This window comes from Tunturiibacter empetritectus, from assembly GCF_014201375.1.
Classification (GTDB): Bacteria; Acidobacteriota; Terriglobia; order Terriglobales; family Acidobacteriaceae; genus Edaphobacter; species Edaphobacter lichenicola_D.
In genome coordinates, this window is the sequence record NZ_JACHDZ010000002.1 from 575,335 (window position 1) to 633,005 (window position 57,671).

Here is a 57,671-nt window from a genome sequence, read left to right on the forward strand (position 1 = left end):
GAGTCAAAAATAGTTCAAAGAATCTTCGCCAAAGTTGGCGTATGAGTTACATCCAATTCGTTACAATTAAAAGTAAGAGATCCACCCAAGGGCTGCCGGCGGCGAAAGCTGTGGCAGCCCTTCGCATTTAACTCACCACAAATCACCACCAACGCACCACGAAAGGACCACAACACACCATGGCCACGCACATCGCTCTAACGCCGCGAAAAGGCAAATACGCCCGCGGCCGCCCTAACCCACACAAAACAAGTATTTTAGCCTCAACCACCATGGATCCAATACTTTAGCGACACCCCCTCCCGCTAATCCATTGCATCCAATCCACTTCCCCATAAAATACCCCCAGGGGGAGGGCGGTACAAGGAGACGCAGGTTGCAGATCATTGAACCCTTCGACCACGCCGCGTACACGCTTCTCTGCTCAACCCACAGTGACAATCCGCTCATCTTCCTGCTCTGCGGATACGTGCAGGGTTTCGGCCTGCAACAGAGCTGCTGCGCGATTGGCCTGAACCGGACGTGAAAAGAGATACCCCTGCAGGAGATCGCATCCCTTCAAACAAAGCATCGACCTTTGCTCCTCCGTCTCCACTCCTTCCCTACGACCCCCAACTCCATATTCTTCGCCATAGAGATGATGGCCTCAAGGATTGGCAGAGTGCTGTTCGGTTCATGCAGCACCTGGATAAAAGAACGGTCGATCTTCAGCCGATCGATCGGAAGTCTATTCAGATAGTTCAGAGAAGAGTAACCCGTGCCGAAGTCATCAATCGCGATACTGACGCCCAGTCGCTTGAGCCTCTGCAACTGCCGCGTCGATTCAGCGAAGTCTTTAACCACCACGCTCTCTGTTAGTTCGAGCTCCAGAAACACGGGGGACAGCCCTGTCTCCTCGAGAACCTCTGCGACTCGATCGGCGAAGTCCTCGCGAGCGAACTGCATCGAAGAGATATTCACCGCAACCCGTACAGGAGGATGGCCCTCAAGCTGCCATTGTCGATTCTGCCGGCACGCCTCGCGGAGCACCCAGGTGCCGAGCGGAATAATCATCTGGCTCTCCTCCGCTATCGGTATCAGGCGAGAGGGTGGCACCACACCGAGAGTTGGATGAGTAAATCGCAGCAAAGCTTCAAACGCAGCGACACGGCCCTCGCGGTCGCACTGCGGTTGGTAGTGCAACTCAAAGCCTCTATGCTCCAGCGCTGAGGCCATCTCTCCCTCTAGTTCACGACGGTCGCTCAGAGCCTGGTTCAGTATCGGGGTAAACGCACGCGTTCCGTGATTGCCGAACTTCGCCTCGTACATCGCCAGATCCGCATTTCGCTCCAGTTCGTCGGCCGAGTCGCCGTCTTCGGGAAACAAAGAGATCCCGATGCTCGCCGTTATGCTCAACTTCAGATCCTCAAATTCAACTGGCAGCTTCAGAGTTTCGAGCAAAGCCCCGGCCACCCTCTTTGCGTCGGCTCGACCCGGAATGTCTTCAAGAACGGCCATAAATTCATCTCCACCCATCCGAGCGACGGTATCGCTCTCGCGCAGCCGCTTCGAAAGACGTTCGGCAACCTGTCGAAGAACCGAGTCTCCAGCCGCATGCCCATGCATATCATTAATCTGTTTAAATCTATTCAGGTCAATCCAAAGCACCGCAATCGATTTGCCATTTCGTTTGGCCCGGCGAATCGCAGTCGCCAGCCTCTCTTGCCCTAGCAAACGATTGGGCAGCGCGGTCAAACTGTCGTGGTAAGCATGCCGGCGCAACTCCTCCTGCAAGCGGCATCGTTCCAGCACCATCGCCGCCATCTGGCTGTGCGTCTCCAAAAGCTCAAGATCTGCCGGAAATGGTGGATATTGCAGCAGCGCATAGATGGTGAGCGTCCCCAGTGGATTCTTCTCCGGCCCAAAGAACGGAGTCGACCATAACGACTGAATCCCATTGCCGCGCAAAAGTTCGGTCCATGGTCTGCGTTCTGCAGTCAAGTCGGCGAGTATCAGCGCTTGGCTCTGGCTCAACGCTTCCAACTCGGGCACGCCTGTCATTCCGGCCGAGAGTTGCTGCAAATTCCGAATGAGCTTTTCCGGAACATCCGCAGAAGCCTTCAGATGCAGTGCTCCTCCCTCGAGAAGGTGAAGCGCGCATGCCCAGGTCGAGCGATGTCTTGCAAGCACCTCGACCAGAATACGGAAGATCTCCTCCGTGGGCTCATCACGCGCGAGCATTTCGAGCACCTGGTTTCGTCCCCTGTTCAACTGCTCCACCCGCATCCGTTCCTTGACCTCGGACTGTAGCTCTGCGGTACGGGCCTCAATACGGTTCTCCAAAGAACTTCTCTCCTGTCGAAGCTCCATCTCGATCTTCACGCAATGCGACACCTGGAGGCGCATCTCCGGTTTCAGCCAGCCCATGCATAGGATGGTGCTCAATAGAAGCAGCGGCGTCGCTGCGTCCATCCGCTCTACCCAAAGCCGGATCCTATGATTTTTCTGGGCCTGCCTCAGAAACCCTGCCTCCGTCGCATTCGTAGCGGCTCGTTCCTGTTCGAGCAAATGAGCCGTCCCCTCCAGCCCCTGATCGTAGTCAGCAATCCACCTCGCATCGACGACAGGTGATGCCGACAAAGCCGGAATGCCTCTGCCTGACGTGAAATAATAGGCGAGGCCGTCTCAAAGCCCGTGGATGCAGCATCCCCAAGTGTGCGCAGAGAAGACGCGAGCGTAGCTGCCATGCGGCGCGGCGCATCGGTGCCGGAGACTTCACCTCGCGCTCCTCCCATCTGCGTTTTGCAGCCTGTCCAACTGAGACCGGTACAACGTCAGCTCAGCCCTCTGCACCAGAACGGTTGACTTCTCGCTCCGCATCGGGTTCGTACCCAGCAGGCCGCCGATCGAGATTCCCAGTTGTAGTAGAACTAGGGCATAAAATATCTGATTCCCAATCCGCGGGCGCGGCTTCAGTTGATACTTCAGCAAAGGCAAGGAGACTCCCCAGGGAAACAATTCTGGCTACTCTATCGGCCTCGATCGGAAACTCGTAAATAGACGCTGCGTGCAGGTCAACGGAAGGTAACCGAAGCGTGCCAAACAGGGCGCTGCGCTCTGGGCAGAAGCTATGGGGTTGCGTGCAGCGCGTGCGCTTGCTCGAGACGAATTGACTCAGGCGGACCAACCCCATGGTGTCGGCCAAGCACCTCAGCGATACCGGAGTAGAACGGTGAATCTCTCAGCAAAAACCAGCACTCGCGATCGCCCTCCCCATAGCGCCAACCTCTTCGCTGCCGATAAAACTCCGACCCGTAAGAGACCAGCCACAACTCATACCGCGATGCTTTAGCGCTAATCACCAGGTTTCGACTCAGGTTTGGCCATGTCCGGCCTGCGTAATGTGTCTGCCATCCGGGTTGGATCAGGCAGCTCTCCGGCTGATCTGGATGCACCACAATTACATCAACGCGTAGACGTTCGACATCCTCAGGTTGTACAAAGCGATGGGCAAACTCCGGCGTATTCAGGCCCCACGGATCATACGTCGTCCACCCCGAATAGTAGGGCAGAAAACCAGCCTCCGTCGTAATCATGGAGCCATGTTCCGGCATAGTGCTCAACTCCTGGGCAATGTCCTTCGACTCGTTGAACTGCATATCCCGAAAGGTACGAAGCTCGCGGTAGAACGGCATCGCGATCAAAACGAGCCACGCAACGAAGCCAACACCTAACACCGTCCTGCGCGACGACGGTGTTGTCTGCTCCCAATGGACCGCGAGTAAAATAGCGGCCGCCAGCGGCAAATAGTAGAAGAAACGGCCGCCGATATTTTGATCCAGCCGCATCATCCAATAGAACGCCGTCGGAGTCGCGATCAGACTCACAAACAGATATCTTGGTCGCAATCCGCGAAGCAAAACCCCCGGCATCAGAACCGCCGCGTCGAACAGCAGATACTTGAGACTCTGCTGCATCGAATGAGCGACAACCAGCCGCAGCACGCGCCGCGCATCCGACTTCACGAGAAACGGAAGCGGAAAAAGTTCACCAAAGTAATGCACTCTCCACGCGAAGTACGCTATCCCCGGCATCAGAAAAAATGCCGCCACTCTCCCCAGCTCTACCCACTTCTCCTTCGAAGAGACCACCGCGTAAGCCAACAGAGGCAGCACAAAGACCACTCCATCCGGCCTGAACAGGCAGTACACCAGCGCGGCAAGCGAGGCCCAGGCCACTCGTCGCTCGATCACCAGCAGAGTCACCGTCGCAAGTAGCAAAGCATCCGGAAGAACCGCGAACCCCGCTGCCGCCGCGAAGATCTGTGGGAACAGCGCCGCCGATCCTGCGATCGTAAGCACGCGAAGCGTTGAGATTCGAACCCGCGCCATCCGCAGCAAAACCACAGCCAGTCCCAGCAGCGATCCCACATTGACCATAGCCGAGAACCAGTACGGATCGAGGCCAACCTTCATCGCCACGGCAACGAGTGCCATCCACGCAAAATCCGTCGCTCCCTCTGTGCGCGGTCCGCCAGCAAAAAAAGAAATGACACCATGCAGCGCAAGGTTTCTGCTGTAAGCAAACAAGATCATTGCATCTTCTGCAGGAAGAAAATACTTGGGCACAATCGCCAGAAAACTCAGCCCAATTGCGCCATAAATCCCCAGTAGCCACACGAGTGTGCGCTCCGGCCATGCAGGCCTGGCCTCTGGTTCCTCATGCGACGAGTCATCATGAGGCAAGGAGGTCGACGACGATTCCGGTTCATGATCGTGGATTGGGTTCGACAAGTATTGGCTGTCACTTTCTTGTACTACACGATGTTTCATGTGTTGTGCCGCGGCTATCAAGAGTATAGATTCCACAGATCGCCGATGAATCCGCCCGTTGCCCCATAACATTTTGGGGCGAGTGGCGGTCATCTTTTTTTGCGCAATGGCTCGCTGCGTACTAAACTTCAGACAGGGAAGAGTGGCCGAGTGGTTGATGGCTCCAGTCTTGAAAACTGGCGTACCTGAAAGGGTATCGGGGGTTCGAATCCCTCCTCTTCCGCCATTTCCCGAGTTTCGCCCAGAAATCGAGGTTTTCTGCCCTGTGTCACACATCGTGTGACACTTTTTAGCTCCGAGCAGAGAATTTGCGCCCGATACTTCGGTCCGGTCGCCCCTGACGGTATTTACCTTCAGAGGTTGATCTGCCGTGAAGTGTCCCAAGGTAAGTCTGTACATTCGAATCCGTGTGTTGCAGCGCCGCTATAGGTTCGTTCCTGCGGCATTCAACCGGAACGGTTCACTGCGTGCGGGATTTGCCTTGATCAGCGGCAACCCAGTGTCTCATCCGGAGGGCATTTATTACCTCCGCTTCCTGCGTGACGGTAAGCGCATCTGGAAGATGGTTGGCAGCGATGCCGACGCTGCGCTCGCAACCCTCCAGAACATTGAACAAGATCTCCGAGATGTCGCGCTTGGACGCACGTCGCAATCGACGAGTGCGCCTGGCCCTTCGGGCGAACCTCCGCAGCCTTCATCTCAGGTTTTCCTGGCTCCCGCCGTTGATCTATATATCGAGAGGCTTAAGAAACTCGGTCGCTCTTTTAAAACTGTTCGGGAGGCAAATCGAATCCTGGATCTCTTCGCGAGTCAGTATTTGACCAAGGTAATCTCCGAGATCACCTCCGATGACCTCATCTCACATATGGGCTTCTTGCGTAGCCGGGGTCTCAGCGAACGGACGATATCGAATCACATCATCCGCATCACAGCCCTCCTGCGGAAGCACAAGGTCGTAGATCTCCTGGGACACGAGGAGAAACCTCAGTACGATGAGCCGGAGGTGGAGGCATACGACGCGGACCAGCTTAAGACACTCTTTGCCGCCATCGATGACGAGGAGAAGCTCCTGTTTGAGTTCTTCCTTGGCACAGGGCTAAGGGAGCAGGAGGTCATGAACTGCTCTTGGCAAAACATCGACTTCAAAAACAAAGTCGTCAAGGTCAGGTCAAAGCCAATGGCAGGCTTCCGCATCAAAGACAAGCAGGAACGGTCCGTTCCAGTTCCCGATACCCTTATCGACTCCCTGAAGGAGAGAAAACGGACAAGTACCTCGACCTTGGTGTTCCCCGGTCCTGGCGGGAAAGCCAATGGGCACTTCCTTCGACTTCTCAAGGGACTTGCTCTGCACTCGGGGCTTAACTGTGGGGAATGCGTTGGCAAGCCGTACAAGACCAAAAAGGGGAAGTTGAAGCCCGCACGTTGCTGTGCCACACATCCGACCTGCAAAGACTGGGGTCTCCATAAGTTCCGCAAGACGTTTGCGACGCTCCACAACGAGGCCGGGGTTCCTGTGACGACGATCCAGCGCTGGCTGGGCCACTCGGATCTTGCAACTACTCTCCGCTACATCGCAATTGCCGATCTGCGCTCTGAGCGAACCCGAAGCCAGGTGAACGCAACCTTCGCGACCTTCAGGACTGGGCTGCCTATCTCGACGGACGGAATAGAAAACGAAGTTGACGCCCACTCGTCACTTTCGGACCCATCGCAGACTTGCGTGTCGCAATCGCAAAAAGAATCTTGCCACAAATATCGCGCCTAGCTCGCGTCCACGGTATTCACCTTTAGAGCCAATGAAGAGCTTGGCCGAGAAGAAGGGTGAAGACATGAATTTGATTGATCAACTCCGGGAGAGGAAAACCTTTCTCTCCACGGTGGAGGTGATGGACCTCCTCCGCATAACTAGGAACACACTGTGCAATTGGGTCCGCTGTGGCCGCTTGACCGCTGTTCGGGTAGGAAATGCTTACCTGTATGACCCCCAGATGTTGGCGGACTGGCTCGAGGGGCGAACGACTTCGACAGTTAGGCACAGGAGGGGAAAGTGAAGCAGGAACTTGATGCACGCCCCGGTTAGGGGCATCGTGCAGCTTAGAAATTGATGGCGGAAATGTTCCCCAGATTTGATTGGGAGAGCGAAATCTATGTAGCGGCCCTTCACCCTGGGGTATGAGGTCAAGATTCTTCATCCAGTAATTCAGGGCGGGAGGGAACCGGAAGTATTTATCTACAGGAGGCAGTATATGACTACGAAAGCAGCACAGTACGACAGCGAAGTTCGTGGATGTCCGCGAGAAGCAGAAAAGCGGACCCGCCGAAGTTCTGTACCAAAGAAGCCCCGCCCGATGATGTCGCTTGAAGAAGCAAGTGATACGGCAACAGAGAAGGGCAGCGGCGAGGTCATGGCCTACCTGTTGTTTGAGGCCAATCCCCGGAATGGGAAGCGCTACCCCAAGCCGACTTATGAGGATTGGCTTACGTTGCTGGGCGACCAGTGGACCAGGTGCGACCGGGGGATCGGCCTTTTCCAGCCGGAATTGCAAGAGGCCCTTCCCCATCGCGGACCGGTAAGGCTCATGATGACGGATGATGAGAATGCAGCCTACGATGCGCTTCCTGAGGTTGTGACCATCTACCGTGGATGTGATGCTAACTCGGCGTCATTACCGGGGATCTGTTGGAGCTTAAATAAGGACGTCGCCAACCTCCACCCGTTCTTGAGTCGATTTCGGGCAAAGAAGCCAGCGGTGCTCACAGCTTGCGTGCCCAAGCACTGGATTTTGGCCGTCAAGCTCGGACGGAAGGAAGAGGAGATTATTACATTTGCCGCCGACGTGAAGATGATCAGACCAGCGGATCCCGATCGCGCGGACGTGTATCGCGCGATCGGGATCCGCGAGGCAGAAGAAAATGGAGGAGATCTGAGAAGCCAGCGGCCATCGCTGATGTGATTCTCTGGTCGAATCCGAGCAAAGTTGTAAGGGATGCCCGCTCAGACCTTGCAGCGATATCTAACGCACACGGATTTTTCAACCACCACCCTTGCCTATATTGCCGATTAGCCCGACGATCAGGTGCGGGAGACGATCAATGCGACCTTCAGCGGTTTCGGTGGAGGTGCCGTATGTTGATGCCGAACAAGCATAACTCCCGACATCGTCCCTTCGCAGCGCAACCCCCAAAGTCGGCGACGCATCGTCACGGTATGGCCGAGGCATGCTGCGCGAATTCGCCGATTGAATATTCCCCGAATCGCATTGGCCAGGAGAGATCAATTCATATCTGCCTACAGAGGATATTTGCACGATGAGAAATAGAGCGAGAGAACACGGGTTGAACGCAGGAGTCTCCGCCGTCCTCCGCACTCTGCTTACACGTAGCGCCTCCAAAGCCCGGGCGGGTGGGTGATCGTGCTACTGGGGAATTATGGGAAATGTTCCCCAAAATCGATTGGGCGGGCGAGTGTACAGGTGTAGTGATATCCCGAGTGTCGAAACAAACGGGAAACCTAACTCCGATATTTCGGGCGGAAGGCACAGAAGAGGTATCTACCTTTGGAGGTCGTAAATGATGAAGAGAAAAGGAAGCAAGGCAACGAAGAAGGCGGCGGCCATCAGCTCTCAGGCCACTGCACGCATGACAACGAAGCACCCTGCGCAACCTCGGTCGACACATCGCGCATACGCGAACAGCGGCAAGAGATACGCGCTCTCCAATGATCAACTCCGCCATATCTTCGATCTCTTGGAAAAAGATGAGAGCATGCGGGATTTGCGCGAAGTAGCGGCGATCATCTCGAACACGGGTATAAGGACGGGCGAACTGTGTCAGCTTCGCTGGGCCGATGTCGATGTTCACCGGCGTAGGCTCATTCTCGCGAACACGATGAGTGCGTTCGAACGCTATGTACCTTTCGGACCGAAGACCCTTCAGGTTCTGGAAGTGCGTCGTGAACGCGGACCGGAAGCGGAATACATCTTGGGTAGGTCACCTCGGGCCCTCCTCCACCGCGTTTCTCATCAGCTTCGCACCGTTTGCGACAGTATTGGCGTTAGCGAAGTCACACTTCACCTCCTGCGGCGCACGTTCTTTGCACGCCTGGTCAATTCTGGAGCGAGCCTCGACTCGTGCATGATAATCGGCGGATGGAGGTCGCTTTCGACGATGACCAGGTTAATCCCGGGCACGGAGGACTGGTTCAAGTTTGCCGCTCGCAACCAGGCGCGTATTGAGGAGGAGCTGTAACCGACGACCGGGCTGAACTTCGCGTCCACCCAATGAGTGCATGCCGTCGGCAACGCTCGGGACGAATATTACAACTCCTAGGAGTTACGCGACTGGGGTGGACTCGCAAGTGTGCGACGCATGGGACCGCCAGATGCACTGACCTATGCCTCGTTAGAAATATTTTGGGATAATTCAGCCTCGAACCTCTATTTCGGTATTTACCTCCAAGGAAGAAATTCTTCCCGAAGAGTCGATACAGAAAGAGGTTTTATGAGTCTCAGTGCAGAACAACCGCTCGGATTACTACGAGACGAGCGCCGACTCCTTCTTCGAAGTGACATTGAGTCGTTACTTCAGCTGCCGGAAGAGAAGGTTCAACAACTCATCAATACGCGCCAGATCACGGCATTGCGCATCGCTGGCGAAGAACGATTCGATTCCAGGGATCTCGATCAATTGATCGAGTCCTACAAAAGTACTGCCGAGAGGAGGCCCCAATGACGAAAGGCGAGATGATGCCAAAATACGAGGCAGGTGAACGAACCTGCCCAATCTGTACCGCACCTCTTCCCGCCCATCAAGTCTGGCCGGGGGCGAAATATCACTTCTGCGGAAAGCCTGAATGCGCGGTGGTCGTCAAGGCGATAAAAAGTGGTCGCTATGTTGGCTCCAATGAACGCAGGTGCGAGGGTGCTGACTGCAACAACTATGTTCCTGAGGGTAGGTACGGGTCTCGGTCCAGTTACCTCACCTGCTCGGCACAATGCTGGTATCACCGTCACCTAAAGGGGAACCTGGTTCTGACGTGCGGTTGTGGCTGCGGTCAGGATGTTCTGCGACCGTGTAAGCGAAAAACGGCTACCGGACTTGTATTCGTGTCGAAAAGGCATCTGAGCGACTATCTCATCAATAAATATCTGACAGACTGCTGCGGGCCATTCCGAGAGCTTGTCGATGAGTATCTGAATGGCTTCGCCACTTTGCACTATGAAAATCTGGCGACAGTTCGGACTGGGCTCGGTCCCTTCTTCCTGTTCCTGAACGAACAGGGCATCGCTTCCCTTGAAGACGTTGCTCCCAAGACAGTAACCCAATACCTTGTGTGGGCGGAGAAGTCGGGCCGTCGCGGTGCGATTCATGACATTTCAGTTGTCTTGACATTCTTTAAGTGGATGATTGCCGAAGGTCGTCGGAAGGCCGGGAATCCGGTGGTTGGGTTGATTCACAACCAGCGGAAGAAGCGGCGCAGCCCGCGTCCCTACGCAAACCATGAGATCGATTTCATTTGGAAGCTCCTTCGGGAACGGGGTAATTCACGCCTGCGGCTCGCAGCAGCCATTGCCGAGGAAGCCGGTCTCCGTATTAGCGAGATCTGTCGACTGCGTGTCGCCGATATTGACATGGTCCAACAGCGTATCTTTGTTGGCTTACCGACCAAGACAAAACGCGAGCGATTGGCCTTCTTTTCGCACAAAACCGCACAGTGCTGCGACGCCTGGATGCGGGAACGTGACCCCGAGTGTGGCCACGATTACCTGTTCTACAACACCCGAGGGAATATGTTGACGTGTAAAGCCCTCGCCGACGAGTTCAAGCGCGTTCTTTGCACGACATACAGGGGTAAGAAGGTCAACGACACAGGTTTGGACAGGTGGTCGACGCACCGGCTTCGCCATACTATGGCGACTAACCTCGTTTCCGGCGGTGCCGACGCGGCAACGGTGATGGCCGCGGGCGGATGGGTTAGCTTTGACTCGATGGCCGGATACGCCCAGGTCGACCCGGCAGTCTCTCGTCGCGGTTACCAGGAGGCAATGCGCGTTGCCGATGAGCAGAAGCAATCCGTGCCACGCACCAAATCCCTTACTCCTGCGGAACTTCTGAAGTGGCGACAGGTGACAGCTGTAAAGTCGCAATTGGTCGGCGTTCGCTAACGTTGCGTGTAATCGAGGTTACACGCAACGTTTATATAATGCTGTTTATAAAGCACTTAAGTGCGACTACATGCGGTAAAGTAGTGTTTAGCCGCTTCCAGACGAACGGGATGAAATACGAGCCAGGAGAGAAGGTTCCATGAATTTTGAGCCGTTTTTGAATCACCTGCACACTCTGAAACAATGTAGTCCACAAACCATTAAGGCGTATCGCAACGACCTCAAACTGTTTGGAGCCTTTCTCCAGGACCGGTCGGTGTCCCGCATCAGTCGGGTCGATCACGCGCTCGTCAGTGAGTACATCGAATACATGCGACAGCAGCCAAATCCTAGGTTCGGACGGACAGGACTCGCCGATGCTTCTATTGCACGCCGTCTGGCTGCCGTATCCAGTTACCTTGAGTTCGTCCGCGTCAGCGATCCGAAGCTCCGGAATCCTTTAAAGGACTTGTCCAGGAGGTGGCAGAAAAACAACGAGCCGAAGCCGGTCGAAGACTACACGCTGGATTTGCTGTTGGCGAGCATCCCGAATGTCCGAGATCGAGTCCTCTTCAGCCTGCTACTCGCGACCGGACTGAGAGTATCCGAGGTCCACCAACTCAACCGTGATTCAATCTGCATCGACCAGGAGACTGACCCAAAGGGAAAGGTACATGTTATTGGATCTGGACAGGTCGTGGGGAAAGGCGGCAAACGCCGGAAGTTCTACGTGGATGAAACAACTGTGTTCGCGTTTGCCGAATATGTTGAGGCTCGTCGAGACGACAACCCTGCTTTGTTTCTTTCCGAACGCAAGCAGCGGATGTCTGTCCGAGCGATTCAATACACCTTGGACGCCTGGTGCCGGAAATTGGGCTTCTCCCACATCAACGTCCACCGGTTGCGGCATACCTTTGCAACACGGTTAATCGTGCTAATCTTTGGCGCATGTCGATCATTGGAGAGTGGTGGAACGAACTCGGCTCCAAGATGGTGATCTTTCCAGTGGGAAACGACCCACGTATCATCACGGGGACTTACCACACTGCGGTAGGGTCCGCACAGCAACGTAACTATGGCCTTGCTGGTGGTTGCGACGCAGCGGGTGGAACGAGCCAAACTGTCGGCTGGGCAGTGGCCTTTGAGCCACCCGATGCCGACAAGCCCGAACCGTCAACTTGCGCTTGGAGCGGACAGCTTCATGAAACCGCGCCTGATGGCTCGCCTCTGGAGTTCATAGCCTCTACTTGGGTACTCACCAGCGCATCAGACGCTGCTGACGATTGGGAGTCGACCCAGGTTGGTAAGAACTATTTCTTCAGAAATCCTCCGACTCCCGATCAATTGAATCGAGCAATTTCTTTAATCCGACAACGCCGATAATTCTGTTGAATCGTGTACTCCAACCTCCATTCTCTCGCGAGACAGCGATGCAGCTGAATGGAAGTAATAGGTCTAGAAGAGTCCAGATTCATGATCATCGGCCAGCCGAGTTGAAGCCGCTGGCTTTATGAACGCGTTAGCCAATCATGTCTCGAGAATGATGGTACTTACCAAAAAATGAATCGACCGGACGCCGATCGGTTTCGCATTAGGCCAGGCGATCGCTACCCACGACATCAGGGATGGACTGGAGTGCAGGGTGTCGAGCCGCCATAGGCTCTTTCGGCAGAAGCGGCTCCCTCTGCTCTGCTGTTAGTCTGCAATGCTCTCGAACTACAGAAACCCAGTTCTCATACCAATACCAACTGCCTTCCACACTGCTGCCGTATCCTTTTTTGGGATTCTTAGCGTCTTTCTCCTTCCAGAGTTCCGTATGCTGATGCATTCCAAAATTTCGATAGCCTTCTTCTTTCATCATCTTTAGGATGGTGCCCGGCTTATATTTCTTACGTTCAGTCTCCTTGAGGATGACCTTATTCATCATGCTCTCTGCCTCAGAACCCGCTGCAATGAATTCGACCACCCGATCCGCAGTATTTTTGTTCTGAGAGGTCTTCTTTACAAAGGCGATGCGGTAGGAGTACCGAGGATCGTCAAACTCATCTTGCCCCATCTCCGCCTCAAATTGAGCGACGAAGGAGCGGATGTGTGGCGGCAGATCGGTTTGGCTCGCCAACTCCTTCGCGGTTCGTTCATCGATGGTGGAGAATTGGATACTAAACGCCTGCTCACTCTCTAGCCCATACTTAGAATCGAACAGCCTCTTGATGGCGGAGTTAAAATTAAGCGCAGCGGCCATAAACTTTGCACTGAGCTGACTGTCAATACGCATGGTCATCTGATGCTCAATCTCATGGCGAATCCCAATTAGGAACATCAAGTTTGACCTGACGAGATGATCGACCGGACACTGTACAGAATCGAGGCACTGTTCCAGACTCCAATGCCTCTCAGCGCCATAACGAGTCTTGAGAAACTTCGGTCTCCCATTAGGGTTGAGTTGGCGGTATTCCACGCGTATCTTCCGATAATGAGCATGGAGCAAGTATGTCCACGCTACAACAGTCGTGACGATAAATAGCTCTGACTTGAATTCAATTTGGGGGTTATTGTAGATTTGCACTGCCGTGAGCATCGCCTCACGGGCCTTCTTCACTAACTCATTGGCAACAGAGCCTACGCTTCGTTTACGCTTGGCTATAGTGCAATGAGTTTATGCGAAAGTTCGCTTTATGGTCCGATCGGTAAACAACTAGGTTCAATGTATGTTTCGAAAATCCGTTCGGATAAACACAATTTCCCGAAATAATATTTCCAGCTACTTCATCAACTCCTTGAAGGCCGCTCGCACTTAAAGAAAGCCCTTAGACATAATTGTAGAAAGTCTCGCTTGGAAGATCCTTCTAGAGCTGGACACCTTGGCGGAGGAGATCATCGAGAACCTCGAATCCGGCCTAGCCAGCTTTCGCGCCGTTCTCATTGTCTAACGGGAGACAGTGTATCGGAGTATTCCCGGAGAGACTACGACGAGCGACGACGCGGAGGGACGCACATCAGTCTTGGGAATGAAACTTGAAATCCTAGACGCCGAGGCCGAGACGGTGCGGCGTATCTTCGAGATGTCAGCCAGCGGCGTGACCGTTCCCGGAATCGGAGGACATGGAATGCCGAACACGTTACTGCCCCGAAGGTTGGGAAGCTGAACGTCCGTGGAACCAGACGCGCGTTCGCCGTATCCTCCGGCAGGAACGCCACGTAGGGACCGTGGTGTGGAACCGGATGAACCGAGTCACGAACCCACGCACTGGGCGGGTTAAGTTGCATGCGAATCTTCCCGCAGATATTCTGAGAGTGTCTGGACGCACAGAGCCAAATTGGAAGAATGGTCGACCATTCTTCCCGTACTGTGTTACACATTTGCTACACTTTTTCGCGTTTCGCGTTGATATAAGGTGGTACGGAGCGGTATGATCCACGATGTGGCGAAGGCCACAAAAACCGCACCCGGAGCGGCTGAATCGATGTATCTGCAAGATTTCAGGCGACCTTCGGAAATGACTAGAGAAAATCCCTCCTCTTCCGCCACCCTATAACTCCGGGCCGCGGACACCCGTCCGACAGGAGCGAAATCGCCGTCGAGTCCATACATTTCGTTATGACTAAACCCATTGTGGCTGAGCCTACGCGAAAGTTTGCAAGACATAGGTGTCGGCGTAAGCGTCGCGTGAGAGTGACATTCGGTAGTTATAATCAGTCGTTTGACAATCCCGCCACAGGAAAGCTATTAAAACATTCATTGATAACCCCCAACAATACGTAGCCCGTAATCCCCCATTCACACCTCATTGATCGGAGGTTAATCGCCAGCCCTATAGCTTAGGGATATGCGAAAAAAAAGATTTTCTACTGCATCCAACCTTGTGGCGGCCATACTATTTTTCTTCCTGTGCTCCAATCTGCAAGCTCAGTACGAGAACGGCAGCCTTGTCGGAACAATCCATGACTCCAGTGGCGCCACTCTTTCCGGCGCATCCATAACCATCACCAACAACGCCACCGGAATCACCGCCAAGGCGACCTCCAACACCTCAGGCGACTACGAAGTCCCCTCCCTCCGCGTCGGCGTCTACACCATCTCTGCAAAATCTCCCGGCTTTTCGGACGCGGTAGCAAATAACATCACCATCTCCGTTGGCGTCCGAGAGCGCATCGACCTCTCGCTCCAGGTAGGCTCCACTCAGACCACCGTCGAAGTCAGCGACGTCGCCCTCCAGATCGAAACCGAGACCAGCCAGCGGGGCCAGACCATCACCCAGTATCAAAGCGCCGCCTTCCCGCTCGTCAGCCGCAACTACTCTGACCTCCTCGGCCTTGTCACCGGCTCCCGCCAGGCTCCCACCGCCGCCACCACCAGCTCCATCAGCTCGCTCGTCCGCGCCGGAGCCTACAACATCAACGGCCAGCGCAGCATGTTCAACAACTTCCTCCTCGACGGCATGGACAACAACGCCTACGGCGAGAGCAACCAGGGCTTCGACAACCAGATCATCGCCATCCCGCCCGATTCCGTCGCCCAGTTCCAGATCGTCACCAACAACGAGAGCGCAGAGTATGGACGCTCCTCCGGCGCCACCATCAACGTCGCCTCCGCCAGCGGAACCAACCGCTTCCACGCCACCGTCTACGAGTTCATCCGCAACACCGACCTCAACGCCGCCGGCTACTTCAAGCCCACCCTCGTCGGCACCAGCGGAAACGTCGTTCCCTTCAAGAAGCCGACCTTTAACCGCAATCAGTTCGGCGTCAACTTCGGCGGCCCCATCCTCAAAGACAAGCTCTTCTACTTCGTCGACTATGAAGGCTTCCGTCAGGTCCTCAAGCCGCTCAGCGTCAACACCGTCCCCACCACCAACGAGCTCAACGGCAAGCTCGTCGTCGACGTGCAGAATCCCATCACCGGCGTCGTCTACCCCAAAGGCACCGTCATCCCCGCCGCTGCCATCAACCCGGTCTCTCAACAGATCATCGGCTTCTTCAAGCAGATCCCGACCCAGGGCACAGGCCTTTCGACCAGCGGCCTCGCACAAGACAACTACGCCACCCAGGTCCCTTTCACCGACAACTCCGATAAAGGCGATCTCCGTCTCGACTACCAGCAAAACCCCAGCAGCTCCTGGTTCCTCCGCGTCTCCGATCGCAAAGAGACCGGCGTCAACCATCCCATCTTCCCGCTCCCCCTCGACGGCCAGACCAACGGCACCATCCGCGTCCTCGACCAGCAGATAGCCCTCGGCTACACCCACCTCATCGGTGCCAACAAGGTCGTCGATGCGCGCCTCGGCCTCTCGCGCACCAAAGCCGGCAAGTACTCGCTCTCCATCGGTGACAACGCCATCTCCATCCCCGGTCTGCCCTCCGATCCCACCGTCGCCGGCGGTCTTCCCTCAACCAGCATCAACGGCGGCTTTACCTCCTTCGGCCGACAGAGCACCAACCCCCAGTGGCAGAATCCCGCTCTGATCGATCCGAAGGTCAACTTCACCTGGATCAAAGGCCACCACTCCCTCAAGTTCGGCTACGAGTACGAGCACATTTGGATGGCCGTAAACGATAACAACCCCCTCTATGGCTCCTTCAGTTACTCCGGCGGCTTCAGCCTCTGCCCCAGCTCCACCGTCAACGGAGTCAAGGTTCCCACCAATCCGAACGGCCAATCCTGCGCGGACATCAAAGGCGCTGTCGCCGACAACTACTGGGCCGACTTCCTCTTCGGCACCACCAACAACTACTCTCTCGCCAACCTCTTCGTCGCCCACCTACGCCAGACCCTGCAAAGCGTCTACGCCCAGGACGACTGGAAGGTCGATCCCAAACTCACCCTCAACCTCGGCCTCCGCTGGGAGTACGGCTCGCCCTACTCTGAGCAGCACAACTACATCTCCAACTTCGACCCCATCACCCAGACTGTCCTCACTATCACTCCAGGCGCGGTCGCCGGTAACGGCATCACCCCCGTCTCCCCTGGCGGAACTTACGGCAAGACTCTCGTCAACCCCGACCTGAATGACTTCGCTCCCCGCCTCGGCTTTGCCTACGCTGCCACTCCGCGTACCTCCATTCGCGGCGGCTACGGCACCAGCTACGTCCACTACACTCGCGCCGGCTCCGGCGACATCCTCGCTATTAACGCCCCGCAGGCGCAGTTCGTCTCCGTCACCCAGAAGACCCCAAGCACCACCAACCACTGCCCCGTAGGCGGAGCCTCTGCAAGCTGCTACGTCACCACCGACCAGGGCTTCCCCACCGGCATCGCCACCACCTTCAACCCGGCCACCGACAACATCACCTACGTGCCAAAGAACACCCGCGACAGCTACGTCCAGAGCTACTTCCTCAGCGTGCAGCAGGAGCTCGCCAAGAACACGCTCCTCGACATCGCCTACGTCGGCAACCACGGCAGCAAGCTTCAGGGCTTTCTCAACGCCAACCAGAAGAATCCTTCCAACGGATTCGCCCGCCCCTATGGTAACTGGCCCAGCGACATCACTGCGGCCCTCAACGAGTTCTACTCGCACTACGACGCTCTTCAGGTTCGTTACGAACAGCGCTTCGTCGCCGGCCTCACCCTCCTCAACTCCTTCACCTGGTCGCACTCGCTCGACAACGCCAGCGCCTCCCTCGAAGGCAACAGCCCCTCTCCTCAGGACGCCAATAACATCTCGGCCGACTACGGACAGTCGGACTACAACCTGCCCATCAGCAACGTCACCAGCCTCGTCTATGACCTGCCCTTTGGACACGGTCGCCACTTCCTCAACACCGCCAACGGCGTCACCGATACTCTCCTCGGCGGCTGGCAGATCAGCGCTATCAACACCATGCAGGCCGGCACTGCCTACAACATCGGCTACTCCCCCAACTCAGCCAACGCCGTCTCCCCGCAGATCGCTGCCACCTATCGCGGCGCCAACGAATACCGCCCCAACGTCGTAGCCGGTCAGCCAGCCATCAAAAAAACCAAGCTGAGCAACGGCTTCATTCAGTACATCAACCTCGCCGCCTACACCCTTCCCGAGACCAAGGACGGAAACGGAAATCTGGTGAGCCCCTTCGGCAACGCCTCAAGAAACCCGGGCCGTTCGCCGGCCTTCTACCAGACCGACGTAGCCCTCAACAAAACCTTCAATACCCCGCTAGAGAGCCTGCGAGTACAGTTCCGCGCAGAGTCCTACAACCTCTTCAACCACACTAACTTCTACATCCCCGGCAGCGGTCTTAGCGGCACCTTGAGCACCGCAGCCACAAGCACCGCCCCGGCAAGCCTCAACAACCCAACCAGCGGCGGCCAGATCACCAGCACCTTCGAGCCCCGCATCTTCCAGTTCGGCCTCAAGATCCTCTACTAAACCCACCCCGGCACCTTCAACACAAAAGCCCTGCGCCAACCAGCGCAGGGCTTTTGCTGTCATCTTGGTCGACCTCCGGCGTGTTGTGGAGTGGAGTCCCATAGAACGCTAGAGCTATCAGCGAACGTATCCGGCGTTGATGGAGACGAACGAAATTACGCACTAGGGCGGCAGTAAACTCTGGGACCGTGTATCGAGCGCATCACTCGAATCGGAAGCGCCGCTCCATCCGATCAGGATCATCTGCACTCTTCACGATGAAAGTGATATATCCATCGTGGCGATGAAGCGTCCTTTATGTGGTGAAGTTGTGGTCCAGCTTCGCGAGGGTCTCGGTACCGATACTTCTTTGCGATGGCGGTCATGTCTTTAGGCCACCTTTTCGGTGTACTTATCGGTACGCTGGCCTATCCATTCGGTAGCGGTCTGGTGAGTGATTCGAAGATTCTTCCCGAGACGGTCAGATCCGGGGCCAACTGGGCCCAGGAGATCTTCAACTCCAGATAAGTCCTGCAAAAGTTGCGACCTATTGCCTTTTGTTAGCCACGGATGTATGTCGCGATTTCCTCGGAAGGTTACGCGGAGTTCAATATGTTAGTCGTTGATAGAAATAGTTAGTGGCCGACTCGACCGCTTTTCGCAAATTCGCTTCTGTGAATGGTGCGACAAGAACGTCGAATCCTCCGGCCTCAAGCACACCGGACCACATCGGGAAGTCGCTGCTCAGCGTGTACACGAGAATCGACGGCTGCGGCGCCATAGTAGAAAGCAATCCCCATAAGTTCCACCACTCGTGAGTCGGTAAGCTAGCCGGTATGAGCGCAACAGCGTAGATCTTTTGTCGTGTGTGTTGCGCGAAGTCATCGGCGTTGCCGCAAATTGTCAGTCCTACAACGGCGTTCCCCAAATGCCGCATATTCCGCTGCATGTCGGAAGGTATGAGTGCCAGAACATCTCCAATGGAGTTCTCGGTCATCGGCGCACCTCCGCTGGAATCGAAACATACAATATTCCTTAGGACTTCCCGACGGAAGTGAGCTAGCGGTGAGCGCGAGGGGCAAATCAAGGTCAGGTTCGTCTCTCGCCTTAGAATGGGACTAGCCAGCAGACACGTTTTGCTATGACAAATACCTCGACCCACCGACGAATGGATACAGTTCCCACACATGCCGCATTGAACGCATTATCACTCGTGCTCGCCAGCGAGATCTTTACGCGTTCCAATCGCCTCTCCCAGTTCCTAAGATTTGTGGTGGAGCAAACACTGAACGGCCACGAAGGTAGCCTCAAGGAATACACCATTGGAACCGAGGCCTATGGGCGAAAGGCTGACTTCGATCCAGGCCAGGACACGATCGTAAGGACAGAGGCGCGGCGACTCAGAAGCAAACTGAAGGAGTACTACGAGACTGAGGGCAAATCTGACGATGTAGTGATTTTTATGCGGACCGGAAGCTATGTTCCCGTCATCCGTTGGAGGGCGAGCTTGGATGGCCGGTCTCAGGTATCAGCACGAACACCGGATGAACTCTGGGTAGAGGGCGATGGGGTGCGGGTTGCTCTGACAGCCTTCCAGGCGCATGCGAACGATCCCATCGCGTCGGCATGTGCGTTTGGAATTACTGACGATTTGCTGCACAGGTTAGTTCAGGTTCCAGGCATTCGAGTCGTCTCGGAGACGGCGACCCGGTCGCGCCCGCAAGATTTGGATTCCCTTCAGGGCAACGGCGAACTGGAGGCACAGATCGTCCTCGATGGAACAGTTCGAAGCGAACACAATCGGCTGCGTGTTTCTGCGCGTGTCTCAACTGCTCAGGGTTTGTTACTGTGGTCCCAGCGGTTTGATGCTGCAACGGATGAAGACTCTGAGCTGAAGCTGCACGATGCAGTCGCCGCAGCCCTGCTTAGCCGCATCGCTCCCAGAGCGTCTATCGTCCGTCGTTATCTCGGAACGCCAACGCAAACGCTCTATCAGTTCTATTCGAAAGCTCTTGCGGCAGAGTCCCTTCTCGAAGAGAGTACTGTTGTCACGATTTCAGATTCTCTTAAAAAGTTCGAGGAACTAGTCTTGGAAGCCCCGGAGTATGGGCGACTCCATTGTGGTATTGCTCAGTGTTATATGGCTTTAGCGCAGAGAGGAGCACGCTCTTCAAAAGAATTTGTCTCACGAGGAGGTGAGGCTTGCAAGCGTGCCATTGCGATAGATCCTGACGCCATTGACGCGCATTCAACGCTGGGCTGCATCCTCGCTCAGGAATGGAAGTGGAAGGCTGCTGAAGAGAGTTTTCACAAAGCTCTATCGCTCGGAGACCAGCACGCAGCGCATCGTCAGTTTGCACAATTCTTACTGATTCATTCGCGCTTCGATGAATCCTGGAAGCACTTTCAGATCGCGGAGGGGATGGACCCCTTCTCTGCTCGACAGAAGTCGTCCATAGCTCGTTTCTTTTATTACAGCCGTTGGCATCGAGAAGCGAAGGAATACTACGCCAGAGTGATGCAGTATGGTCCGTTGCCGATCGAAGCCACACTGATTCGCGCGTTCACTGAGATACAGATGGGTGAGTTGAAGGACGCGGTTTCACTGGCACAGGGAGTTCGCCGCAGAGTGGGAACCGTGCAGCTCTACTTAGCCACAATCGCGGAGATCTTTGCACTTTCGAATGAGGTGGATCAAGCGCTGTCGCTCACCGCGAGCTCCGGCTTGCTGACGGAACAGTCATCTCTGAGTTATTTTCGTAAGGCTTGCTTGGCTTTAGCGTTGAACGAACCTGCAAAATCGTTAAAGTTTCTAAGCGAATCGTTCAATACAAAAGAGGCAGAGCTGCCCTGGATCGCTGCAGATCCGCGATTCGATAGAGTCCGCGACGAGGCGACCTACCAGTCTATTGTCCGCGCAGTTCTCTAGCCACCAAACCCCCCTCTAATTAGGGATCCGCGAAGGCTTAATGCATGGTAGAGTCATGGCCTTGCTCACGGTGATCTAACCTTCCCCTCACTTTCGAGGGGCTGTATCGCCTGCTTCACTCGAAATGGGTCTTCTCGAACAAAATTCCTATCTGATTGATTCTTGCTTCGGAAGTTGTTCTTGCGAGTGGCCTGTTTTGAGATTCCCTGATGAGGTCCGGCTGTGAAGAAGTGGTCTATTGCGATTCCGATATTGGTACTGGCTGTAGCCATCTTTCTCATCTTTGCCATCCGAGGTCATTGGGACTTCTGGAAGAGCAATGCTGTCCTTCAAAAAACAAACGATGCGTACGTGACAGGCGATCAGATTCCTCTCAGCACACGCGTTAGTGGGACCGTGCAGCGAGTGGGCGTGCAGGACTATCAGATGGTCAAAGCTGGACAGCCAATCGTTGAATTGGACAACTCGGATTATCAGGCGAGCGTCGATGAGGCGCGGGCTGCTATTAGCGCCGCACGTGCCGAACTTATCGCAAATCAGGACGCAAAGCGCGCCGCTGACGCGAACATTGACGCCGCGAAGGCGTCCGTTGAGCAGGCCCAGGCTGCTGCAGATGCGGCGCAAGCTGCGATCGAGGCCGCACAGGCTCAGGTCACACAGGCCGTCAGTGAATATCAGCGACAGGAGACGTTGCTCGCCAGCCGGGCCGCGACTCACCAGTTGTTCGAGCAGGTTCAGGAAGCCCGGGACGCTGCTCAAGCTTCCTTGCAGAGCCGTCGAGCCGATCTTGTGCGCGCCAAGGCGACAGTAGCAAGCAGCCGCGCCGCGCTTGCCGGGTCTCTCCAACAGAGAACAGCTCTTAACGCAAAGGACGCCGAACTACAGGCTCAGATCGCAGCGAAGACGGCAGCCGTAACCATTGCACAGGTAAGTCTTGCTTACACAAAGATTACTGCGCCTGCCGACGGTCGAGTCGGTCGACTGCAGGTTCATCCGGGGCAGCTTGTCGGAGCAGGCGTCCAGGTTATCGATTTCGTTCAAGACGGCGCCTGGGTCGAGGCCAACTTCCTCGAGACGCAGCTTGCTCATGTTCGTATTGGCGATACCGCGGACATCAAGATAGACGCCTATCCCTCTCAGGTTCTTCACGGCCACGTGAGCGAGATAGCTCCTGCGAGTGGGTCGGCGACAGCACTCTTACCGCCCGATAATGCTACAGGCAATTTTACGAAGGTCATTCAGCGGGTTCCGGTCAAGATCCTCTTCGATGGGAAGCCCTCCGAAGACATCCTCCGTCCGGGACTGTCTGCGGAGGTCACGGTTCACACCGATTCGCAGGAAACAACACAAGCGACTCAGCCGGGGACAGCCCACTAACGGAAGACATGACGACAGATCCACAAACCGAATCTGTCCAACGCATCAGACCTATTCTGGGGATCCTGGGCGTGTTGTTGGGTGCCTCGCTGGCTACCTTTTTCGGAAGGCTTTTGAGCGTCGGCGCGCCTGATCTTCGCGGAGCACTGCGGCTCGACTTCGACTCAGCTTCATGGATCGGCACTACTTACAACATGGGTCTAATGTTCATCGGCCCCTTCTCTGTCTACCTCGGCGGCCTGCTCGGGCCGAGGCGCGTCCTGCTTGTCTCCGCGACGATCTTCACCCTGTTGTGTATCGTGATGCCATTTGCCGGACATCTCTCCGTACTGTTGTTTTTGCTGGCGGCGGCTGGGATGACAGCCGGGACATTTTATCCCCTCACACTGTCGTTCATTCTGCGTAATCTCCCCCAAAGCTATCTGCACCTGGGAATTGCCGCCTATGCGGCGGACATCGTCATTACGACCCATATGGCGCATTCCTACGAAGGGTGGCTGATGGAAGCCCTCTCGTGGCACTGGATCTTCTGGACGATTGCGCTGCTCACACCCATCATGATCGCCTTGGTTGTCTTCGGCATTCCACCGCAGCCGATGCCGAAGCCAACGCCGGGACAGCCTTCGCCAAGCTGGCGTGGCTTCCTATTCTTCAGCCTCGGAGCAGCCCTGCTCTACGGGGCGATGGACCAGGGACAGCGACTCGACTGGTGGCGTTCCGGAACCTTTGTTGCGATGGTCGTGTCTGGTTCCTTCCTCATCTTGGCAGCAGCTGTCCGGCACTTCAGCAAGCCGAATCCCCTGATCAATTTTCCCTTCCTGCGGCGGAGAAACACCGTTCTGCTTGCCTTCATCATCATGATCTTCCGCTTTGTGCTGTTATCCGGGGTGGTGCTAGTCCCCAGTTATCTCACAGCAATCCGTGGATACAGGCCCGAGCAGGTCGGTCCTGTGCTCCTCTGGCTGGCGATTCCCGAGTTTCTCGCCGGCCTTCTCGCAATCTACCTGCTCGGGCGAGTCGACTCGCGTCTCATCATGGCGGCGGGGTTCGCCACGGTTGCCATTGCCGCTCTAATGGATTCGCATATTACTTCTGTCTGGGCCGGAAACAGCTTCGACCTCAGCCAAATTGTGCTGGCAATGGGAGAGGGCTTCGCATTCAACGGGATGGTAGGCACCATCGTACTCGACCTTATCAACTCAGGCTCCATGAATAAAGGACCTGATGTTCTCAGCTTCAGCGGCTTCTTTCAGACCATACGACTCTTTGGCGGAGAACTCGGCGCCACATTTATCCAGTTTTTCCTCCATAGCAGACAGGTCTTTCATGGGGATCTACTGTCAGCTGACATTCAGGGAGGTTCAACTCCTGTTATCGAACGCGCCCACATACTGACATCTGGAATGCATGCGCAGTCGGCGACTCAGGATATCGCTTTGGGCCGGGCCGCCACTTTGTTTGGGGGAAGCATTCGCCAGCAGGCTTTCACCCTGTCGATCATGGACGCCTTCACCCTCATTGCCTGTGTCGCAACAGCCAGTCTCTTGATCATCGCGTGTCTACACGGGCTGAAGGTTGGCTTCCGCCAAATCATTGCCACTTCGGCCAAACCTGCTTCATAGAAAGTCTGCTTCAGAGGACTATTGGAATGGTGAAAAAAAAGACATCTTTGCGTGGAGCAACATGCCGCATAGGTAAGAGACTACTGGTGGCGGCCTCCGTGGTGCCGGTTGTGCTCGTCTCGCCGCTATTGCTTCTCGCTCAGCAGTCTAACGCTGCTGCCGCTGCAGTGGATTTGCCCAACGCCACCAGCGTGCACCTTACGCTCCCTGGCGCAGTCGAGATGGCGCTAGCGCACAACCGCCACATTATGCTGGCCCATCTGTCGGTGACCGATAGCGAAGCGCAGAAGAAAGTGGCCGAGTCGCACTTTTATCCAATCATCAAGAACCAGTCTGCGGTCCTACACATTACAGAACTTGAGGGAGTAAGAATTCCTGCCGGAGCCGTCGGAGAGACACCTGCGGGCGTCTTGCCTGCAGAGACTCTCATTATTGGCCAGGGCGGTGCCACAAGCTATACGAGTGGGACCGAACTCGCCCAACCCATAACGCAAATCTTCAAAATCCGCGCGGGCGTAAAGGCCGCTGAGGCCGATCTTAACTCGGCGCACATTCAGTCTGATGACGCCGAGAATGGCGTCGCCCTTCTTGTCCACAAGCTTTATTACGGCATTCTTATTGAGCAGTTACGTGGGACGGCCGCAAAAGACGCCGTCGACGCCGCAACATTGGTAGAGCATGAGACAAAGCGGGGTGTCGATGAGGGGAAGCTCCTGGCCGACTCCGAGCTATCGAGTCGCGCAGACTTACTCGATAAACAGCAAACTGCTCTCGTCTCGCGGCTCAACCTTGACGATCTTACGTTGCAACTCGACGACGCGCTTGGCTTGCCGCTTGGCACTCACCTTATCCTGGACCCAGACTCACTCGGCGTTTCCTCAGTGCTTCCCACGCGTGCTGAGGCAATTGCACTTTTGCTCAACAAAAGCCCTGCGATATTGTCGGCCACGCAGACGGTAGACAAAGCGAAGGCTGGTGTCGCCGCGGCGCGAGACGAATACATCCCCGATCTAACAGGAGTAGCTCGCTACAGCTACCAGAGTGGCCTGCCTTTTCTGGTTCATAACTTTGGAACCTTTGGAGCCAGCTTCACTTACACCTTGTTCGACGGTGGCGAGCGCGAAGCCAAGCTCCAGGACGCACGTATCAAGCTCACGATGGCGCAGACTCAATTGAAGCAGACCGAGGCAGATGTAAGCATTGAGTTGTCGTCCGCCTATGACAAAGCAGAACAGCTTGAACAACTGGTAGGAGTGACAACTCAAGCTCTCGAGGCTCGTGAAGAGAGCTTCCGCATTCAAAGCGAGCGAGCAAAGGTTGATGCTCAACTCGCCTCTGGAGTGGCAACAGCCCATGCAACGTTGACCTCCACACGTATGAATGTGCTCAATTCTCAACTGAACTTGTCGCTCGCCCGGAACAACATCCGGCGTCTTCTGGGAGAGCGGCCGGAATGACAGATACCTCATTCATGGGCCAGCCACAACGGTGCGGTTGACAGGACGAGCTTCAAGACTCTGTGCCAGGGTGTCTCCTTCGGTTCCTTTCGAAGTGAAGCGAAAGAGAGTGCGTCTTTATAGGTGCATCTCGAGAGCACTGTTTGTTGGATTGTTTTCATCATGATGTGATCTTCGCCCAAGAACGAAAAGTCGTGCCCATGACTAACGTGCTGTCGAACTCACGCCTCCTCAAACCGATGTTCCGAAAACCTTCAGGTCACCCTCACGGCTAGCTCACCTTTCCTCACTTCCGTCGTAGGTCCTGCTCGAATAAGTTGAAACATGGCTGGGATGAGAAAGAAATAATTGATCTTAACTAACAGGTCGATTATTTTTTTTTGTATCCGACTAGTCTGCAAAACACCCATAAGAAACGCTAATTCGCGACTCGCCCGACCGATAACTAGATGGAAACACCGGAGAGCCAATTGTTTTTCGATAGTAATCGAGTGAGTGTTGACGCCGTTTCGGAGCAGGATCAAACTCCAAAATGCGTACTACACTCTGCAAGCGATGAAAGTCTCGTCGCTGCTGCAAAGCAAGGGGTTCACATCGCGTTCGTGGAAGTTTGTAACCGCCACTCGAGACGCGTCTTCACCACGGTCTATCGAATCACGAAGAATCATGAAGACGCAGAAGATGCGTGTCAAAACGCGACTCTTCAGGCCTTCGTTCATCTCAAAACGTTTGATGGGAGGTCGAAATTTTCTACATGGTTGACTCGAATAGCAATTAACTCTGCGCTCATGATCCTGCGGCAGAAACGACGACGCAACGAGACATCAATAGAGGCACACCTCGACGACGACGCGCGGGTTCCTCTAAATATTCCTGATCCGGCAAAAGATGTTGAACTGCACTACCTCGAGCGCGACAGGGCGGTACGTTTGAGAGGGGCCGTCACGCGTCTCCGTCCGGCACTCCGCGAGGTGCTCGAGATTAGCCTATCGTCCGACGGGTCAATCGAGGAGATTGCGCAGAAAGTGGGAATTTCTGTGGCTGCCACAAAATCGCGCCTAATTCGCGGGAGACGGGCACTTGGAAGATATATCAACGAACGAGATGCCAGGCCACTGTTTTGACCAGGTTCTTTGCAAATCTTCTTTCCCTGACATCATGAATCGCAAGTCAGGTCAGTAGGGCTCGGAGCAGGGAAGGGCCCACCTCCTCCGCCGTCATTTCGCCGGGTGGGGAAAGACAGCTGGAAGAGGGAAGCTTGTTGCGGCAATTTTTTGAGCGTAGTGTTTCCTCGTTTTTGCTGGGGGTTTTGGCAAAAACGGGTGCCAAAACGTGGTGTTCTGGTGGTCATTCTGTGGTGTTTTGCGTGGTGAACGTGGTGTTTAAGCAGCCGCTTTTTCAGACTCGAAAAATGCGCCACGGATTCTGGATTATTTTTCGAGGTCTCCGGTTCCGGGAGTTCTTTGCTTTGAAGTTTGGACGTCTAAGGTGCGTTCACAATAACGGGAGTTTCATCCAGCTTGACCACAAACGCATCCTCGTTCGAGAGGCCCTTCCCACCAGTAAACCGGGTGCCTGCCGTGTAAATTGCCGGATACGTGGGGAGCGCGACAATTCGTTCTTTGGGCTTGACCACCGCCACTCCATTAATTTGTGCCCCGAGGAAGACCGTGTAGAGAGGGCCATTTCCATCTTTGTCGAGTTTCACCAGAAAGCCCGCGGTTGGGTTTGGCGTAATGGGGGGACCGCCTGGGAACGTGGTTGAGGATGTGTTGCCGACGACCCAGGTCTCTCCCCCTGCATCCGTTGCTATCGCCTGCCCGTCGGAGCTGCCATCGGTCCCTGAGAGATATTTGAGGTAGAGAAGCTTTCCTTCCGGCGAGGCCTTGGCTACGAAGGCAAAATCGGCCGACTCCGAACACGGTGAGCAAAACGTTCCGGCTACGTAGGCGTTCCCGGCAGAATCCAGGGACACGCCAGTACCGATGGTTGTCTCCAGGCTGAGGGATGTTGAGTATAGGAGCGAGTCGCCCGCCGGGCTTAGCTTGGTAAGAAATGCCGAAGGCGATCCTCCGAACATGGTCGACTGGTAACCGGCGTAGGGAAAGTCATGCGAGACGGATTCGCCAGTCACATAAGCTGAAAGCGAGCTGTCGACTACGATGGCGGATATGGAATCGACGTCCGACCCGCCCAGGTAAGTGGAGTACACGAGCGATGCGCCGTTGGGCGCGATCTTAGAGACAAAGCCGCTGACGGCGCCGCCGGGGTAGTATTCATAGCCGTTCACAACTGGAAAGTCCGTCGACGTGGTAAATCCCGCCACATAGGCCGATTGAGATGCATCAATGGCGATCGCTCCGCCGTTCTCGCCGTTGGAGCCGCCGAGGTAGGTCGAGTACACGAGCCGGTTGCCCGACGGCGATAGCTTGGTAACAAAGACGGTAGCGTCACCCTTTTTTTCAAATTGCAAGGGCTGCCTGACGGGAAAGTTATCCGAGCGGGTTTGGCCGCCAATGTAAACACCGCTGGCATCGACTGCGATTCCATTCCCTGCGTCGTTGTCGCCACCGCCGAGATAGGTCGAAAAGAGGATGTTGCCGTGTGTGCCAAGTTTTGTTACAAATGCGTCTGAGTCGCCGGACCTGCTGCCCTGGATGATGCCTCCAACGACGTTGAAATTACTCGAATAAGTCTGTCCAGTAACATAGGTGTCGCCTAGACCATCGACAGCCACTGCACTCGCGGTATCGGTGTCGGACCCTCCGAGGAATGTGACAAAGGAGATTGTCGGGTCGATCACAAGTGGTTGCTTCGGATCATATTTTTCGATGGTGAATCCTGCAGTATCTCCCTTCAGAATTCGAAATCCCCCCTTGACGGGCACTCTCTTCCCACCGACCTCCTGATAGATCTTGGGCTGGGCATGACGAAGCTCAGTATTGTTCGCCATAGCGAGCACAAGGTCGCCGTTAGCTTTGTCCACCTCGAGAGTTGCTGCGCCTTCGAACTGGAGTTGAATCTGCCTCGGATCGGCCCCGGGCGCGAGAACAAAATCGTATTCCAGTACGCTCTCATCGCCATGGAAGATGAGATCAACGTCTTTATAAACACTCGGAACGTTGACCTGTTCGTACTGAGGGATATCAGTGTGCCAACCTGCCGGCATCTTTCCGATGAAATAGTTGCTGATCCCGCCAGTTGGCTTTGTACCCATAGGCTTCCAGCCGCTGCTACCCGAGAGGTGCAGTTTCACAAGGGTGCTTTGTGCGCTTTTTGGTTTAGTCTGGAGCTTCCTTAGTTGAGACACACTCGGAAAGAGCGATCTTGCAGGCTTCGCGGCTGCATGCTCCCCAAACTCAAGTGTGGCGCCATCGGAAGTTATTCCGAGCCTGAATCCGGCACCACGGCCGATCCATTGGAAGTCCGAAGCCGCTTGGCCGCGATTGGGCTCGAAGACGAGAGGAGTCTTCGCAGGGGATAGCTGGACCTCGACTCCTTGCGGAGTCTGAGGCGTTGGCTGGATATTCGGTCGGGTCTGAGTCTGAACCGCAGGTGCGACAACTAAGAGTGTCGCAGTTACAGCAAGCGGGAGAAGCGAGATGTGGGCCATGGCCATTGATCTCCTGTGTGAAGAATTGGGGCCCCACTGAGACAGTCGTTTCACTGGCTCTCACTTTTTTTCGCGCGATGTTTCTGATTCTGCTCGCTTCCCGCACCCCCGTCAATTCTGTACTCAGAATGACCGATACCTTCCACATTCCGAGGAGCCGATCTATCGACCGGCAGTGCGATCCTCTGAGCGTGAGGTCATTGTAAAACCTCATAGGTGACGTAGGCGAAGCGGGTGGAGTCGGGGGACCAGGAGTTGACGTTCATTGTTCCCTGGCCGCCGGTGGCCTGGATGAGTTTCTTCTGAGTGGGCGCTACTTTGCCGTGGTCGATTGCTACCAGCTTTAGTTCGATGGAGACGTTGCGCGGGTTGTGGTTGGGCGTGCCGGCGGGATAGCCGATGTACACCATCTTTTTGCCGTCGGGTGAGATGTGGGGGAACCAGTCTTCGAGTCCGTCGCTGACGACCATCTCGGCCTTCTCATCGTTGTGGCCTGCGCCTTCGGCAGGGAAGCGCCAGATGGCCTCTTTGCCGGAGCGGTCGGAGTTGATGTAGATCCACTTGCCGTCCGGTGAGTAGTCAGGGCCGTCGTCGTGGTGGGGGTTGGAGGTGAGTTGCTTCTCGGGGCCACCGGCGGCGGGCATGCCGTAGATGTCGAATTGGCCGCTGCCGTTGCGCTGGGCCACGAAGGCGAGCGTGCTGTTGTCGGGCGACCAGCCGTGGAAGTAGCTGGGGGAGTCGGGCGTCATGAGCTTTGCGTTGTTGCCGTCGGCGTTGGCCAGGAAGACCTGCGAGCCTTTTTGCGGCGGGACGGTGGCTGAGAAGGCGAGCTTTGTGCCGTCGGGCGAGATGGCCTTGTCGTTGTTGCACTCATAGTCGGCGGGGATGGCCAGCTTTGCGGGCTCGGCTGTGCCGTCTTGTTTGAGGACGAGCTTGTAGATGGCACCGTCGGAGTTGGCGATGAGGTACTTGCCGTCGGGGGACCAGTTCGGCGCCTCCCAGATGGAGTCGGCCGTGTAGACCAGATGCGAGGAGCCGGTGCGCAGGTCGTAGAGGAAGAGACGGCTGCGCAGATGCTGCTCTGCTGGGTGCGACGGAGTGGGCTGCGCGTGAGCCGGCGTTAGAAGGGAGGCTGCGAATACGGCGAGATTACAGAAGAAGCGTGTTTGGATCGGGAGAATCTTCATGGGGGTGACACTCCTCTTTTGCTGGAAGTCGCGAGGGGGATCCGCTTGTGACGGCTACTCTGGACCAGCATTCGCACGCTCTCCATCGAGCTTTGGAGAGTGGCTTTCTCTCTTGCGACTCGCAGCCGCCATGATACCGTGGGAGAACGAAATATGCCCGGCGCGATGGGAAGATTGAACTTCGACTCTATTGGTCGCGGCCGCAGACCGCGGACTATGGCGACCACATTTGTGGCGTTCGGTGGATGGCTCTCGGCTGTGGCGCTTTGCTGCGTGTCGTCTGCTGCGGTTCATGCTCAACAGGCACAGCCGAGTTCGGCTCCGGTGGTGGTGCAGCCTGGCGCGCCGGGAACTCCGAGCAGGCGGCTGCCGTCCTCTACCACCGCGACGGCTCCGCGAAGATCGCAGGCTGATGTTGAGTTCATGCAGGGCATGATCATGCATCATGGGCAGGCGGTCGTGATGACGGACCTGATTCCGTCGCACACGGAGAATAAAGAGATTCGCTCGCTGGGGGCGCGCATCGGCCTTTCGCAGGCGGATGAGATGAAGTTTATGAAGCGGTGGTTGAGGGCTCGCGGGGAGGCTATGTCGATGTCCATGCCGGGGATGCCGGATATGGATCGGAGCGGCGGTCCGATGCCGGCCATGCCGGGGATGCTGACGTCGAAGCAGATGGAGGCGTTGCGGCAGGCCAATGGCGCTGAGTTTGACCGGCTGTTTTTGACGGGAATGATTCAGCATCACAATGGCGCGCTGGTGATGGTCAAGCAGCTGTTCGATACACCTGGTGCAGGGCAAGATGCGGACCTGTTCGACTTTGCCACGGACGCAGACAACTCGCAACGGGCCGAGATTGGAATTATGCAGGATATGTTGAAGGAGAAACGATGAACCGTATGCAGTCTCTCGCATTTCGTTTGGCCGGTGTGGCCTTTGGCGCGGCTTTGGTGTGTTCCAGTTGGGGAGCTTTGCGGGCGCAGGCTCCGGCTGCTCCGGCTGCGAAGGCGGCTCCCGAGGAAGATGACAATCCGTTTACGCCGAAACCGGCTGTGCCGCTGCCGCCTGGTATGACGGGGTCGACGATGAACGATCCCCGCGTGGGGTTGAAGGCGGGACTGTATGACGCGGGTGAGACTGCGATGGGGATGGAGCACGTCGCGTTCTTGAAGAAGCCGAATGCGTTTCAACTGTCGTCGACGAATCCGGACGATCCTGCGGTTCAGAAGAGTCTGGACCTGATAGGGGTGGGTAACAGGGATAAGATTCCGAAGCCCATGCAACTGGTGATTGCGCAGCTTGCCTTCGCAAACTCCGATTTTGCGTTTCAGGGAACGCATCTGTTCCAGGGCAACTTCTATGGCGTTAGCTTCTATGACATCTCGAACCCGGCGAAGGTGTCGCTGATTACCACGCTGGTGTGTCCGGGCGGGCAGGGCGATGTTTCGGTGTACGGGAATCTGCTGTTCATGTCGGTGGAGATGCCGAATGGACGGCTGGACTGCGGAGTGCAGGGATTTCCCCCCCTGCCTCCACCAGCGCCGGGGCATGAGAAGGACCACCGGATTCCGACGGCGAGCCCCGATCGTTTTCGCGGCGTGAGAGTCTTCGATATCTCTGACATCAAGAACCCGAAGCAGGTGGCGGCGGTGCAGACCTGCCGCGGATCGCACACGCATACGCTGGTGGTGGACCCGAACGATAAGGACAACGTCTACATCTATGTTTCGGGAACGTCGTTTGTGCGGCAGAGTGAAGAGCTTGCGGGCTGCTCGGGGGAGGAGAAGCCGGACAAGGATCCGAACACTTCGCTGTTTCGGATCGACGTGATCAAGGTGCCGCTTGCCGCGCCGCAGCAGGCTAAGGTGGTTTCAAGTCCGCGAGTGTTTATCGATCCGCGCACGGGCGCTCTGAATGGCTTGAACAATGGCGGAAGCCACGATCAGAAGGCTGAGAAGCCTGCGGACACCAACCAGTGCCACGACATCACGGTGTATTCGGCCGTGGGACTGGCGGCTGGGGCGTGCTCTGGCAATGGCATCCTGCTCGACATCAAGGACCCTGTGCATCCGAAGCGCGTGGATGCGGTGAATGATCCGAACTACTCGTATTGGCACTCGGCGTCGTTCTCGAACGACGGAACAAAGGTGGTCTTCACCGACGAGTGGGGTGGTGGTCTGCAGCCACGCTGCCGTCCGACGGACCCCAACAAATGGGGAGCTGATGCGATCTTCAATCTGAAGGACGACAAGCTGTCGTTCGCGAGCTACTACAAGATGCCGGCCGCACAGACGGAGACCGAAAACTGCGTCGCTCACAACGGCTCACTGATCCCGGTTCCCGGGCGTGATATCGAGGTTCAGGCCTGGTATCAGGGCGGTATTTCGGTGATGGACTTTACCGACGCGGCGCATCCCTACGAGATCGCTTACTTCGATCGCGGGCCCGTCGATGCCAAGGCGCTGGTCTTGGGAGGAGACTGGTCTGCGTATTGGTACAACGGCTACATCTATGGATCGGAGATCGCGCGGGGACTGGATGTGTTCAAGCTGGTCCCGAGCAAATTTCTGACAAAGAATGAGATCGATGCGGCCAGCCTCGTGAAGGTCAGCGAGCTGAACGTGCAGAACCAGCAGAAGGTTGCGTGGCCGGCTCAACTAACAGTGGCGCGAGCGTATCTCGATCAGCTGGGGCGTTCGCAGGCGCTGTCGTCAGCGCGGATTGCTGATTTGAACAAGGCGATTGTGCGGACGCAGAGGTCACACCTTGGCAAGAAGGATCTGGCAAAGCTGCATGGGATGGCGTCGTCTGTTGAGACGAGCGCGTCTGACGCAAAGAACCCGGAGGATGCCAAGAGGCTGCATGCGCTGGCTCAGATACTGGAGAGTCCGACGGCCTGACGCTCCTCAGTGATGGGCCTGGTCTCGCTGGCCACGCCCATCACTAGAGAACAATCATCCGTCACAATCATCCGTCATAGATGGCACCTGTTAGTCCGGATACCTCTCACGCATTTTGCGCCACTCAGAATCGAACCGGAAGGCCTGGCGCGCTGGAGGTTGAGGCGTCTGTGTCTCAATGAACCGGAGTGGCTCTGATCCTCGCGTGTAGATTGCGTGCTTCGCACCGACTCCGGTCCAGCATAACGTTCCGGGCTCTACGATGTACTCTTTGCCTTCAAATACACAATCGGCCATGCCCGAAACAAAGTAGTAAGACTCCTCGAAGGGATGGGTGTGGTGGGAGCCGCCACCGCCTTCGGCAAACTCCACGACGAACATTGTCATATGGGCCGATCCAAAGTTGCGATCGACCATCATCTTTTGGCTGATCAGACGCGCACCGTCTCCGGTGTATCCATCCATCTGCAGGTTGCCGGGCGGCGGCAGCTGAGCATCTTCAAAGTGCCCCACAAAACGTGTACGAGCGTCGCCTTTATCGAAGCGTGCGACCTTCTCGGGCCAATCGAAGTCGCCAACGAAAAAGGTATCCTGCCCTACGGCCTTGGCCAGAGGCTGTGGAGCAATCATTTCCATCCAGCGCGCGCGTGTGCCGCTGTTTGATCTCAACGCATGTGCCGAGCCTACTAGAATCAGGGCGTAGTCGCCAGGCCCCATGCGGTAGGTCCGGCCATCCATCATCAAGTCCAACTCACCTTCCAACACGTAAAGGCTTTTCTCATAGGCGAGCACGCACTGCTCGAGATAGCCGCCGGGTTCAAGTTGGACGATTTGATGGGCCATGTGGACGGCCGCCGCAGAGGTCGAATGGTCGATGAACGGGACTCGCGAGTAGCCCCTGGCATGTCGGCGATAACCTTCGGGAATGGAGAAGTTGTCTTCTTCAAGCTTGATTACTGCGTGAGCCATGGTTCCTCCAAAAAAAGAATGTTGCACTACATGCGGCTGCCCAACGTGGCAGCGTCGACTTCGTTTTCCCAGCGCGCGATGACGAGAGTTGCCACACCGCTGCCGATCATGTTGACCACTGCGCGGAACATCGCCATGAAACGGTCGATGCCGAGGATGAGCGCCATGCCAGCCACGGGAATCGTCGGCACGACGGACAAGGTGGCGACCAGGGCGATGAAGGATGCTCCCTGCACACCGCTTGCGCCCTTTGAGGTGAGGATGGCAACGGCAAAGATGGTGAGCTGCTGCGCGAGCGTGAGGTGGGTTCCAGTAGCCTGTGCGACGAATAGAGCGGCGAGGGTCATGTAAAGCGCGGTGCCGTCCGTGTTGAAGATGTAACCGGTCGGCACCACGAGCCCCACGAGCGCCTTGGAGCAGCCTACCGCCTCGAGCTTCTCCATTAGCGTAGGCATGGCAGCTTCGGAGGAGACGACCGAGAGCACCAGGAGAATCTCTTCTTTGATATAGATCAAGAACCTGAAGATGTTAAAGCCCGCGACCAGCGCAATGCCGCCGAGCACAACGACGACGAAGAAGATGGAGGTGAGATAAAACGTCGCGATCAGTTTGAGCAACGGCCCGAGCGAGGCGATGCCGTACTTGCCTACCGTGAAGGCCATCGCACCAAAAGCGCCGATCGGAGCGAGGCGCACGAGGATGTTGACGACGGCGAAGACCGCCTGCGTCACCGTGTTGAGCAGCGCCAGCAGGGGGGTCGCGCGCTGCCCCAGCGAGGACAGGGCAAAGCCGAAGAGCAGGGCGACCAGCAGCACCTGCAGAATGTCTCCCTTGGCGAAGGCGTCGACCACTGTGGTTGGGATGATATGCATCAGGAAATCGGTGACGCCCATGGCTTTGGTCTGGCCCACATAGCTCGAGACGGCCTTGGCGTCGAGAGAGGCTGGATCGACGCGGAAGTCGCCCCCTGGATGCACCACATTGCCCACTACCAGCCCGATCAACAGCGCGATTGTCGACACGACCTCGAAATAGAGCAGCGCCTTGCCGCCAACGCGGCCAACCTTCCTCAAGTCCTGCATGCCCGCTATGCCCGAGACAACGGTGCAGAAGATGATCGGCGTGATGATCATCGTGATCAGGCGGATGAAGCCGTCCCCAAGCGGCTTCATGGCGATGGCGCGAGCAGGACTGAAGTAGCCTAGGCAAATCGCCAACGCAACTGCTACGAGAACCTGGAACCAGAAAGTAAAATAAAAAGGGGTTTTACCCTTCGATTCAGTCCCTGTACTTACAGGGAGCTGCTCTATACCGACGCTTTCCATTTTTTATGCCTCATCCTACGTCGCCCGGGAAAGTCCATGCCTGGGTTGCGCGCCTCTCAATGTCAGAGGCACTACTTAAGCCAAAGGTCGGGTTCACGGATCGACTCAGCAAGGTCGTGCAGGAAAGTAGCAGCCTTTGCCCCGTCCAACACACGATGGTCGCAGGAGATCGTCAGGCTGAAGATTGGCCGTACAACGATGACTCCATCGACGGCGACTGCTCTTTCGACGATTTGACCCACGGCCAGGATTGCAGCCTGTGGTGGAGTGATGATGGCGCAAAAGGAGTCGATGTGGAACATCCCCAGATTGCTGACCGTGAAGGTCCCGCCTGCGAAGTCTGTGGGACGGAGGCGTCCGGCTTTTGCTCGGTCCGTCAATTCGCGACGTTGTTTGGCGATCTCACCCAGCGTCGCAGTGTTTGCGTTGTGGACCACAGGTGCAACGACACCGTCCTCGACGGCCATCGCGATGGAGACGTTCACGTCAGGGTTGAGGCGAACTCCGTTATCGATCCAACTGGCATTGACGCGCGGATGCCGGGCCAGGGCGCGAGCCACGAGCGCGACAAGAATGTCGGTATGCGTGAGCTTTACTCCAGAGGATCGCTCGACTTCAGGTCCGAGAGCGGCACGCAGTGAGTTCAACGCGGTTGCATCTACGTCTCGCTGCAGGAAGAAGTGCGGGACTGTGGTCCAGCTCTGCACCGTTCGCTCTGCCATCAGGCGGCCGATCGAAGAGAGTGATTCGTGTTGAACCGCAGGAGCGGGAGCGTTCTTAGGACCGCCGTCGATGAGTGCCTGTATGTCCGAGGCAAGAATCTCCCCGCCTTCGCCTGAACCCTGCACGGAGTTGAGATCGATGTCGTTGTCTTTCGCAAGCCGGCGTGCCTTCGGAGAGACTCGTGCGGCGGAGTTGGAAGTCACCGGCTGCCGAGAAGTCTCGTCGGAGCTAACGGGGGCTCCTACAACTGGAGCGACCGCCGGCGTGTGAGGTTTTGCCTCCGCCGGCACCTCTTCTCCGGGCTTCAGAATCCATGCAATAGTCTGGCCGACTGGAATGTCGGTCCCTACTTCGCCGGTGATTCCGCCAAGTACACCGTCGGCAGTAGCCTCAACTTCCATCACGGCTTTATCGGTTTCGATTTCAAGCAACAAGTCCCCCTTCGAGACCTTGTCGCCTTCCTTCTTGAGCCAGGAGACGAGCTTTCCTGTCTCCTGCGCCATCTCGAGTGCGGGCATTACGACGCTGATAGCCATAAGTTATTGTTGGGATACGCATGACCTAGAGGCCGCAGCGTTAGCTCCCGATCCTCTCTTTTTGTGCGCTGGATGCAACCAGGTTGCGAACATCCGAACTAGGTTCTACTTCTGTCTCTCGCACGGTGGGAAGCGGACCGCCGACGGTGTAGTAGTGCGCGCCGGCGACGAGAAGCTTCTCAGCAGGGAAGCGCGTGATCACCTCATGGCCGGTCTCGGTGACCACGATCTCTTCTTCGATTCGAGCCGCGCTCCAGCCATCCTTCGAGGGCCAGAACGTCTCAAGGGCGAAGACCATTCCAGGCTTGATCTCCTGCGGATGATCCAACGAGACGAGGCGGCTGATGACCGGCTTCTCCCAGATGGCGAGTCCGATGCCGTGCCCGTATTGGAGTGCGAACGCCGCCTCTTCATTGGGGAAGCCAAAGTCCTGCGCCTTCGGCCACACCGAGGCCACGTCGCCGGTTGAGCGACCAGGACGAATCAGATCAATCGCGGCATCCAGGTAGTCGCGGCATCTCTTGTAAGCGTCGACCATCGCGTGAGACGAATAGCCGATCGAGAAGGTGCGGTAATAACACGTGCGGTAGCCCATGTAAGAGTGAAGAATGTCGTAGTAGACAGGATCGCCGGGCCGCATAATTCTGTCGGAAAAGACGTGCGGATGAGGATTGCATCGTTCGCCGGAGATCGCATTGACCGCCTCGACGTACTCTGAGCCAAGGTCGTAGAGCACCTTGCTTACCAGGCCCACAGCTTCGTTCTCCCGCATGCCCGGCTTCATCGCCATGTAAAGCTCGTGATAGGCCGCATCGACCATGGAGGCAGAGGTATTGAGAAGGGCAATCTCGTCCTTGGTCTTGATGACGCGGGCCTCGGACATCAACTGCTGACCGTCGATGACGGTGATGCCCTCGCGCTGCAAGGCAAACAAAACTGGCAGTTCGATGATGTCGATTCCTACCGGCTCCTTATGCAGGCCGCGCATCTCCAACTCAATGCGAATCTTTTTCGCGACGTCCTCTGCGCGGCCGTGCTCAGGAGACATCGTGCCGCGCAACATCGAGATGCCGGGGCGCGAGCGTTCTCCGAGCCACGGACAGTGCAGTTGATGATGTCGGGCTGCGGAGCCGAAGTCCCACAGGATGGGCTCATCGTTCTGTGGCAGCAGGACGAACCGGTTCGCTTTGTCCTGGGCCCACGTGCCAATGTGTGTCGACGTGAGGTAACGCACATTGTTCATGTCGAAGCAGAGCAGCGCGCCCATCTCAGACTTCGCAAGCAGATTCTTTGCGCGCTGAAGTCTCTCTACGCGAAGACGATCAAAATCGATTCGCTGCTCCCAATCAACTCCCATGGTTCCGTAAGTCGGCTGTGCCATTGTTGCTTCTCCCGTTTCTTGTCCTACGATTTGCTGCAAAGTTTCTTCGCTGCGTCAAAGAGCATCTTCTCGGTCGGTACGGTCAGGTCCTCAAGCGGCGGCGAGAAGGGTATGGGAACATGCATAGCTCCCATGCGAAGTACTGGGCCGTCGAGATCATAAAAAGCGCCTTCCGAGATCACCGAGGCCAATTCAGACGTCACCCCGTAGCGGCCGTACCCTTCGTCGATCACAATGGCCCGCGACGTTTTTTTTGCCGAGTCAATGAGCGTCTTTTCATCGAGCGGCCACAGGGTTCGCGGGTCGACCACCTCTGCGCTGATGCCGATCTCCGCGAGCATATCTGCCGCGCCCAGCGCCACCTGAACCATACTGCTGGTCGCTATCAGTGAGATGTCTTTGCCGACGCGCTTCACCTCCGCGACACCGAGAGGGATGGTGTATTCGCCGGTCGGCACGGGGCCTTTCAGCTTGTGGTGCATCATCTTGTCTTCGAAGAAGATGATCGGATTCTCATCGCGAATCGCGGTCTTCAAGAGACCCTTTGCGTCAGCAGGAGTAGATGGAATCACAACCTTTAGTCCCGGCACGTGGCATAACCATGCGTGGAGCGACTGTGAATGTTGAGCGGCAGAGCGCCGACTCGCGCCGAGCGTTGTGCGCAGAACCATCGGCACCTTCCACTTGCCCCCCGACATGTAGTGGATCTTCGCAGCCTGATTGACCATCTGGTCCATCGTCAGGGTGAGAAAGTCCCCGAACATGATGTCGACCACGGGGCGAATGCCAGTCATGGCGGCTCCGACAGCTATGCCGGTAAAACCTGCCTCGGAGATCGGTGTGTCAAAGACACGATTGGTTCCGAACTCCTCGACCAGTCCAGATAGCACCTTGAAGGGAGTACCTGCTTCGGCCACGTCTTCGCCGAGGATGCAGACTCGCGAGTCGTGACGCATCTCTTCTGCGAGCGCCTCCCTGACGGCCTGTGCAAAGGTCAATTCACGATCAGTAGTATCAGGCATAGACGTGCATCTCCACTTCTTCTAGTGCGGGGTAGGGAGTAGCGATCGCAAACTCCACAGCGGCTTTCATCTCTTCTCTTACTTCGCTTTCAAGTGCGTCGAGCGTTGCCTTATCCGTGAACCCTTCGTGAAGCAGCCGCTCGCCATGAAGCTGGATGGGGTCGCGGCCTGTCTTCCACTCCTGCTCTTCCTGCTTGGTGCGGTAGTACTCGCGATTGATGTCGCCCACATGATGGCCGGTGTAACGATACGTGTTGCAGAGAAGAAAAGCCGGACCGCCGCCTGCTCTCGCATCGTCAATGAGCTGCTTGGCCTTGCTGTAAACGGCCTGCACATCCTGGCCATCTACCGTCTCGGCCTTCACGCCAAACGCGGTGGCCCGCGCGCAGATGTCTCCTGCCGTAGTCTCGCTGTAGTGCGTGTACTCGTTGTAGAGGTTGTTTTCGCAGACGTAGATCACAGGCAGCTTCCAAAGCTGAGCGATGTTCAACACCTCATAGAGCAGACCCTGACCGAGCGCTCCTTCGCCAAAGAAGCAGACAGCCACCAGGCCATTGTTCAGGTACTTCGATGAGAAGGCGGCGCCAGTCGCGATGCCCATGCTGCCGCCGACGATCGCATTCGCACCCAGATTGCCGGTGGCAGGATCGGCGATATGCATTGAGCCGCCTTTGCCATGGCAGTATCCCGCTTCCTTCCCCAGCAGCTCGGCAAACATGAGATTCGGTGTTGCGCCTTTGGCCAGGCAGTGACCATGTCCACGATGCGTGCTGGTGACGTAGTCTTCCTTTTTGAGAGCTTCGCAGATTCCAACTGCGATGGCTTCTTCGCCGCTATACAGGTGAGCGAGGCCAGGCATCAACGCACGCGTATAGAGCTCATTCACCTGCTCTTCGAACATGCGGATGCGGAGCATCTGCCGATAGGCATGGAGCGCCAGTTCTTTGCTGAACATGTTCACGGCTTCTTCGGTTTGAGGTGTCATCTTCCAACTCCTGTGTCGATGCCAGATAGTTTCGCGAGAACATCGAAGATTACGGCGAAGTCCAGCTTGGCCCAGTTCAAGGCCCGTGCAGCAGTTAGAAATTCATTGGTGACGGCAGTGGTGGGGAGCGGCACATTCAACTGCCGTCCAAGATCCAGCGCCAGCAACATATCCTTCTGCATCATGTTCACGTCGAACCAGGCCTCCTCCGGCTGTTGAAGAACGAAGGGCCCTCGGTACTTGATCATAGGAGAGGCGATAGCGCTGTGAGTGAGTACGTCCACGGCAACTTCGCGCTTGATGCCGCTCTTCTCTGCCAGCAGCACGCCTTCCGAGAAGGCCAGCATCTGTACGGCAAGGCTCAGATTCGAAGCAATCTTCATGGACAGCGCCAGCCCATTGCCGCCAACGAGCGTCACCTTGGGACCTATATCCAACAGGATTGGCTTGACCTTCTCGAAGGTCTCAGCTCTTCCGCCGACCATCACGGAGAGATTGCCTTGCTGAAGAGTAATGACGCTTCCGGAGACAGGAGCATCGAGCATATCTGCGCCCAGAGCGCGAACCTTTTCCGCGATCTCACGGCTCAGATCCGGCCCAACGGTGCTGATGTCGACCAGGATCTTTCCTGTGCTGAGGCCAGCGAGGAAACCATTCGGCCCCTCGGCAATACCCTTCAACGCCGACCCATTGGTGACCATGCTCAGAACCACATCGGCTGCTTCGGCGACCTCGCGCGGAGACTCGGCGAACTTCATTCCCTTTGTGATCAGTCGTTCCGCTTTGGACCGCGTACGGTTGTACCCGGTCACTGAGTGGCCCTTGGCCAGGAGCCGGTCCACCATCTCGCTTCCCATTACTCCAAGGCCAATAAACCCGAGGTTCGCCATTCGATTCTGCCTTTCGTTTTAAGAGGAGTGCCCCTTAGGTGATTTACTTTTCATGACTGCAGAAACCTTCGAATCCTGATGTACCTGCTGAAGATGAGCACGCATCGCTTTGCGTGCACTGCTGGCACTTCGCTTTTCGATCGCTTCAAGGATGAGTTTGTGGTGGACCTGACCTCGCTCTGGGCCACCGGTAACGGCAAAGATTCCCAGCCGCTGCTCGCGCAGTACGCCTACTAGCGAATCGAGCAAGGACAGGATGAGGGGATTTCCAGCGGCCTCGGCCAGCGCCAGATGGAAGTCGAGATCGGCCTCAATATAAGCGTCAGGATTTTTCATACTGCGGTCCATCACCGCAACAGCCTCTCGCATCATGACCAGGTGCTGTTCTTCAATGCGCGTCGCAGCCAGCGCCGTGAACTCGGGCTCCAGAATCTCGCGCATCTCTGCAACATAGTCAGAGTCTTCGAGGTCACTGCTCTTGAGAAAGGAGTTGAGGGAATGGCGTATCGCCTGGGACTTTCCCGTGCTGACGAACGTACCGCGGCCTGAGTACGCCTCAACCAGCCCCTTCTCGCTCAAGGTCTTGACAGCTTCGCGCACCGCCGTGCGGCTGACGCCAAACTCCAGAGCTAACTCCCGTTCTGCCGGAAGCTGGTCCCCGGGTTTCAGCTTTCCATCTTTGATCGACTGCTCGATCTGCTGCACGATCTGCTCGTAAAGTCTCGCGGTTCGGACTACTTTGTACATGGGCATCCCCTTCATCTGGCCACCCTTGAGGGTGGTTGTGGTCGAAACACTATACAGGACGCCATGGGTTGAAATTGCCATATCTGGTAAATGATTCACATCTGGTGTTTGGTTATACCAATAGTCCAAAAGCCCAATCAGGCTAGAAAACACTTAAGGTAAAGCGGTTATACCAAAAAGCCACTTTAGAACAAAATCGCTGTCGATGCAGTCTACTTTTCAATCCATACCGTTTTGACATTCGTGAACTCGCGAATGCCGAAGGGCCCAAGTTCGCGTCCAAATCCAGACTGCTTAACCCCGCCAAACGGCACCCGCGGGTCGGAGGCGACCATCTTGTTGACGAAGACCATTCCTGCCTCCAACTCCTGGATCAGGTGGTCTCGTTCTGCCTCGTCCTGGGTCCATACACTCGCACCCAGACCGAAGCGCGTGTCGTTGGCGATGTGGATTGCCTCGTCTACATCTTTCACACGGAAGATGGTCGCGACCGGGCCGAAGAACTCTTCGCTATAGGCGGGAGAGTCGCGTGGAATGTCGGTCAGGACCGTCGGAGGATAAAAACATCCCTTTCCTGGAATTGGCTTGCCTCCAGTCAGCAACCTTGCACCCGCATCGACTGACTTCTGCACATCGCGGTGCAGATCCTCGACGGCACTGGTCGAAGCCAGCGGTCCGAGGTCCGTCGTCCGATCCAGCGGATCCCCAACTTTCAGAGCCTCCATCCGCGCAACGAACTCCTTCTCAAACCTGTCAGCGATGGAATCCTCGACGATGAATCTCTTGGCTGCGATGCAGGACTGGCCATTATTCGCAACCCGCGCCTTGACCGCCGTTGCAACGGCCTCGTCAAAGTTGGCTGACTTCATCACGATGTAGGGATCGCTTCCGCCCAGCTCCAGCACGACTTTTTTGATGGCTTTGGCTGCAGAGATGCCGACCTGAACTCCGGCGCCTTCGCTTCCTGTGAGCGTTGCGGCGGCGATGCGCGGATCGGCCAGAATGCCCTCTACCTTCGCGGCGCCGACCAATAGAGTTTGAAAGACTCCCTCTGCGAATCCCGCGCGAAGAAAGACATCTTCCACCGCCAGCGCACTCTGCGGAACATTGGAGGCGTGCTTAAGCAGCCCGACGTTGCCGGCCATCAGCGCCGGAGCGACAAAGCGGATTACCTGCCAGAAAGGGTAGTTCCACGGCATGATGGCGAGAACTGGCCCCAACGGTTGATAGCGTATATAGCTACGGTTTGCGCTGGTCTCGACCGTCTCGTCAGCCAGGAAACGCTCGGCGTGCTCGGCGTAGTAGCGGCAGGCCCAGGCAGATTTGACGGTCTCGTCGATTGCGGCCTGGATGGGCTTTCCCATCTCCAAACTCATCATGCGTCCAAACTGCTCTTTCTCCGCTTCGAGAATCTCTGCCGCTTTAATCATCCGTTCCGCGCGATAGGCGAAGCTGGTGTCGCGATGAATGACAAATGCTGCGGCAGCCTTATCGAGCTTTGTGGCCAACTCCTTGTCGGTCAGTGGATCAAACGTTTTCATGACTTCGCCGGTGGCCGGATTGATGCTTGCAATACCCATCTCGAAAGACCTTTCTCGTGGTGTGCCAGGGAGAGGCACTTGTGGTCTGACAGTTATACCGCAAGTCCGAAGTGGTTTGTCAAGCGGCTTCTAGAAATAATTTATTTTCAAATATCCTTGACCGGCGTTGTGGTGCGGTGGTAAAGCTGTCGTACCAAAATTTAAGGGGCGTATACGCAATGAACCTTCACAGAGCAGCCGGCCTTGTCACCAGAACCATGCAAGGGGTCGCTGTCGCCCTCGTGGTCCTATCTCTCTCCAACTCCGCGAGCGCCCAGACAAACACCGGCCGTATCCTGGGCGACGTCAGCGACTCCTCCGGAGCTCTGGTCGCCGGGGCCAAGGTCACGATTACCGATGTACAGCGTGGAACCAAGCGTTCCCTGGTGACAACGCAGGCAGGCGAGTATGTGGCCCCGGATCTTCTGCCCGGCATCTACACGGTGCGGGTCGAAGCTCCAACCTTCAAAGCCACCGAGCGCACTAATATTCAGATCGAAGTTGCTTCTGATGCCCAGGTAGATTTTGTTCTGGAGACGGGAGCAGCTACGGAGACGGTCACGGTCACGATGCAGGTGCCGCTCATCAACACGACCTCTTCCAGTCTCGGGGGCACGCTGGGAAACAAGGAGATCAACGATCTCCCTCTCAACGGCCGCAACTACGAGAATCTGCTCCAGCTTCGTCCCGGCATCGTGCGTTATCCCGGCGGGGGCTTCTCCACCACCAGCACCAACGGCCTGCGTGCCGAAGACAACGCCTACATCATCGACGGGCTGTTCAACAGCGAGCCGTTCTCCGGACAGAGCATCATCAATGGAGCCGGCATCGCGGGAGACTCCGCAACCATCCTCCCCGTCGACGCGATCCAGGAGTTCAACCTTATTGAAAATCCTCCGGCTGAATACGGCTGGAAGCCCGGTGCCATGGTTAACGTCGCGCTCAAATCCGGTACCAACACACTCCACGGCACCGCCTATGCCTTCGGCCGAAACACTCCGATGGATGCGCGCAACTACTTCAATCCCATCGCAGGAGGGCCGAAGAATCCCCGCAGCTTGGAACAGTTCGGCGGAACCGTCGGAGGCCCCATCCTCAAGGACAAACTCTTCTACTTCGGCGGATATGAGCGGCAAACTTACCAGGTAGCGAGTATCAGTCAGTTGAACACTCCGGTCACCGTCTCTCTCAATGGCGACCCGAAGAACAGTGTTGTCGACGCCATCGCAGGGGTCGAAGCGGCTGGCATCATCCCCAGCACCCCCAGTCTCACCATCGGAGGATGCACCGTAGGTCCGCCCATCGTCTGCAACGGTACGGGCTTTCCCACCAACAACGGCACCAACGCGGCCGGCCCTACGTTCATCAACTACGGCCTGCCCAACAACGTCACCAGCGACAACGCCGTAGCCAAAGTGGACTATCAGATCAGTCAACGTCATTCGGTCAGCGGTCTCTTTTTCTTCGGCAACAACAACGGAACCGTGTCCGACGCCAACCAGCTCCAGACCGCGTGGTTGACCCAGATCCATACTCGCGCCCAGGTCGTTGGAGCGAGCTGGACCTGGATCCTGAACCCCCGCTGGCTCAACGAAGCCCGCTTTGGCTACAACACCGTCTACCAACCCACTTTCGTCAACGACCGCAATAAACCGGCCTCTGCCTACGGCCTGAACACCGGCGTCACCAATCCGCTGTACTTCGGTCTGCCGCGCATCAACATCTCCGACTTCTTCCCCGCGCTCAACGAGTTGGGAGGATTCAACTGGCCGAAGATCCAGGGTCCCGACCGCAGATTCCAGTTCATCGATCACGTCTCCTACACCGTCGGCAAGCACGCCTACAAGTTTGGGGGCGAGATACACCGCGATAGCTTCACCGGCGGGGCCTATGCCGGTAGCCGCGGCCGCATCAAGTTCGGCTTCGGCACTGACGCATTCCCCGGCGCAACGCCGCTTGAAGACTTCTTCGCTGGGGTGCCCGCATCCGGTAGTCTGCTTAGCGGAGACCCCACCCGGCAGATTCACAATTGGGGATTCGCCAGCTTCGCACAGGACGACTGGCGGCTCACCAAGAACCTCACCCTTAACCTCGGCCTTCGCTATGAACTGAACACCGTCGTCAAGGAGGCAAACAACCTGCTCGGCAACTTCGATCCCAGCGTAGGTCTGGTTCAGGTCGGTCAGGGTATCAACGGGCCCTACAACGGCGAACACTACAACTTCGCCCCTCGCGTGGGCTTCGCCTGGGACATCACCGGAAGCGGCAGAACCGTGCTGCGCGGCGGGGCTGGGCTCATCTACGAGACCGTCAACTGGGAGTCTTTCCTTGCTTTGAACAACTCCCTCGGTATCAGCACCATCCCCACCGGCGCGCTGGGCGTAGGTCCCAACGGCGGCAAGGGAACCGGTTCGATCTCGGTCGGCACCGTCAACTTCACTGGCTCTGCGCTCAACTGGAACGCTGGATACAACAGCGGAGCGTCTACTGTCTTCCCCACCGGCACGATCAACTGCGGCGCGAACCCCTGCAGCATCCTCGGCATGGTGCAAAACTTCCGCACCCCGCAGGTTTACAGCTGGAACATCAACGTCCAGCACTCCTTCCGGCCCGACCTAGTGCTTGAGGCCGCCTATGTAGGCAACCACGGGCAAAAGCTCGTCGGCATTCACGACATCAACCAGAACGTTCCGTCGGCGGACTTCAACCACGACGAGCAGTCCGGCCGTCCCTTCAACGCTCTCTATCCCTATCTCAGCTTCATCTATCAGATGGGCAACATCTATCGCTCCAACTACGACGGTCTGCAGATGACCATGACTGCCCGCAACTACCACCACTTCACCGCCGTCGCCGGCTACACCTACTCTCACTCGCTCGACAACGTAGGCGCAAACTGGGACTTCGGCGCCGGCTCGGGCATCCCCCAGGACAGCACCCAGCCCCAACGCGAGTACGCCAGCAGCGACTTTGATATCCGCCACCGCTTCACTCTCACCACCAGCTACGCCATCCCCGGCCGAAAGTCGTTCCTTCAATCCCTCGAAGGCTGGCAGGTCAACTCCATCGTCAGCCTCTACGGAGCGCAACCCTGGGGGCCTATCGATACTGGCAACGACCTGAGTCAGACCGGAGAAGGAGTCGACCGCTGGGACTTCTTCGGCAATCCTCATGACTTCAAGTCTGGAGGTGCAGTCGGTATCCCTTATCTGGCAGGCGCAGATGCTGTCAACGATTCAGTCTGCATGGCTCATGCGCGTTCGATCGACACTCTGGGTACCGCCGGTTGCTATAGATCGGGTAACTCCGTCATGACTCCACCCGCGCTTGGAACCTTCGGCACAATGGGCCGCAATACCTTCCGCGACACCGGCTATAAGAACTGGGACTTCTCCCTCGATAAGAACTGGCACTTCCACGAGCGCTACGCAGCGCAGTTCCGCGCGGAGTTGTTCAACTTCACCAACCATCCCAACTTCGCCAATCCCTTCGGAGGCCAGAACGGCTGGGGTCACAACGATCCCTCCGTCCCAGGCCAGTTCGGCTGCGGCTGCGCGACCCCGGACGTAGCTGCCTCAAACCCTGTCATCGGCTCAGGGGGCAGTCGCGCTGTGCAACTTGGCCTCAAGCTTTCCTTCTAACGTTCGGCCTCGGGTCAAAGGCCGAACGCCGAAATTCAACTGCTTTGAAAACTGTGGAAGAGAGGAATTCCTATCGTGGCAACCATGCACTCGGCAACCAGGAGCTTCAAGACCATCGCATCTTTACTCACTGTCTGTGCCGGACTCTCTTCAGCCGGCCTCCTGGCCCAAGGGGCGCCGGAGCGTACTCTCGACGAGATCAAGGTTGAGGCCGTCCATCGTGCAGAGGTCGGCGGATATCCTCTCATCGGTCTCGATCCCAACGACGTCCGCGAAGCCTTCAAGTCCATCCACACCCGCGACAAGGATGAGTGGGCCGAAGGATTCATGGGGGTCGCCGACCGCTACATGGCCGAAGGCAAGAGCCTCGAAAAGACCGATCCCGCCAAGGCCAACGCAGACTACATACGCGCCTGGCATCTCTACTTCTTCGGCCGCTGGCCCACCGATTCGTCTCCCAAGAAAAAACTCTCCTACGCCAAAGGCATCGAAGCATTTCTCGCTCATGCCCGCATGATGGATCCACCCGTTGAGGTCGTTCACATCCCCTTCGAAGGCAAGGAGATCATCGGCTACCTGCGGCTACCCAAAGGCGCCACCGGCCGCATCCCCATGGTCATCGCAGTCAACGGACTCGATAGCCGAAAGGAAGACCTCACCGAGAGCTTTTCCGCCATCCTCCCCTACGGCATCGGCTACATCGCCGTCGACGGACCAGGCACCGGGCAATCTCCCGTCAAAGCCAGCCCCACCGCCGATCGCGCCCTCTCCAAAGTCCTCGACTACCTCGCCACCAGGCCCGAAGTCGACTCCCACCGTATCGCCATGCACGGCGTCAGTTGGGGAGCCTATTGGGGCACCAAGATGGCAATCCTCGAGAAAGATCGCCTCAAGTGCGTCAGCGTCCAATCCCCGCCCACCGACCTCTTCTTTCAGAAAGACTTTGTCGTGAACTCTCTGGTAGGCAACCGCGAGTATCTCTTCGATCAGATTCCCGCCATGATGTCCATCTTCGAAAATGTAACCACATTGGATCAGGTAATCGACGAGTTCTCCAAGATGTCCCTCGTCAACCAGCACCTGCTGGGCAAGCCAACCGCGCCCATGCTGATTCTCGCTGGCACCAAAGACACCCAGGTGCCGATCGCCGATGTCTATAAACTCCTCGACAGCGGCGACTCTCCGAAAGAGGCCTGGATCAACCCGCAGGGCGGTCACCTCGGCCGACAGGTAGGGGTCTGGCCTGATCCTCGCATCTTCAAGCAGGTCATCCTTCCATGGCTCGATCGAAATCTCAAAGCCACCCCATAAGTCACTGACACGCAGTCTTTCTGATTCTGTTGTGCGAATAAAGAAATAAAGATTAGCCATAACGATTCCGCAAGGAAACCATTGCGGGATCGTTAACGTTTGTCTTCGAGCATGAGCGAGTAGGAGCGAGTAGGAGCTTGCAGGTTTTGCAATCGTTCACACGCCTGAAGTGCGGCGGCCTTCCACAGCAGCTCGAATCAGTCGGAGCACATCTTCGAGCGCGATCTTCCAGACACTTGAAAATAATATGTAACCGTATATGTTATAAAATGTGCGGACTATCGGTTCTACAAGACTCAGACAATATCCTCAGACAGTCGCTTGTGGCTCTTCCACCCCTGCCCGCTCGCCTTTCGAAGTCAGATGATAATACATCGCAGGCGTAACGATCAGGCTCAGAACCACCGAGATCAACAGGCCTCCGATCACGGCAATTGCCAGTGGCTGCAGCATCTGCGACCCGGCACCCAACGCAAAAGCCAGCGGCAGCATCCCGCACATCGCCGCAGTCGCCGTCATCACGATCGGCCGCAGCCGCCTCTGCGCCGCATGCATCATTGCGTCAAGCGCCTCTGCTCCTTCGGCCCGTGCCCGTTCATCCGCATCCAGCAGCAGGATGCCATTTTTGGCCACGATCCCGATCACCATAATCAAGCCCATGAAGCTTGCGACGTTGAAGTCGGTTCGCGTAATCAGCAGCGCCAGAACGACTCCAGCCATGGAAAGAACGGAGCTAGTAAGGATCGCAATCGGCGCGGAGAAGTTTCTAAATTCAGCAAGCAGCACACCGAAGACCAGCGCAAGCGCAAGGATGAGAACCTGGACGAGCTCATGAAAAGATTTCTGCTGCTCCTGATACGTGCCGCCGTACTCTACCCGCACACTCGCCGGAAGATTCAACTTAGCCACGGCATCTTTCACCTTGACCATGGCGCCGCCAAGATTGGAACCCTCCAGTCGACCGCTTACCAGCACAACCTGCTCGAGATTTTCGCGACGGATCTCATTCTGTGGAGGCAGTTCTTTGATCTCGGCAAGTGCACCCAGCGTCGCGGTGTGCCCCGTCGCAGAGTTGAAGACCGTGTTCTCGATCGCGCTCAACGAGGAGCGATGCTCGTCCGACATGCGCACACGGACTGTGTAAGGCCGGCCAGCCACAATCACCGGATCGGTCGAAGGAAGGCCATCCAGCAGCGAGGTTGCGTCTTCTGCTACCTCCTGAACGGTAAAGCCGAGGCGGCTCGCCAAACCAGGATCCACCTGGAAGGTAGTCGCCGGCCCGCTCAGTGTGTTGTCGACGCCGTTCTGAGTATCGACGACCCCTGGAATCGCAGAGATGGCCGCCTGCACCTTCGGCCCCAGATCGTGCAGAAGTGTGGTGTCGTTCGAGAAGAGTTTAATCTGAATCGGCTCGGGAGAGTTCGAGAGATCGTTGATCATATCCTCAAGAACCTGTACAAACTCGACATCAAGCTCCGGCTCCTGCTCCTTGATCTTCTGTCGCACGTCCGAAATAATCTCATCGATAGCCCGCGATCGCTTCGTCTTCAGGCGAACCGAGATATCGCCGGTATTCGTCTCTGTCACGGCAGCAAGACCAAGCTGAAGGCCAGTTCGTCGTGTTGTGATCGAAACCTCCGGCGTATCGCGGAGAATCTTTTCCACGCGATCGAGCGCTTTATTCGTCGTCGCCAGAGAGCTGCCCGCAGGCATGATGTAGTCAAGGATAAAGCTCCCTTCGTCCATCGCTGGCAGCAAATTTGATCCGAGTGCGCTGTAAGCAAAGTAGCCAACTACGATGAGAACTCCGGAGATGGCTACCAGCGCCCAGCTTCGACGAATCGTCCAGCCGAGCACGCGGCTGTGAAAGCTGAGAACGCGGCGCATGAAGGGGCCGTTCTCATCATGGTCCGCGATAGAGTGATCCGCAGACGGCTTCGAGGATGCATCTTCGCGACGCTCGCGCAGAAGCGAAAGTGAGAGTGCGGGTGTGAAGGTCAAAGCCAACAGGAGTGATGTGAGAAGCGCTGCAGTCATGGTCACGGCCAGCGCCCGGAAGAAACTGCCGGTCACCCCTGTGACAGCAATCAGAGGAAGAAAGACAACCACAGGCGTGACGGTAGACCCGATAAGAGGAATAGTGATCTCGTGCAGAGCGGTACGTACCGCATCGACACGGGACTGCCCACGATCCCGATGCACGACGATATTTTCCACCACCACAATAGCGTCGTCGATCACAAGGCCGATAGCGGCGGCAAGGCCGCCAAGCGTCATCAGGTTAAAGCTCTGTCCAATAATCCAGAGAAAAAGAATTGTGACTGCGACGGTGACAGGTATCACCAGGCCAGCGATCAGCGACGAAGTCCAGTCGTGCAGAAATAAAAACAGAATCACGCACGCCAGCAAAAGGCCAATCAGAATGGCGTCGCGAACGCTGGCAATGCTCTCGCGAACAAGCTCCGACTGGTCATAGAACGGTGTGAGATGAACCCCCGGGGGTAGAGTTTTGCTCAGCTGAGCGATCTCGACGGCGACCGCAGCAGCCACGGCAACCGTGTTGCTGGTGGGTTGCCGCGTTATGTTGAGCAACACCGACGGTATGCCGTTAGCGTCGACGGTGGTGTAGACGGGAAGAGTAGCCGGCCCCAGAGACGCTACATCCGAGATGCGAATCGGAACACCGGCAGCCGTGGTTTTGACGACGAGACGTCCGAGCGATTCGACATCATGCGCCTGCGCACCCACCAGCCCGAGAATCAGCTGATGATCAGCCTCGTACAGTCCGGGAGAATCAATGATATTCGACGTCTGCACAGCGTTCACAAGATCGAGAACGGTGATGCCCGCAGTCTGCAAACGCGCAGGATCCGGGACGATATGAAACTCGGGAACTTTGCCGCCCTGAACCACAACCGTGCTCACCCCGGTGACCCGATTCAAAGGAGGTTTGAGATCATAAGTCGCGATCTGCCATAGAGCCGTGGGCGACACGGTGTTAGGCCCGCGGTCATCTGCTGTCAGCGCATACGCCACAATAGGAAAGGTCGCGAAGGTCAGGCGATTCGTTGTGATCTTTGCCGTGCTGGGCAGGCTCGACTGTATCTTCGCCAGGGCGGAGTCAGTGAGCTGTAACGTGCGGAACATGTCCACAGTCCAGTCGAAGAACAGACTCACCTCTGCAGATCCACGACTCGTGGTGCTGCGAACCGTCACAAGTCCGGGGACGCTGTTGACGGCATCTTCAATGGGCTTTGTGATCGTGACCTGCATCTGCTCAACCGGCATCACACCGTTATCGACGCCGATCACCACACGCGGAAAGTTCGTATCCGGAAAGACAGAGATCGGCACCTGAAAGGCCGCGTAGATCCCGGCAATCGTGAGCACGATGAGGAAGAAGAAGATCGGCTTGGCGGTACGCGTCAGCCAGAAGTTTTTTTCGTCGGCGGTAGGTGCATTCGGCAGACTCACTATTTGCCTCCCGCATCGTCGTCGCTCTTGCCTGCCGAACCTTTCTCCTCAGCCGGCCCCACCTTTACCCTCGTGCCTTCGTCCAGCCCATAGCCGCCAGTCGTTATCACCATATCGCTCGGCTTGAGACCACTAAGTATTTGCGCCGACTCATCCGTCTGTATGCCGACAGTGACAGCGCGCTTTGCAGCCGCTCCGTCCGGGCCGATGACCATAACAATCTTGCCCGCGCCCTCTGGCGACCGCTGAACGGCTTCCGTTGGAATCAGCAGCGCGTTCTCTACAGTTCTTCCCTTCAGAGTGGCGTGCACCGAAGTGCCGGCCTTCAGCTTGCCCTTCGGATTCGATACTCGCAGCCAGACTTCAACCGTGGTGCTGCCAGAGTCGAGCGCCGGACTGATCAGCGAAACCTTGGCATCTATGGGTTCTTCTACTCCCGGTACGGTTATCGTGGCGGGAGAACCCACACTAAGCCGCTGCGCCTGAATCTGAGCGATGTGCAACTTCGCGATCATGGCGGAGGTATCCATCACCGTCACGACGGCAGTTCCCGCAGCGACGGTCTCCCCTGCAAAGAGTGGTCGATCCGTGACGACGCCAGAGATCGGCGTTCTGATGTTGGTATAGCTAAGCTGCGCCTCCGCACCCAGGTACTTTCCCTTCGCAGAGGCGAGCTGCCCCTTTGCCGATTCCAGCGAAGCGCTGGTGCCAACCTTCGTGAGGGCCTCGTACTTCTGCTTCGCAATATCGTAAGCCGCCTGCGCCTGCAGTGCAGTCGTTCGCGCGGTATCGTAATCCCGTCCTGGTATCGCTCCCTGAGACAGCAACTGCTTGCGGGCCTCGAGAATGCTGTTGTCGAGATCGAGTGTGGCCTTCGCCTGTTCCAGATCAAGCCGGGATCGGGTTTGCTCTTCGGGAACTGCAGACTGCGTTGCCGTCGCATAGGCCCCTTGCGCTGCGTCGAAGGCACCTTTGTTATCCATCGCAGCCGCGGCGAGATCTTCGTTCTCAAGCGTTGCCACAAGCTGGCCGGCCTTCACATGGTCGCCCCGTTGAACATAAAACTTACGTACAGGCGCAGTCACCTTAGGTAAAATCGCGGCCTGTGCAACCGGGGCAAGAGTTGCGTCTGCGTCAATCTCCTCGGTGATCGAGCCGCTTCCGGGATGGACGGCTTGCACTGTGACCACGGGTTTATCGGCCGTATCGTCTGCCTTCTTGCAGCCGTTCAGAAGCAGCATGGAAGCAGACAGGAACATCAAAGATGCGGCCAATGCCGGTGTCCCAGCACGTTGAGTTGTCGTAGTTACTATTTTGTTGGCCACGGTTAAATCGTCCCCGTAAGTAGTTGAAGATTTGCCAGCGCAAGCTGATAGCGAATGGTGCCGTCCTGATGAGCAAGCTCTGCACTGGTCAAAGAGTTCTGTGCATCGACAACCTCGAGGACGGTCGCCTCGCCGGCGGAGTAGCGCATCCTGGTCAGGCGAAGGCTCTCCCGCGCCGTCTGTACACTCAACTCAAGCGACGCAAGCTGATCGTGAGCGAGGGAAGCCTCTCCATAAAACTCATCAAGCTGAGCGATCAGTGTGCGCTGTGTAGAAGTCAACGCCACCTTGGCAGCATCGCGAAGGATGTGGGCCTGCTTAATCTTGTGCTGCGTCGCAAACCAGTCCCACACAGGAATGTCGAGTGTCGCCGAAGCGGAGTAGCCAAGGTTGCGAACACCGTCAGGGCCGTTTCTGGCGAACTGCGGGGCATCGATACCATACGAGTAGTTAAGCACCAGGTCAGGCAGGTAAGCAGCGCGTGCGGTCGTAATGTCGAGATCCTTCGATCGCAGCGTTGCCAGGGCGCTCTTCAGTTCGGGATTATTCGCGGCTGCCTGCGTCTCCACCACGGCTCGCTCCGGAAGCGGAGTTGCTGCAGGAAGTGTCACACTGTACGGCGAGCGGGGATCAGGAAACAACAGCACGCCAAGATCAAGACGAGCCTTCTGCGCCTGCAGTTGAGCGTCCCCAAGATCCCGCTGCCGTTGTTGCAGCGTCAGCTGGGCCTTGATGACATCCGCATGTGCCACTTCTCTTGCTGTTTCGCGTTGCTCCGTCTGCTTCACAAAGTCAGCAGCCTCATTGGTAGCGCGCTGTTGAATGACAATCCGTACCTGCGCAGCGGTTGAGTTGTAGAAAAGTCCAACGACGGTCGAGGTCAAACCCCTGCGGCTGATCTCCATCTCCGCACTGGCGATTGCAGCAGCCGCGCCCGCGCGAGCCAGAGCAGTGTACTGTGCAAGTCCAATCGTCTCGGTAACGACGCCTTGGCTGATGTACTCGTGCACGACATTGTTGGCGATGAACCTGGGCGCCGCCTGTGTCCCGATCGAGCCGGCCAGACCATTCGGCTGAGTATAAAGATACTGATTGTGGTACACGACGGAGGGGAGCAAAGCCGCTCTTGCAATCGAACGGTCAAGCTGTGCGGCCTTGCTCGCTGCCACCGCCGCGGCAAATGCGGGCTCATTCGTTCTTGCCAGCGAGAGCGCCTGGTCAAGCGTAATTGCCTGACTAGCCTGGTTCGCATCTTGCACGGGCGTCGCTGTTACTCCACCGTTAGCCTGCGTGGCTCCAGCGTCAGTCCGCGACGCCGCACTTTGCGGCGACCCTGTAAGCTCCGGGGCAGCTATCCCGGAAGTGGTTGTCTGCCAGGCTTCAGCCGGTGATGGCGCGATGACCAACGCCATCACCCAGCCAAACGCGAAGATCGTGTTGAGTTGCAAGGTTCGTTTCATGGTCTGCTTCACACGCCCATTGCGCGGAATATCTCCCGCAGCTAGTCTTGGCCGATCACCAGCACGGTAAAGCTGTCGGGCACGATCGTGGGTCGCGGGCGAGGAGTCGCGGCGGTTGCAGGCGGGGTGGCCCCGAACTTGGCCGTTACGGTGTAGATCTTTCCGGTAGACGGATCGAACGCCATCGTTCTCGCGCCCTTCATCGTCGGAAGCGTCTGTATCACCGGATACGTTGCCTTGCTCGCATCGACGACGCTCAACGTGCCGTCGCCATTGGAAGAGAACACCAGCTTCTTGCCCGCGTCATATCCAGCGGCATCAGGCCCATCGCCAATGGTCGGCGTAGCCAGCGACTTGCCCGTGTGCGAATCGGTGACGGCCATCTTCTTGCCGTCGCAGACCGAAAACAGACGTCCGCCCTCCTTATCGAAGGCCAGCCCCGACGGCGAGTCGCAGCCGGGCAGAGGCCACGTGGCCGTAATCTTCTGAGCCTTGGCGTCGAGTCGCACGATGCTGTTTTTATCTTCGATATTCACGAAGATAGTTCCTTGATCGTCGCTTTGGGGGAACTCCGGTTTGCCGGGCAGCGCGACGGTGCCTATCGCTTGACGACTGGCTGCATCGATCACGGTCGCGTTCTTGCTTGATCCATTAAACGCCCAGACCGTATTGGTGGACCCCTCGTAGGCCATGCCGTCGGGATTCGTTCCGGTCGGAATCTTCGCCAGCGTAGCGAAGTTGGAAGTATCGAAGACCACAACGTTGTTTGCTCCCCCATCGGAAGCGAAGCCGGTCTTGCCATCGGGAGCGATGACGACGCCGTGGCATCGAGTCAATCCTTCAACGGCTCCGATGACCTTTCCGGTCGTGGTATCGACGACGTCGACCCGCGTCAGGTGGGCAATGTAAAGGCGGTGTGTTGTCGGGTCGGCAGTCAGGTAGTCCCAACCTCCCGTGCCTCCGATGGTCCATCGCTGTTCAATCTGAAATGGCTTTTGGGCCGTAGCAGACGTTGTCGTAAAGAAGGGAGCTAGCGTCGATGCGGCAAAGAGGAGAGAAGAGACAACTCGTCTGTTTGTATTCGGCATGTCAAAAACACTCCAGAGTCGAAGAAATTTGTTCCTACAAATATCGCAGAACCGGCTTAATGTACGCTTAAGACGCTACAACTCCTGTTTCCTGATTCCTCACGACCCCAGGATCCGTTCTTTCCGCTGTGGTCTCGACCAATGGCAGAGTAACAATGGCGCTCGTGCCGTGACCCGGTCTACTCTCCAGGCGAATCGCGCCGTGATATCGCAAAACGATCGCCTTTGAGATCGCCAGTCCCAGGCCTGTGCCACCCGTTCGCCGGCTGCGCGACGGGTCTCCTCGATAAAACCGATCGAAGACGTGAGGAAGAACCTCTTCCGAGATCCCTTCCCCATCGTCCTCAACCACCAATCGCGCCACCTTATCCCGGCTGCTGACGATCGCGCGAACCTCTGCGCCGGCTGCGCTATGTTGAATCGCGTTGTGAATCAGGTTGGAGCAAAGCAGGCGAAGCTGATCGGGATCGCAAAAAACGAAGACCGGACTATTCGCGTTGATCACCAGGCTGATGCGGTGGAAGCTCGCCAGCGTCCGAAAGTGCTCCGCCACGTCACGGAGAACATCGCCAAGTTCGACCGTTCGATACGACTCTGGCTGTTCCGCGCCATCCTCAAGCCGCGCCAGGGTCAGCATCTTGGCGACAAGTTCCTCCATGCGCTCCGAGTCGATCCTCACTCGCTCGAGTCCCTCTTCATACTCCTTCGCAGACCTGGTCCGCATCGTCAAAAGCTGCAGAGAAGACTTCACCACCGCCACCGAGGTCTTCAGCTCGTGAGCCGCATCGCTGACGAACTGTCTCTGTTGCGCGAAGGACTGCTCCAGCCTCAGCAGCGCCGACTCAATCGCTGAGACCAGCGGCTCAAGCTCTCGTACATAACGCGCCTGACTCGAGGGACCCAGATTCCACGACGTGACAGAGATCCCCCCCGCCTGCTCTGCCAGTTCATATAAAGGTTGAAGCCCGCGACGCAATAGATGCAGCAGAACCACGCCGGTTACCACGAGAAGGAGAAGGCCCGAGAGCGCATAGAAAGCAATTGCGTTCCGAACACGCTCCCACACCGGGTGAGTGCGCGAGCCGTAAAGAATAATGACATGCCGGGCAACGCCGCCCTTCGCATCCCCAGGATCGACGATCCGCAGACCTGGCCTGCGAATCACTCGATACCGAACCCCTCCAACCGTCAGATTGCGGAACTCCCTCGTATCACTGCTGGCCAACGCCTGTTCGCCGCCCGGCCACCCTTGCGACCCTATGACGCGGCCCCGGTCGTCGCGCACGATATAAATGTCTCGCCGTGGAGCGAGCCCTTCGGTGCCATAAAGCATCAAGTTGTCTTCAGGGTCTTCTGCGTCCTGCACCGCGCCAAGGACCGAATCTGCCCGGCCGCGAAGCATCACATCCAAAGCTCGGAAGTGTGAAATCCCCTCATAAACACTGGCGATCCCAATCAAGGCCAATAGGGAGCAGAGCTCCACCAGGAGCACAGCCGTGATCAGGCGTCGTGTCAGCGAGTAGGTCTTCATCCCGATTCGTCCCCGGCATCCTTGTAGTTGCCGTACTCCAGCACAAGTCTGTAACCCCGATTGCGCAGATTCTCGATCGTCGGCGGATTCGCTCCCTCCCCGAGCTTCCGTCGCAAATTCGAAACATGCGCCTCGATCACATTGGAGTGATGCACCCAGTTGAAGTCGTACATATGCTCCAGCAACTCTCGCTTGGAGACAATGGCGCGTGGGCGATGCATCAGGTACTCGAGAATCCGATACTCCATCGGCGAAAGCACAATCGGGTTGCCCGCGCGGAAGACGCTCTGGTCCCCGGTGTGCAGCTCCAGATCGC

The 57,671-nt window shown here is 56.8% G+C and carries 41 protein-coding genes and 1 tRNA gene (1 of these 42 running past the window's edge); 21 read left to right on the plus strand and 21 right to left on the minus strand.

The annotated features are described in order from the left end of the window. The first annotated feature begins 376 nt into the window (after positions 1–376). Positions 377–526: a hypothetical protein gene (locus HDF10_RS08450; RefSeq protein WP_183812384.1), complete on the plus strand. Its 150-nt coding sequence runs from the start codon at positions 377–379 to the stop codon at positions 524–526. 32 nt (positions 527–558) lie between these two features. Here HDF10_RS08450 and HDF10_RS08455 read toward each other — a convergent pair whose 3' ends face one another. Beyond that, entirely contained in the window at positions 559–2,619 is a 2,061-nt protein-coding gene (locus HDF10_RS08455; RefSeq protein WP_183812386.1) for a putative bifunctional diguanylate cyclase/phosphodiesterase, read from the minus strand. Positions 2,620–3,107: 488 nt separating this feature from the next. Beyond that, a complete protein-coding gene (locus HDF10_RS08460; RefSeq protein ID WP_183812388.1) occupies positions 3,108–4,475 on the minus strand; it encodes a hypothetical protein in 1,368 nt (455 codons plus the stop codon). A gap of 472 nt (positions 4,476–4,947) precedes the next feature. On the opposite strand from HDF10_RS08460, the gene HDF10_RS08465 reads away from it, so the two are divergent. From HDF10_RS08465 to HDF10_RS21375, 9 genes are all read left to right on the plus strand, one after another. After that, positions 4,948–5,037 (plus strand) — tRNA-Ser (locus HDF10_RS08465). 144 nt (positions 5,038–5,181) lie between these two features. Then, positions 5,182–6,576: a tyrosine-type recombinase/integrase gene (locus tag HDF10_RS21190; RefSeq protein WP_183812390.1), complete on the plus strand. Its 1,395-nt coding sequence runs from the start codon at positions 5,182–5,184 to the stop codon at positions 6,574–6,576. A gap of 64 nt (positions 6,577–6,640) precedes the next feature. Further along, entirely contained in the window at positions 6,641–6,862 is a 222-nt protein-coding gene (locus HDF10_RS21370; protein ID WP_406706008.1) for a helix-turn-helix domain-containing protein, read from the plus strand. 195 nt (positions 6,863–7,057) lie between these two features. Further along, positions 7,058–7,765 (plus strand): hypothetical protein, encoded by a 708-nt coding sequence (locus HDF10_RS08480; protein ID WP_183812394.1) that lies wholly within the window; start codon positions 7,058–7,060, stop codon positions 7,763–7,765. Positions 7,766–8,381: 616 nt separating this feature from the next. Then, positions 8,382–9,059 (plus strand): tyrosine-type recombinase/integrase, encoded by a 678-nt coding sequence (locus tag HDF10_RS08485; RefSeq protein WP_183812396.1) that lies wholly within the window; start codon positions 8,382–8,384, stop codon positions 9,057–9,059. A 252-nt stretch (positions 9,060–9,311) separates the two neighbouring features. Then, entirely contained in the window at positions 9,312–9,542 is a 231-nt protein-coding gene (locus HDF10_RS08490) for a hypothetical protein (protein WP_183812397.1), read from the plus strand. 374 nt (positions 9,543–9,916) lie between these two features. After that, entirely contained in the window at positions 9,917–10,975 is a 1,059-nt protein-coding gene (locus tag HDF10_RS08495; RefSeq protein ID WP_221271546.1) for a tyrosine-type recombinase/integrase, read from the plus strand. Between the two features lie 139 nt (positions 10,976–11,114). Beyond that, entirely contained in the window at positions 11,115–11,951 is an 837-nt protein-coding gene (locus HDF10_RS08500) for a tyrosine-type recombinase/integrase (RefSeq protein ID WP_183812399.1), read from the plus strand. Continuing rightward, complete coding sequence (locus tag HDF10_RS21375; RefSeq protein WP_406706010.1) at positions 11,945–12,337, plus strand: avidin/streptavidin family protein; 393 nt, start codon at positions 11,945–11,947, stop codon at positions 12,335–12,337. The genes HDF10_RS08500 and HDF10_RS21375 overlap by 7 nt, the downstream gene beginning before the upstream one ends. A 208-nt stretch (positions 12,338–12,545) precedes the next feature. Here the strand turns inward: HDF10_RS21375 and HDF10_RS08510 are convergent, their stop codons facing one another. Next, a complete protein-coding gene (locus tag HDF10_RS08510; protein ID WP_221271548.1) occupies positions 12,546–13,553 on the minus strand; it encodes a DUF3644 domain-containing protein in 1,008 nt (335 codons plus the stop codon). A gap of 503 nt (positions 13,554–14,056) precedes the next feature. Between HDF10_RS08510 and HDF10_RS21380 the strand changes: the two genes are divergently transcribed. Beyond that, positions 14,057–14,368 carry a recombinase family protein gene (locus HDF10_RS21380; protein WP_183812401.1) on the plus strand — a complete coding sequence of 104 codons (312 nt, stop codon included), beginning with the start codon at positions 14,057–14,059 and terminating at the stop codon, positions 14,366–14,368. A gap of 449 nt (positions 14,369–14,817) precedes the next feature. Beyond that, complete coding sequence (locus HDF10_RS08520; protein WP_311732703.1) at positions 14,818–18,303, plus strand: TonB-dependent receptor domain-containing protein; 3,486 nt, start codon at positions 14,818–14,820, stop codon at positions 18,301–18,303. 586 nt (positions 18,304–18,889) lie between these two features. Here HDF10_RS08520 and HDF10_RS08525 read toward each other — a convergent pair. Then, the gene (locus HDF10_RS08525) at positions 18,890–19,279 is read right to left on the minus strand and encodes a response regulator (RefSeq protein ID WP_183812404.1); all 390 of its coding nucleotides are present in this window, start codon (positions 19,277–19,279) and stop codon (positions 18,890–18,892) included. 144 nt (positions 19,280–19,423) lie between these two features. Between HDF10_RS08525 and HDF10_RS08530 the strand changes: the two genes are divergently transcribed. From HDF10_RS08530 to HDF10_RS08550, 5 genes are all read left to right on the plus strand, one after another. Further along, the gene (locus HDF10_RS08530; protein WP_183812406.1) at positions 19,424–21,211 is read left to right on the plus strand and encodes a hypothetical protein; all 1,788 of its coding nucleotides are present in this window, start codon (positions 19,424–19,426) and stop codon (positions 21,209–21,211) included. Between the two features lie 222 nt (positions 21,212–21,433). Beyond that, the gene (locus HDF10_RS08535; protein WP_183812408.1) at positions 21,434–22,588 is read left to right on the plus strand and encodes an HlyD family secretion protein; all 1,155 of its coding nucleotides are present in this window, start codon (positions 21,434–21,436) and stop codon (positions 22,586–22,588) included. An 8-nt stretch (positions 22,589–22,596) separates the two neighbouring features. Continuing rightward, on the plus strand, positions 22,597–24,210 hold the full coding sequence (locus HDF10_RS08540) for an MFS transporter (protein WP_183812411.1): 1,614 nt from the start codon (positions 22,597–22,599) through the stop codon (positions 24,208–24,210). An 86-nt stretch (positions 24,211–24,296) separates the two neighbouring features. Further along, positions 24,297–25,667, plus strand: a complete 1,371-nt coding sequence (locus HDF10_RS08545; RefSeq protein WP_183812413.1) for a TolC family protein — start codon at positions 24,297–24,299, stop codon at positions 25,665–25,667. 449 nt (positions 25,668–26,116) lie between these two features. After that, the gene (locus tag HDF10_RS08550) at positions 26,117–26,791 is read left to right on the plus strand and encodes an RNA polymerase sigma factor (protein WP_183812416.1); all 675 of its coding nucleotides are present in this window, start codon (positions 26,117–26,119) and stop codon (positions 26,789–26,791) included. Between the two features lie 359 nt (positions 26,792–27,150). Here HDF10_RS08550 and HDF10_RS08555 read toward each other — a convergent pair whose 3' ends face one another. Together HDF10_RS08555 and HDF10_RS08560 are read right to left on the minus strand one after the other, a co-directional pair. Then, positions 27,151–29,286, minus strand: a complete 2,136-nt coding sequence (locus HDF10_RS08555; protein WP_455685150.1) for a DUF7948 domain-containing protein — start codon at positions 29,284–29,286, stop codon at positions 27,151–27,153. A 191-nt stretch (positions 29,287–29,477) separates the two neighbouring features. Continuing rightward, positions 29,478–30,467 carry a TolB family protein gene (locus HDF10_RS08560; protein ID WP_183812420.1) on the minus strand — a complete coding sequence of 330 codons (990 nt, stop codon included), beginning with the start codon at positions 30,465–30,467 and terminating at the stop codon, positions 29,478–29,480. A 216-nt stretch (positions 30,468–30,683) separates the two neighbouring features. Between HDF10_RS08560 and HDF10_RS08565 the strand changes: the two genes are divergently transcribed. Together HDF10_RS08565 and HDF10_RS08570 are read left to right on the plus strand one after the other, a co-directional pair. Continuing rightward, complete coding sequence (locus tag HDF10_RS08565; protein WP_183812422.1) at positions 30,684–31,361, plus strand: DUF305 domain-containing protein; 678 nt, start codon at positions 30,684–30,686, stop codon at positions 31,359–31,361. Further along, on the plus strand, positions 31,358–33,367 hold the full coding sequence (locus HDF10_RS08570) for an LVIVD repeat-containing protein (RefSeq protein ID WP_183812424.1): 2,010 nt from the start codon (positions 31,358–31,360) through the stop codon (positions 33,365–33,367). The genes HDF10_RS08565 and HDF10_RS08570 overlap by 4 nt, the downstream gene beginning before the upstream one ends. Before the next feature lie 90 nt (positions 33,368–33,457). Here HDF10_RS08570 and HDF10_RS08575 read toward each other — a convergent pair whose 3' ends face one another. From HDF10_RS08575 to HDF10_RS08615, 9 genes are all read right to left on the minus strand, one after another. Next, entirely contained in the window at positions 33,458–34,336 is an 879-nt protein-coding gene (locus HDF10_RS08575) for a cupin domain-containing protein (protein ID WP_183812427.1), read from the minus strand. 26 nt (positions 34,337–34,362) lie between these two features. Further along, entirely contained in the window at positions 34,363–35,661 is a 1,299-nt protein-coding gene (dctA, locus tag HDF10_RS08580) for a C4-dicarboxylate transporter DctA (protein WP_183812429.1), read from the minus strand. Positions 35,662–35,732: 71 nt separating this feature from the next. Then, positions 35,733–36,920: a dihydrolipoamide acetyltransferase family protein gene (locus HDF10_RS08585; protein WP_183812431.1), complete on the minus strand. Its 1,188-nt coding sequence runs from the start codon at positions 36,918–36,920 to the stop codon at positions 35,733–35,735. 40 nt (positions 36,921–36,960) lie between these two features. Then, on the minus strand, positions 36,961–38,301 hold the full coding sequence (locus tag HDF10_RS08590; RefSeq protein WP_183812433.1) for a M24 family metallopeptidase: 1,341 nt from the start codon (positions 38,299–38,301) through the stop codon (positions 36,961–36,963). A gap of 23 nt (positions 38,302–38,324) precedes the next feature. Then, positions 38,325–39,323 carry an alpha-ketoacid dehydrogenase subunit beta gene (locus HDF10_RS08595; protein ID WP_183812435.1) on the minus strand — a complete coding sequence of 333 codons (999 nt, stop codon included), beginning with the start codon at positions 39,321–39,323 and terminating at the stop codon, positions 38,325–38,327. Next, entirely contained in the window at positions 39,316–40,308 is a 993-nt protein-coding gene (locus HDF10_RS08600) for a thiamine pyrophosphate-dependent dehydrogenase E1 component subunit alpha (RefSeq protein WP_221271550.1), read from the minus strand. The genes HDF10_RS08595 and HDF10_RS08600 overlap by 8 nt, the downstream gene beginning before the upstream one ends. Then, positions 40,305–41,198 carry an NAD(P)-dependent oxidoreductase gene (locus HDF10_RS08605; RefSeq protein WP_183812437.1) on the minus strand — a complete coding sequence of 298 codons (894 nt, stop codon included), beginning with the start codon at positions 41,196–41,198 and terminating at the stop codon, positions 40,305–40,307. Before HDF10_RS08605 ends, HDF10_RS08600 begins: the two co-directional genes overlap by 4 nt. An 18-nt stretch (positions 41,199–41,216) precedes the next feature. Beyond that, positions 41,217–42,026, minus strand: a complete 810-nt coding sequence (locus HDF10_RS08610) for a FadR/GntR family transcriptional regulator (RefSeq protein ID WP_183812439.1) — start codon at positions 42,024–42,026, stop codon at positions 41,217–41,219. Positions 42,027–42,157: 131 nt separating this feature from the next. Beyond that, positions 42,158–43,525 (minus strand): NAD-dependent succinate-semialdehyde dehydrogenase, encoded by a 1,368-nt coding sequence (locus tag HDF10_RS08615; protein ID WP_183812441.1) that lies wholly within the window; start codon positions 43,523–43,525, stop codon positions 42,158–42,160. Between the two features lie 179 nt (positions 43,526–43,704). Here HDF10_RS08615 and HDF10_RS08620 point away from each other — a divergent pair, with 179 nt between their 5' ends. After that, positions 43,705–47,166, plus strand: a complete 3,462-nt coding sequence (locus HDF10_RS08620; RefSeq protein WP_183812443.1) for a TonB-dependent receptor — start codon at positions 43,705–43,707, stop codon at positions 47,164–47,166. A gap of 84 nt (positions 47,167–47,250) precedes the next feature. Beyond that, entirely contained in the window at positions 47,251–48,477 is a 1,227-nt protein-coding gene (locus HDF10_RS08625; RefSeq protein WP_260177768.1) for an alpha/beta hydrolase family protein, read from the plus strand. Positions 48,478–48,786: 309 nt separating this feature from the next. Here the strand turns inward: HDF10_RS08625 and HDF10_RS08630 are convergent, their stop codons facing one another. The 6 genes from HDF10_RS08630 to HDF10_RS08655 all read right to left on the minus strand — a co-directional run. Then, on the minus strand, positions 48,787–51,951 hold the full coding sequence (locus HDF10_RS08630) for an efflux RND transporter permease subunit (RefSeq protein WP_406705971.1): 3,165 nt from the start codon (positions 51,949–51,951) through the stop codon (positions 48,787–48,789). Then, positions 51,951–53,276: an efflux RND transporter periplasmic adaptor subunit gene (locus HDF10_RS08635; protein WP_311732704.1), complete on the minus strand. Its 1,326-nt coding sequence runs from the start codon at positions 53,274–53,276 to the stop codon at positions 51,951–51,953. The genes HDF10_RS08630 and HDF10_RS08635 overlap by 1 nt, the downstream gene beginning before the upstream one ends. A 2-nt stretch (positions 53,277–53,278) precedes the next feature. Further along, positions 53,279–54,736: a TolC family protein gene (locus tag HDF10_RS08640; RefSeq protein WP_260177730.1), complete on the minus strand. Its 1,458-nt coding sequence runs from the start codon at positions 54,734–54,736 to the stop codon at positions 53,279–53,281. 41 nt (positions 54,737–54,777) lie between these two features. After that, positions 54,778–55,824: a YncE family protein gene (locus HDF10_RS08645; protein ID WP_183812447.1), complete on the minus strand. Its 1,047-nt coding sequence runs from the start codon at positions 55,822–55,824 to the stop codon at positions 54,778–54,780. A 67-nt stretch (positions 55,825–55,891) separates the two neighbouring features. Next, positions 55,892–57,355, minus strand: coding sequence for a sensor histidine kinase (locus tag HDF10_RS08650; protein ID WP_183812449.1), 1,464 nt, complete (start codon positions 57,353–57,355; stop codon positions 55,892–55,894). Then, on the minus strand, positions 57,352–57,671 hold the final stretch of the coding sequence (locus HDF10_RS08655; RefSeq protein WP_183812451.1) for a response regulator transcription factor. The gene runs 391 nt beyond the window's last position; the window shows 320 of its 711 coding nt (coding positions 392–711); its start codon lies off the right edge, out of view — the gene reads right to left on this strand; the stop codon is at positions 57,352–57,354. The genes HDF10_RS08650 and HDF10_RS08655 overlap by 4 nt, the downstream gene beginning before the upstream one ends.

Excerpts from the sequence above, each read along its gene's own strand:
- HDF10_RS08640 (WP_260177730.1), bottom strand. The coding sequence starts at position 54,736 with ATGAAACGAACCTTGCAACTCAACACGATCTTCGCGTTTGGCTGGGTG.
- HDF10_RS08490 (WP_183812397.1), top strand. The coding sequence starts at position 9,312 with ATGAGTCTCAGTGCAGAACAACCGCTCGGATTACTACGAGACGAGCGC.
- dctA (WP_183812429.1), bottom strand. The coding sequence starts at position 35,661 with ATGGAAAGCGTCGGTATAGAGCAGCTCCCTGTAAGTACAGGGACTGAA.
- HDF10_RS08500 (WP_183812399.1), top strand. The coding sequence starts at position 11,115 with ATGAATTTTGAGCCGTTTTTGAATCACCTGCACACTCTGAAACAATGT.
- HDF10_RS08560 (WP_183812420.1), bottom strand. The coding sequence starts at position 30,467 with ATGAAGATTCTCCCGATCCAAACACGCTTCTTCTGTAATCTCGCCGTA.
- HDF10_RS08485 (WP_183812396.1), top strand. The coding sequence starts at position 8,382 with ATGATGAAGAGAAAAGGAAGCAAGGCAACGAAGAAGGCGGCGGCCATC.
- HDF10_RS08565 (WP_183812422.1), top strand. The coding sequence starts at position 30,684 with ATGGCGACCACATTTGTGGCGTTCGGTGGATGGCTCTCGGCTGTGGCG.
- HDF10_RS21375 (WP_406706010.1), top strand. The coding sequence starts at position 11,945 with ATGGTGATCTTTCCAGTGGGAAACGACCCACGTATCATCACGGGGACT.
- HDF10_RS08575 (WP_183812427.1), bottom strand. The coding sequence starts at position 34,336 with ATGGCTCACGCAGTAATCAAGCTTGAAGAAGACAACTTCTCCATTCCC.
- HDF10_RS08650 (WP_183812449.1), bottom strand. The coding sequence starts at position 57,355 with ATGAAGACCTACTCGCTGACACGACGCCTGATCACGGCTGTGCTCCTG.
- HDF10_RS08590 (WP_183812433.1), bottom strand. The coding sequence starts at position 38,301 with ATGGCACAGCCGACTTACGGAACCATGGGAGTTGATTGGGAGCAGCGA.
- HDF10_RS21380 (WP_183812401.1), top strand. The coding sequence starts at position 14,057 with ATGGAATGCCGAACACGTTACTGCCCCGAAGGTTGGGAAGCTGAACGT.
- HDF10_RS08570 (WP_183812424.1), top strand. The coding sequence starts at position 31,358 with ATGAACCGTATGCAGTCTCTCGCATTTCGTTTGGCCGGTGTGGCCTTT.
- HDF10_RS08460 (WP_183812388.1), bottom strand. The coding sequence starts at position 4,475 with ATGGCACTCGTTGCCGTGGCGATGAAGGTTGGCCTCGATCCGTACTGG.
- HDF10_RS08600 (WP_221271550.1), bottom strand. The coding sequence starts at position 40,308 with ATGACACCTCAAACCGAAGAAGCCGTGAACATGTTCAGCAAAGAACTG.
- HDF10_RS08530 (WP_183812406.1), top strand. The coding sequence starts at position 19,424 with ATGACAAATACCTCGACCCACCGACGAATGGATACAGTTCCCACACAT.
- HDF10_RS08550 (WP_183812416.1), top strand. The coding sequence starts at position 26,117 with ATGGAAACACCGGAGAGCCAATTGTTTTTCGATAGTAATCGAGTGAGT.
- HDF10_RS08610 (WP_183812439.1), bottom strand. The coding sequence starts at position 42,026 with ATGGCAATTTCAACCCATGGCGTCCTGTATAGTGTTTCGACCACAACC.
- HDF10_RS08620 (WP_183812443.1), top strand. The coding sequence starts at position 43,705 with ATGAACCTTCACAGAGCAGCCGGCCTTGTCACCAGAACCATGCAAGGG.
- HDF10_RS21370 (WP_406706008.1), top strand. The coding sequence starts at position 6,641 with ATGAATTTGATTGATCAACTCCGGGAGAGGAAAACCTTTCTCTCCACG.
- HDF10_RS08595 (WP_183812435.1), bottom strand. The coding sequence starts at position 39,323 with ATGCCTGATACTACTGATCGTGAATTGACCTTTGCACAGGCCGTCAGG.
- HDF10_RS08480 (WP_183812394.1), top strand. The coding sequence starts at position 7,058 with ATGACTACGAAAGCAGCACAGTACGACAGCGAAGTTCGTGGATGTCCG.
- HDF10_RS08540 (WP_183812411.1), top strand. The coding sequence starts at position 22,597 with ATGACGACAGATCCACAAACCGAATCTGTCCAACGCATCAGACCTATT.
- HDF10_RS08555 (WP_455685150.1), bottom strand. The coding sequence starts at position 29,286 with ATGGCCATGGCCCACATCTCGCTTCTCCCGCTTGCTGTAACTGCGACA.
- HDF10_RS08645 (WP_183812447.1), bottom strand. The coding sequence starts at position 55,824 with ATGCCGAATACAAACAGACGAGTTGTCTCTTCTCTCCTCTTTGCCGCA.
- HDF10_RS08615 (WP_183812441.1), bottom strand. The coding sequence starts at position 43,525 with ATGGGTATTGCAAGCATCAATCCGGCCACCGGCGAAGTCATGAAAACG.
- HDF10_RS08585 (WP_183812431.1), bottom strand. The coding sequence starts at position 36,920 with ATGGCTATCAGCGTCGTAATGCCCGCACTCGAGATGGCGCAGGAGACA.
- HDF10_RS08605 (WP_183812437.1), bottom strand. The coding sequence starts at position 41,198 with ATGGCGAACCTCGGGTTTATTGGCCTTGGAGTAATGGGAAGCGAGATG.
- HDF10_RS08625 (WP_260177768.1), top strand. The coding sequence starts at position 47,251 with ATGCACTCGGCAACCAGGAGCTTCAAGACCATCGCATCTTTACTCACT.
- HDF10_RS08525 (WP_183812404.1), bottom strand. The coding sequence starts at position 19,279 with ATGACCGAGAACTCCATTGGAGATGTTCTGGCACTCATACCTTCCGAC.